The sequence below is a fragment of the Promicromonospora sp. NPDC019610 genome, from assembly GCF_044389365.1.
Classification (GTDB): domain Bacteria; phylum Actinomycetota; class Actinomycetes; order Actinomycetales; family Cellulomonadaceae; genus Promicromonospora.
In genome coordinates this window covers 1,193,925-1,250,536 of the sequence record NZ_JBIRXX010000002.1, presented here as the reverse complement: position 1 = coordinate 1,250,536, position 56,612 = coordinate 1,193,925, and the positions used below count along the sequence as shown (strand labels likewise).

Here is a 56,612-nt window from a genome sequence, read left to right as displayed (position 1 = left end):
TGGCCACCTCGGCCCTCGCCGTGACCACGGACGGCGACGGCACCGCCCGCGTCGAGGGCAACGAGGCCGAACCCGGCCGGTACGAGACCGGCGCCCCGGTCACCGCCGTCGCCGACCCCGCGCCCGGTTCCCGGTTCGCCGGCTGGCGGGACGCCGACGGCGGCACCGTCTCGTCCGCGAGCCGGTACCCGTTCGCGCTCACGGCCGACACCCGGCTCGTGGCGACGTTCGAGCCCGCACCCGAGACCTGGGTCGAGGCCCGGGCCACGACCCGGTGCACGGGCCCCAAAGCCCAGGTCGTGGTGCGGCTGCGCAACACGGGGCCGGAGGCGCTCACGATCCGGCTGGTGTCGCCGTTCGGGCAGCGTCAGGTCTCCGGCCTCGCACCCGGGGCGGACGCCCGCCTGACCCTGCCGACGCGCGCCCGGTCGGTCGCGGCCGGCGAGGTCGCGATGACGGTGACGGACGGCGCCGGCGCGGCCGGCGTCGTCGCGCTGCCGTACGACGCGGCGGCCTGCGGCTGACGCCGGGGCGGGGCAGGGCGCGCGGGGGAGACCCTGCGTGAGGCGGGTCCGAAGGGCGGGCCCGCCCTACGGAGCGAGAGAGAGGAGTGGAGCGTGTCAGCACCGCGGGAGGAGCCCGGGCCTGTGCGTCTCGCAGGACTGACGCGGGACGAGGTCACCCGTCGCGTGGGGTCGCTGGCGCAGGTGGCCCGGGTCGAGCAGGTCGTCGAGGCGGACGGCCCGGCCCGGGGCGCCCGCCGCCTGCGGCTCGTGACCGGCGGCGGGCTGGAGCTCGACGTCCTGCCCGACCGGGCGCTCGACCTCGGCGCCCTGACGGTGCACGGGGTGCAGCTCGCGTGGCTCGCACCCGCCGGGTTCGCCGCCCCCGGCCTCTACCGCGCGGACGACTTCGGCACGTCGTTCGGCGGCGGGCTGCTCGTCACGTGCGGCCTCGACCACATGGGCTCGCCGGTGGTCGACGGCGGTCGGCGGTTCCCGCAGCACGGCCGCCTCACCTCGCTGCCGGCGAGCCTGGAGCGGGCCGCCGTCGTGGGCGACGAGCTGGTCGTGGAGGGTGTCGTGCGCCAGGCCGCCCTGCACGAGGAGCACCTCGTGCTCCGCCGCCGGATCCGGGCCGGCCTGGGCGCGACGTGGGTGACGGTCGAGGACACCGTGACCAACGAGGGGTGGCGCCCGGAGCCGCACCTGGTGCTCTACCACGCCAACCTGGGCTGGCCGCTGGTGTCCGAGGCCGCCGGGCTCGACGTCTCCGCGGAGCGGGTCGAGCCCGACGGCCCGGACGCGGTGGGCGACCCGTGGCACGAGGTCACCGCACCCGAGCCGGGCTACCGCCAGCGCGTGCACCGGCACGACCTGGCGCCCGGCACGGGGCGGGCCGTGGTGTCCAACCCGGTGCTCGGCCTGCGGCTGACCCTGACGTTCCCGACCGCCACGCTGCCCGTGCTCTACCAGTGGAAGATGTTCGCCCCCGGACAGAACGTCCTCGGGCTCGAACCGGCCAACGCCCCCGCGATCCAGGGCCGCGCGGCCGCGCGCGAGGCGGGCACCCTGCCCGTGCTCGCGCCCGGGGAGTCCGTCTCGTACTCCCTGCGCTTCGCCGTCGACCGGATCCCGCACGAAGGGAGGTCACCCGCCGCTCCGCCGCACCGCACGTGATCGACGTACCCGGGGCACGACGACGACGTCGTGCCCCGTCACCTCGACGAACGGACATCACATGACCCTCTCCCGACGTTCCTTCCTCACCCTCTCCGCGGCGGTCGCGACGGCGGCCGCCGCCCCCGGCGCCGCGTCGTCGGCCGTGGCGACGCCCGCCGCGGCCGCCGCGCCGTCCGCCGCCGTGAGCCCGCCCGGCGACGTCGTCGGCAAGATCACCGCCGGCTACCAGGGCTGGTTCGCCTGCCGGGGCGACGGCGCCCCCATCGACCTGTGGTGGCACTGGGCCCGGCAGGCCGACCAGCCGCCGTCGCCCGGCAACTCCGCGATCAAGTCATGGCCCGACGTGCGCGAGTACTCCGCCACGTACGCCACGGGGTTCCCCGCGCTGAACGACGGCCGCGCCGCGCGGCTCTTCTCCTCCTACGACCAGCAGACCGTCGACGTCCACCTGCGCTGGATGGCCGAGAACGGGATCCACACGGCGGCGCTGCAGCGGTTCAACCCGTTCGGGGCGGAAGGGCCGACGCGCGACGCCGTCGCCGGGCGGGTCCGGTCGGCCGCGGAACGGACCGGCGTGAAGTACTACGTCATGTACGACGTGAGCGACTGGTCGCAGATGCGCACGCAGATCACGCAGGACTGGGCGGGCAAGATGTCGGCCCACACCACGTCGTCCGCCTACGCGCGGCAGAACGGCAAGCCGGTCGTGGGCATCTGGGGCTTCGGGTTCGACGACCCCCAGCGGCCGTTCACGCCGCAGGAGTGCCAGGAGGTGGTCGACTGGTTCCAGGCGCAGGGCTGCTACGTCATGGGCGGGGTGCCCACCTGGTGGCGCACCGAGGGCGACGACTCGCGGGACGGCTTCGCGAACGTCTACCGGTCCTTCGACATGATCTCGCCCTGGCTCGTCGGGCGGATCGGCAACGTCGGCGGTGCCGACGACTTCTACACGCGTGCGACCGTCCCCGACCTGGCGGAGTGCACCCGCCTGGGCATCGACTACCAGCCCTGCGTGCTGCCGGGCGACCTGCAGGAGCGGCAGCGCGCGCACGGCGACTTCATGTGGCGGCAGTTCTGGAACCACGCACGCGCGGGCGTGGCCAGCGCGTACATCTCGATGTTCGACGAGTACAACGAGGGCAACCAGATCGCCAAGACCGCGGCGACGGCGGGCGACGTCCCTGCGGGCTCGGGCATCTGGGCGCTCGACGAGGACGGCACGGCCTGTTCCTCGGACTACTACCTGCGCCTGACGAACGACGGGGGCCGCATGCTGCGGGGCGAGCTGCCGGTGACGGCGACGCGGCCCACGCGCCCGCAGCCGTAGCCAGGGCCGGGGTTGCCGCCGCCGCACCCTCGGCGGCGGCGGCCCCGCCTCGACGGCGGCGCATCGCGTCGCGGTGAGGCGCCGGGAAGTGCGCAGGTCCCGCCGCGGTTGGGGCTGGTGTGAGGCTCTCCCTCCTGGACCGTTCCCGTACCCGAGCCGGATACTCCGACGCCGACGCGGTGGGCCACACCGTCGAGCGCGCGGTGGCGGCCGAGCGGCTGGGGTACCACCGCTTCTGGGTCGCCGAGCACCACGCCGTGCCGGGGATCGCCTCGGCGTCGCCGCCGGTGCTGCTCGGCGCCCTCGGTGCCCGCACCAGCACGATCAGGATCGGCTCGGGCGGGGTGATGGTGCCGCACCACCAGCCGCTGGTCGTGGCCGAGCAGTTCCTGCTGCTCGACGCTCTCTACCCGGACCGGGTGGACCTCGGTGTCGGACGCACCCTCGGCTTCACGGCCCCGGTGCGCGCGGCGCTCCGGCACGGGTCCGACGCCCCGGACACGTTCCCGGCGGACATCGCGGAGCTGCGCGACCATCTCGACGGGACGGCGGCGGTCACCGCCCGGCCCGCCGCCGCACGCACCGTCCCGGTCTTCGTGCTGGCCACGGGGCGGGGCCTCGCCGTCGCCGCCGGTCTGGGCCTGCCGGTGGTCATCGGCGGGCCGGTGCTGAGCAGCCCGTCGCTGCCGGACGCGCTCGCGGCGTACCGCACGGAGTTCCGCCCCTCGTCCCGCGCGCCGGAGCCGTCGGTGACGGTCGCGCTCGACGTCCTCGTGGCGGACACGGACGCCGAGGCGCGCGAGCTGGCCCTGCCGGAGGCGTGGGCGATGGCCCGGTCCCGGCAGACGGGCGAGTTCGGCCCGCTGGAGCCGGTCGAGACGATCCGTGCCCAGCCCTGGACCGGCCAGCTCCGCGACCGCGTCGAGGCGCACCTCGCGCAGGGCGCCGTCGGCTCTCCCGCCACGGTGCGCGCCCACGTGGAGCGGCTGGCGGAGGTCACGGGGACGCAGGAGATCATGGCGTTCAGCTCGACCTATGACCGGGACGCACAGGCGGCGTCGGACGTCGCGCTGCGCGACCTGGTGCTCGGTGCTCCTCGGGCTCGGTGAAGCGCCCGGTCGAGAAGCCGCCGCCCCGCTCGACGAGCGGGCGGCACCGTCGGGCGCTCACGGTCCGGAGACGGTGAAGCCCTGCTCGTTGCCGTACTTGACGATCGAGTCCTGCCAGGCGCCCAGGCCGTCCGCCAGCCGCGTCGAGCCGGTGTACGCCTGGCCCACGGTGTCGGGGAACACGCTGTTCGCGTAGACCTGGTACGGCAGGTACTGCCAGCCCGGGACGACGCCGGCGGCGGACGCCGAGAGCACCTCGTTGATCTTCTGCCCGCCGAAGTACTCCGGCTCCTTGCCCAGGAACTCGGGGCTCGTGAGGTCCGCCGTCGTGGCCGGGAAGTTCCCGTGGTCGAGCCGGACCTGCACGCCGTCGCCCGCGTTCGCGTACTGCAGGAAGCCGTAGGCCAGGGCCTTCTGGGTGCTGGCCTCGGTGACCGACAGCGCGGAGCCGCCGTTCTCGGCCGTCTCGCCGGCGCCCGGCGTCCACTGCGGCAGGGGCGCGACGCGCCAGTCGCCCGCGGCCGCGGGTGCGCCGGACTCCAGGTTCGCGGGCATCCAGGCGCCCGTGACCAGCGCCGCGATGGACCCGTCGCCGAGCCGCTGGAACCACTCGTCCGACCACTCCGGGACCTTGGCCACGAGGTCCTCGTCCAGGAGCTGCTGCCACATCCCGGCGAACCGGGCCGAGCCCTCGTCGGCGAGGTCGACGGTCACCGTGGTCCCGTCGACGGTGAACGGCGTCCCGCCCGCCTGCCAGACCATCGACGTCGCGAAGCCGGCGTTCCCGTCGTCCGCGATGAGGTGGGTGTCGCTGTCGTGCGCGTGGATCCTCCGCGCCGCCTCGACGAACTCGTCCCAGGTCGCCGGCACCTCGGCGCCGGCCGCCTCGAAGGTCTTCGCGTTGTAGAACAGCGCCATGGGGCCGGAGTCCATCGGCAGGCCGTACACGGCGTCACCGTCGGTCACCGCACCCCAGGTCCCGGGGGAGTACGTGCTGTCGAGCCCGCTCGCGCCCAGCGGCGCGAGGTCCGCGAGCGACCCCGCGATGGAGAACTGCGGGAGGGCGTAGTACTCGACCTGCGCGACGTCGGGCACGCCGGAGCCCGCGCTGATCGCGTTCTGCAGCACCACGTAGTGGTCGTTGCCGGTGCCGACGTTCGCCAGCTCCACGTCGACGTTCGGGTACTCGGCCTCGAAGCTCTCGACGACCTGGTCCAGCGTGGGCTCCCAGGCCCAGACCAGCAGGTGGCCGCCCTCCTGCAGCGCGGCGGAGACCGCGTCCGGGGACAGGTCCGCGGCCGTGCCGGTGGTGGGCGCGGTGCCGCACCCGGCCAGCACTGCCGCCGCGACCCCCGTCGCGGCGAGCAGCGCGCCGGTGCGGCGGGGGATGCCGGTGCCTCGTACCACAGGAGCTCCGTTTCGGGTCGGCGTCGACGCCTGCCAGGCAGGCACCCGTACGGTAGCGCCACCTCGGAGGATCCCGGGCGTGGCGCGCACGGAGGAACCGCGGTGTGCGCGGACGCAGCGGAAGGCAGGGCAGGTCTGGCGCCCAGGACTGATCCCTCCTCGTTCAACGGGCGCCGCGCAGCAGCGGCACCAGCTCCCTGCCCTGCCGCTCGATCTCCGGCAGGTACGGGGTGTCCGACAGCACGAAGTGGGTCACGCCGAGCCGTTCGTACCTCCGCAGCGCGGCGGCGACCTCCTGCGCCGTCCCGACCAGCCAGGTCGTCCCGGCGCCACCGCCGCCGGCGCGGCCGGGCGCCGTGTAGAGGATGTCGTCCAGCACGTCGCCCCGCTCCGCCAGGTCCAGCAGCCGGCGCTGTCCGACGGCGGACGCCCTGCCCCACGGGCGACCACCGGGCTGCTCGTGGTTCGCCTGCGCGGCCAGCCGGGCGACCTTCGCCTCGGCGTCGGCCCACGCCTCCTCGGTGGTGTCCCGGACGAGCGTCGTGATGCGGAGCCCGAACTCCAGGGGAGCGTGCTCGCGCCCGAGCTCGGCCTCCAGGGCGCGCAGGCGGGCGATCCGCTCCGCGATGCCGTCCAGCGGCTCGCCCCAGAAGAGCTGCACGTCCGCCTCCGTCGCGGCGACCCGTTCGGCCGCCGCGGACGCGCCGCCGAAGTAGAGGCGCGGGTGCGGGCGGCCGGGCCGGGCCACCGGGCGCTGGTCGAGCGTGGAGCCGGTGACCTGGAAGTGCTCGCCGGCATAGGTGACCGACTCCTGCGTCCAGAGCCGCCGCACGATCTGCAGGAACTCCCGGGTGCGCGCGTACCGGTGCGCCTGGTCGCCCTCGGCGTCGCCGTACGCGGCCAGGTGGTCCTGGCCCGAGACGATGTTGATCCGCACGCGGCCGCCCGTCAGGTGGTCCAGCGTGGCCGCTGCCGAGGCCAGGTGCGCCGGGCGCCAGTACCCCGGGCGGACGGCGATCAGCGGCTCGAAGGTCGTGGTCCGCGCGGCCAGCGCGGTGGCGACGGTGAACGTGTCCGGGCGGCCCCAGCTCGTGCCCAGCAGGGCGCCGTCCCAGCCGTGCTTCTCGAGCTGCGTGGCGTGCTCGGTCAGCGTGTCGAGGCTGTTGTGCCCGTGGGTCGCGTCGTCCCCGCGGTGGCCGGGGTGGGTCTGGTTGGGGATGTACCAGAGGAGGTCGTCGGCCATGTCAGGCTCCCGTCGTGGTGGTCAGCGCGGCCGGGTGCAGGTCCGTCGTGTACCGGTTGGCCGGCCGGTCCAGCCCGTAGTGCTCGCGCAGCGTGGTGCCCTCGTACTCGCTGCGGAAGAGCCCGCGCTCGCGCAGGATCGGCAGCACGTGGGCGGTGAACTGCTCCAGCCCGGACGGCAGCGCGGCGGGCATGATGTTGAACCCGTCGGCGGCCCCGGCGTCGTACCACTCCTGCAGCGCGTCGGCGACCTGCTCCGGGGTGCCCGCGAAGGTGCGGTGCCCGCGTCCGCCGCCGAGCCGGCCGATGAGCTGCCGTACCGTCAGCCGCTCGCGGCGGGCGAGCTGCACGATCAGCGTGTAGCGGCTCTTGGCGCCCTCGATCTCGTCCTCGTCGGGCAGGCCGGCGGGCAGCTCGCGGTCCAGCGGCAGGTCGTCGGGCGCGAGCCGCAGGGTGCGCGCGAGCTGGCGCTGCGCGAACTCGGGCCGGATGAGCTCGTCCAGCTCCCGCTCCTTGGCGCGGGCCTCGGTCTCGGTCGCGCCGATCACGGGCACGATGCCGGGCAGGACGCGGACCCGGTCGGCGTCCCGGCCCGCCGCGGCCGCACGCGCCTTGAGGTCCCGGTAGAACGCCTGGGCGTCGCCGAGCGTCTGGTGGGCGGTGAAGACGGCCTCCGCGTGCCGCGCCGCCAGGTCCCTGCCGTCCTGCGACGACCCGGCCTGCACGATGAGCGGCCGGCCCTGCGGCGACCGCGGCACGTTGAGCGCGCCCGCCACCGAGAAGTACCGGCCGGCGTGCTCCGGCGGGTGGATCTTGGCGGCGTCGGCCCAGAGGCCCGCGGCCTTGTCGGCCACGATCGCGTCGTCCTCCCACGAGTCCCAGAGCTTGTAGGCGACCTCCAGGAACTCGGCGGCCCGCGCGTAGCGCTCGGCGTGCGCGGGCTGGTCGTCCAGGCCGAAGTTCCGCGCGATCGCCGGGCCTGCCGTCGTCACCACGTTCCAGCCGGCGCGGCCCGCGGAGACGTGGTCGATCGAGGCGAACCGTCGCGCGAGGTTGTACGGCGAGTTGTAGGTGGTCGACGCCGTCGCGATGAGCCCGATCCGCTCGGTCGCCGCCGCGAGCGCGGTGAGGACGATGAGCGGGTCGAGCGTGCCGGCCGGGCGCCGTCCGACGTCGCCCTGCAGGCCCGGCCCGTCCGCGAAGAAGATCGAGTCGAGCCGACCCTCCTCGGCGATCCGCGCGAGGCGGCGCAGGTGGGCGATGTCGTGGCCGGTGGCGTCGGGGTCGCTCTCCGGCAGGCGCCAGGACGCCTCGTGGTGCCCGCTGCTCATGAGGAAGGCGTTGAGGTTGAGTCGTCCGGGGCGGTGGTTCGCGGTCATCGGGTGTCCTCCCGGTCCAGGCCGAGCGCGTCGAGCAGCTCGGCGCGCAGCGTGCGGTGCGGTTCGTGGTCGACGGCGCCGGGTGTCCCCGCCGCCGGGGTCCGGCGCTCCAGGACGATGTGTCCCGCGTCGAGGACGACGACCCGGTCGGCCAGCACGATCGCCTCGTCGACGTCGTGCGTGACCATGAGGACCGTGGGCCGGTGCCGCCGCAGCAGGTCGCGCAGCAGGTCGTGCATGCGGAGCCGGGTCAGCGCGTCCAGCGCGCCGAACGGCTCGTCGGCGAGCAGGAGCTCCGGGCTGCGGGCCAGCGACCTGGCGAGCGACACGCGCTGCTGCTCACCGCCGGACAGCTCGTTCGGCCAGGCCCGCTCGCGCCCGGCGAGCCCCACCTCGGCCAGCGCGGCGCGGCCGGCCGCGCGGGCGTCGGCGGGCGGGCCCTCGTGGCCCAGCACGACGTTGTCCAGCACCCGCGCCCAGGGCAGCAGCCGGGAGTCCTGGAAGACGACGGAGACGTTGCAGGGCACCTGGACCTCACCTGATCCGCGCACGTCGTGGTCGAGCCCGGCGAGTGCCCGCAGCAGCGTGCTCTTGCCGGACCCGGACCGGCCGAGGATCGCGACGAACTCGCCCTCGGCGATCTCCAGGTCCAGCCCGTCGAGCACGCCGGCGGGCGTCCCGTAGGTCCGCACCAGTCCGCGCACGACGACGGCGGGGCGTCCCTCCTCGGCGGGCTGCCCGGCGGTCGTGGTCAGTCCTCCAGCGTGCGTCGCCATGTCAGCGCCCTCCTCTGCAGCAGGCGGACGGACCAGTCCGCGGTGTACCCCAGGACGCCGTAGACCACGAGGCCCACGACGATGACCTCGGTCTGTCCGTAGGTGCGCGCGAGCTCCATCATGTAGCCGATGCCGGCGGTGCCGTTGACCTGCTCGACCACGACGAGCGCGAGCAGCGAGCCCGTCACCGCGAACCGCAGGCCCAGCAGGAACCCGGGCAGCGCTCCGGGCAGGACCACGCGCGAGACGAACTGTCGGCGCCCGAGACGGAGGGTCTCGGCGAGCTCGACGTACCGCTTGTCGATCGACCGCAGCCCGTTGTGGGTGTGGAGGTAGATCGGGATGAACACGCCGAGCGCGATCGTGATGACCTTCATCTCCTCGCCGATCCCGAACCACAGGATGAGCAGCGGCAGGAGGGCCAGGTTCGGGACGGCGCGCTTGACCTGGATCGGCCCGTCGAGCAGCGCCTCACCGACGCGGCTCAGGCCCGAGAGCAGGGCGAGGACGACCCCCGCCAGCACTCCCCAGAGGAGGCCCTGGGCGGCCCGGGCCAGCGAGACGCCCAGGTTCTCCAGCAGGTTGCCGTCGACCGCGAGGTCGACGCCGGTGGTCACCACCGTCCACGGGGCCGAGAGCACCCGCGGGTCGACGAGCCCGGTGGCCGAGCCTGCGGCCCAGACCGCCAGGAGCAGCGCGATGCCCGCGCCCGCGGCCAGCGGCACCGGCTTGCGCAGGCCGAGGCGGCGGATCCCCGGGCGCACGTCGGCCTCGGGCGCGGTCGCCGTCCGCCCGGAGGCTGCGGCCGGGCGGGCCTGGACGACGGCGGTCACGACGTGCTCCACGCCTGCTCGGCGGCCTCGCCGGCGACGGGGCCGAACCGCTCGTCGAAGAGGTCGGCGGCGCGCAGCTCCGGCCGGTCGAGCTCCCCGGCGAGCAGGTCGATCGTGTCCTGGGTGCGCTCGATCCCGTCGGTGAGGTCCGCCGGGACCTCGGGCCGGGCAGCGGTGTCGATGAGGTACTGCGCGTCGTCCTCGGTCAGCCCCTGGTCCTCGACGTAGTACTTCTCCTTCCAGATCTCGGGGTGCTCGTAGATCCAGACCCGCGCCTGGGCCCAGGCGGTGACGTACTGGCGCAGCGCGGCCGCCTTGGCCGGGTCGCGCACCACGTCGGTGGGTCCGTAGAGGTGGCTCGGGTCGTCGCGCAGACCGTGGCGCAGCGACGTCGCGCCGTCCGCCGCGTACTTGTCGAGGTAGCGCAGCAGCGCGGTGCCGCCGACCGGGGCGACGTCGACCTCACCGGCGGCGAGCGCCGTGGGGTACACGTCGCCGGTGGACGGCAGCTCGACCAGCTCGACGTCGTCCTGGCTGAGCCCCGCCTCCCGCAGGGACTTCAGGACGAGCGCGCCCTGGGCCTGCCCGGGGCTGAACGCGATCCGCCTGCCGCGCAGGTCGGACAGGTCGTCGAGCTCGACCCCGGGCGCGCCGGCGAGCTCGTAGACGGGGTGGTCCGCCCAGTCCTCCCGGTACTGCGAGGCGTAGATCTGCACGTCGAGCCCGGTCCAGGCAGCGTGGATCGGCGGGATCTCGGCGACCGCGCCGATGTCGAGCACCCCCGCGTTGAACGCCTCGATGGTCTGCGGGCCGCCGGAGACGTTGGCCCACTCGATCTCGAAGTCGAAGTCCGCGTCGATCTCGTCGCCGGCCAGCTCGAAGGCCTTCTGCGTCGTGGGGTCGCCGATCGCGAGCGTGGTGCCGGCGGGCACCTCGGTGGGCAGCGCGGCGTCGGGGGCGAGGCTGCCCGCGGCGTCGTCGTCGGCCTGGGCGCCGACGGCGCAGCCGGAGGCGAGCAGCACGAGCGCGACGGCGACGGCGGCGGTGCGGTGGTTCGTCGGGCGGCGGATGGCCGCTCTGGCGGGTGTGCGGAGGGGCATGAGGGCGTCCGATCGTCGGGGCCGGGATCTCCTGACGACGGGGAGGTATAGGCGCGAGTCCCGGGCTTGACCAGAGCCTGGGCGATTGCTCTCACTATGCGGACACCAGGGTGGGACGTGGTGGGAATGTCCGGGTGGTGCGGTGCGTGCTGTTACGGTGGGCGCAGTGCACGGGAGTCCGGTATGCCGGGCTGAGAGGGAGTAATCGAACTCCGACCGTTGAACCTGATCCGGATCATGCCGGCGCAGGAAGCGACCTCAGGGCGTGGCCGTACCGGTCCGCGTCCTCCTGTGCCCGACGGATATCCGACGGACAGGGGAGGACCTGATGGCGGACCACGCCACGGCAACGGACGAGACCGCCGAGCTGCGCGGCGACCCGATGCGCTTCGGCGTCGGCGCGCGGATCACCGCGGCGGTGATGTCGGACGACTACGTCGACGTGATCCTGGGCGCGCTGCGCCAGGCCGACACCACGGGGCTGGTCGTCGAGACCGGCGACGTGAGCACCTACGTGGGCGGCGCCGAGGGCGACCTGCTGCGCTACGTGACCGACCTGACGGCCGGGATCGCGGCGTCGGGCAGGCACGCGGCCATCACCGTGCACCTGTCCCGGGGCTGCCCGGGCGAGGTGGCCTGCGACCTGCCCGGCGGGGCCGGCCCGCGGGTCACCGAGGTGCCCCGGGGGCGCGACACCGGCCGGTTCGTCTCGGCCGAGTGGGCGCTGTACCCGCTGGCCGACGACGTCCGCGCGGACGTCACGCCGGACCACATGCGCGACATCTACGCCGCGATCGAGCTGGCCAAGGACAACGGGACGTTCCGCGGCTCGCAGCACTTCGTCACCCGCCTGGAGGGCGACGCCGGACGGGTGCTCGCCAGCGCCTTCGCCGGCTGGGTCCTCGCGGGCCGCACGGTGCAGCACGTCACCAGCCACCTCACCCTCTCCGTGAACAGCCCGAGCCACGCGGGTGGCACGCGATGAGCGGGACGACGGAGCGCCCCCGCGCCCGGCTGCCGCTGCGCGACATCGTGCTCATGGTGATGCTCGGCGTGGTGTTCGGCTTCCTGTACTGGGCGCTCGTCCAGGCGTGGAACGGGCTCGCCGTGGCGATGGGACCGGCCGGCGACCTGGCCCAGCACGTGCTGCTCGGCGGGTGGCTCCTGGTGGCGCCCATCGCGGTCGCGATCATCCGCAAGCCGTTCGTCGGCATCATCGCCGAGGTGATCGCCTCCGTGGTCGAGGTCGTGTTCCTGGGCTCCCCGGTCGGGCCGCTCCTGCTGGTGGCCGCGGCGATCCAGGGCGCCGGCAGCGAGCTCCCGTTCGCGCTGACCCGCTACCGCCGGTTCGGGTGGGGCGTGTACGCGGTCTCGGGCCTGCTCGGCGCGGGCCTGGTCTTCGTGTGGTCCGCGTTCCGGTTCGGCTGGTACGGACAGGACATCCTGGCGCTGCGCCTGGGCATGCAGCTCGCCTCCGGCGTCGTGCTGGGCGGCCTGCTCGCCAAGGTGATCGTCGACCGCCTGCACGGCACCGGCGTGCTCGACGAGTTCGCGATCGGCCGGGCGGACGCCGCGCTCCGCGGGCCCGTGGCGCGCCGTGAGCGCTGACGCCGTGGGCGCTGGCGTCTTGGGCGCTGCCGCCGTCGTCGAGGCCACCGGCCTGGAGGCGGTCTACGGCACCGGCGACGGCGTGGGACCCGTCGACCTGCGCATCGACGCCGGGCAGAGCGTGCTCGTGCTCGGCCCGTCGGGATCCGGCAAGTCGACGCTGCTCCGGCTGCTGCACGGCGCCGTCCCGCACGCCGTCCACGCGCAGGTGGACGGCGCGGTGAGCGTCGCCGGCCGGTCCGTGTCCGACACCGGGATCGCGGGGCTCGCCGACATCGTGGGCGTCGTGGCCCAGGATCCCGAGTCGGGTGTCTGCCTGCCCGACGTGCTCGACGAGGTCGCGTTCCCGCTCGAGAACCTCGCGGTCGACCCCGGCCTCATCGGGCCGGCCGTGCGCACCGCGCTCGACCGGGCCGGGGCGGCGGACCTGGCCGGGCGGGCGACGGCGGAGCTGTCCGGCGGAGAGCTGCAGCGCGTGGCACTCGCGGCGGCCATCGCGCCGTCGCCCCGCCTGCTGCTGCTCGACGAGCCGACCTCCATGCTCGACGCCGCCGGGATCGACGCCGTGCGCGGCGCGCTCGACGTCGTGCGACGGGAGACCGGCGCCGCCTGGGTGCTCGTGGAGCACCGGCTCGACGAGCTGGCGGGCGACGCCGGCGCCGGGGCGCTCCCGGAGCGCTGGATCGTGCTCGGCGCCGACGGGCGCGTCCGGCACGACGTCGCCGTCGGCGAGCTGACCGTGCCCGTGCTGCGCGAGCTCGTGGGGGAGGGCTGCTGGCTCCCGCTCGACCTGGAGCTGGCGGCGCTCCTGGGCGACGACGGTGCGGTGGCGCGGTCCGGAGGTGCGCTTCTACCCCGCCATTGCGCCCGGAACCACCCTGATTCCGGGCCAGATGGCGGGGTAGAAGCGCACTTCGCGGGCGGGTCGCTGGCGGCCCGGCTGCTGCGGGAGCTCGGCCCGGCCGACGTCGCGCCGGGTACCCGGTCCGTGTCCGGCGTCGCGCCCGTGCCCGGCGACGTGCCCGTGCCCGGCGTCGCGCCCGTGTCCGACGACGTGCCCGTGTCCGACGACGTGCCCGTTTCCGGCGTCGCGCCCGTGCCCGGCGTCGCCCGGCGCCCTGCTCCGCCCGGTGTCGCGCCCGTGTCCGGCGTCGCCCGGCGCCCTGCCCTGCCCGGCGGCCAGACCCTTCGCGCCCGTGGTCTGTCCGTGGCGCGCGGTCCTCGGGGCCGACGCCGCGAGGTGTTGCACGGGGTCGACCTGGAGCTCCGCCCGGGGACCACGGCGGCGCTCGTCGGGGCCAACGGCAGCGGCAAGTCCACGCTGCTGACCTGCCTCGCGGGCCTCGACCGGCCGGCGGCCGGCAGCGTGGACGGCCCCCGGGCCGGGCTCGTGTTCCAGAACCCGGAGCACCAGCTCACCGCCACGACGGTGCGCGAGGAGGTGGCGCACGGCCTGCCGCCCGACGCCGCGCCCCGGGTCGACGAGGCCTTGGCCCGCTTCGGGCTCACCCGGCTCGCCGACCACAACCCCTACCGGCTCTCCGGCGGGCAGAAACGTCGCCTGAGCCTCGCCGCGATGCTCGTGCACGAGCACCCGTTCCTGCTCGCCGACGAGCCCGGCTTCGGCCTGGACCGGCACGCCTCGGTCGGTGTGCTCCGTGCGCTGCGCGACGCGGCGGCGGACGGCCGCGGCGTCCTGTTCTCCAGTCACGACCTGCGCGCCGTCGCGGGCTACGCCGACCGCGTCCTCGTGCTCGCGGACGGCGCCCTGCTGGCCGACACGACGCCGCTCGACCTGCTCCGCGACGAGGCGCTGCTCGCCGGCGCGGGTCTGCGCCCGCCCGCCCTGCTCCGCCGGCTGGCGCACGAGGTGCGCGACGGCCGCGAGCTGGTCGAGGTGCTGCGCGCCATGGACGCCGCCGCCCTGACACCGGGCGTGGCCGCATGACGGCCGGCACCCCCGACCCGAGCCGCCGCCCCTACCCGAGCCGCCGCCCCTATCCGAGCCGCCGCCCCTACCTGGGCCGCCGCAACCCGACGATCAAGGCGGCGATCCTGCTGGCCGCCTCGCTCGCCACCCTCGGCTTCCTCGACCCGCGCCCGCTGCTCGGCCTCTGGGCGCTCGCGGTCGTCGCGGTCGGGGTCGCCGCCCGCGTCCCGCTGCGCACCCTCGTGCTGGGGCAGGTGCCGTTCGTCGTGTTCGGCGTGGGGCTGGTCGCCGTCAACGGCCTCAGCCGGCCGGGCACGCCGCTCGTGCCGGGGGCGCCCGTCAGCGTCGAGGGGCTGACGGTCGGCGTCGCCCTCGCGCTGCGCGGCCTCGTCATCGGCGTGCTCACGATCGGGTTCCTGGCCTCCACGCCGCCCCGCGACCTGATGGTGAGCCTGGTGCAGCACGCCCGCCTCAGCCCCCGGTACGCCTACCCGGTGCTGGCGGGCCACCGCATGCTCACGGCGATGCCCGCACGATGGGCCACCGTCCGGGCGGCGCAGGCGGTGCGTGCGCCCCTGCGGCGCGGACGTCCGCGGTTCGGCCTGCCCGACGCCGGGCGCGCCGCCTTCGCGCTGCTCGTCACCTCGATCCGGTCGGCCGAACGCATCGCGCTGGCGCTGGAGTTTCGGGGCCTCGGCGAACGCCCCCGTACCGTGTGGCGACCCGTCCCGATCGGCCGGGGCGACGTCGTGCTCGTGCTGGTGGTGCTGGCCGCGTGGGTGGCGGCCGCGTGGGCGGACCTCCGCCTCTGACGCCCGGCCGTCTTCCGGCGCGCCGTCTCCTGGCGTGCCGCGCGCAGCCGTCGGTACGCTCCCGACCATGGCGGACGCGTCCGCACCACCCGACTCGATCCCCGGCCCGGCGCACCCCGCCGACGCCCGGCCCACCGGCCCGCTGCCCGCCGTGGCGTGGCGCCCGGTGGGCGCTGCGGTGCTGGTGCTCGGTGTGCTGCTGACCGCGACCAGCACCCGGTACGGGTATCACCGGGACGAGCTGTACTTCCGGATGCTGGAGCCGGGCTGGGGCTACGTGGACCAGCCGCCCCTGACGCCGTGGCTGGCGCGGACCTTCGCCGAGCTGTTCGGCGACACGCTGCTCGTCCTGCGCATCCCGGCGACGCTCGCGCACCTGGCCGCGATCGTCGTGATCGCGCTCGTCGCCCGTGAGCTGGGCGGGCGCGCGGGCGCGCAGGCGCTGGCCGCCTGGGGCTACGGGACGGCGGCGATCCCCGTGGCGTTCGGGCACACGCTGCTCACGTCCAGCCTGGACCTGCTCATGTGGCCGGCGGTGCTGCTGTGCGTGATCCGGGCCGTGCAGCGCGACCCCCGCTGGTGGCTCGCCGCCGGGCTCGTCACGGGCGTCGCGCTGTACAACAAGCTGCTGGTGGTGGCCCTGCTCGGCGGGATCCTGCTGGGGCTGGTCGTCGCCTGGCCGTGGCGGACGCTGCGCCGGTCGGCCGCCCCGGACCGGTGGCCGCTCACGACACCCTGGCCGTGGGCCGGCGCCGTCGTCGCGCTGCTCGTGGGCCTGCCGAACCTGGTGTTCCAGGCCACGAACGGCTGGCCGCAGCTGGCGATGGGTGCGGCGCTGGGCGAGAACAACGCCGCCGACGTGCGCTCCGAGATGTGGCTGTTCCAGCTGCTCACGCTCGGCCCGCCGCTGGCCCTGGTGTGGCTCGTGGGGCTGGTGTGGCTGTGGCGCCGCCGGCCCCTGCTGCGCTTCCTGGTGGTGGCCTACCCGGTGCTGCTCGTGTTCACCTACGTGGCCGGGTCCCAGACGTACTACGCGACGGGTCTGCTGTCGGTGCTGTTCGCGGCGGGGTGCGTACCGGTCGCGGGCTGGGCCCGGGCCGGCCGGCGGCGGGCGGTCGTCGTGGCACTGGTCGCGCTGAACGCGGTGGTCTGCCTGGTCATCAGCCTGCCGCTGGTGCCGGTGGCGGTGCTGGGCGAGACGCCGGTCGCGGACATCAACTCCGCGGCGCAGGACGCCGTCGGCTGGCCCGAGTACGTACGCCAGATCGCCGACGTGCACGCGGCGCTCCCCGCGGAGGACCGTGACCGGACGGTCGTCCTGACGCAGAACTACGGCGAGGCCGGGGCCGTGGACCGGTACGGCCCCGCACTGGGGCTGCCTGCCGCGTACTCGGGGCACAACGAGCTGTGGGAGTACGGGCCGCCGCCGGCGTCCGCGACCGTCGCCCTGGTCCTCACGGAGGCCCCGGGCGCCTGGGGCGACCGGTTCGAGGAGTGCGCCCCCAGAGGGCGCCTCGACAACGGCGTGGGCGTCGACAACGAGGAGCAGGGCGTGTCGATCCTGGAGTGCCGCAGCCCGGCGGGCGGCTGGGCCGCGCTGTGGCCGGAGCTGCGGCACCTGGACTGACCGGGGCTTTCGTGTCAGGCGCGCCAGCGCCAGTTCTGCCGCGCGTAGCGGACCTCCAGACCGGCGCGCTGCAGGTTGGCCAGGGACTGGTTCACCTCGCCCGGCGCGGGTGCGCCGGTCTCGGCGACCACCCAGGTGGCGCCCGCGGCCCGCGCGGCGGCCAGGCGTGCGGCGATCAGCGCCGACTGGGCGCCGCGGCCACGGTGCTCCGGCAGCGTGGCGCCCGAGTTCAGGGAGGCGACCGTGCCGTGCACGTAGAGGTTCGCGCCGGCCACGATCGTGTCGCCGTCCCAGGCCGCGAACGGCGTGGCGGCCGGGTGCCGCACGCTCTCGGCGAGCATCGCGACCATGGCGGGGTTCTCCATGCCGAAGGCCCGCGAGACGACGGAGGCCCACTCGTGCGCGTCGGCCTCGCCGACCGGTCCGACCCGCAGGTCGGTGCCGGCCTCGGCCCGGACGTCGGCGACCGGAGCCGCCAGCTTCAGCCACGACCCGGCCGGCTGCAGCCCGTGCGCCTCCTGGATCCGCGCCCAGTCGGGCGGCAGCACCGCCGGCGCCACCTGGAGGACGGCGGTGGGGGTGCCCTGCTCGCGGTAGAAGGCGATCACCCGGTCGACCAGGTCGTGCGTGACGGGTTCCGCGAACCCGAACCCGAGCGCCTTGCTCCAGTAGTCGAACGGGTCCAGGCGGGCGGACAGCACCACGCCGCCGCCGATCCGGGTCGTCGCGATCCCGAGTCCCTCCTGCGCGAGGGCCGGCGCGTTCGTCTCGTAGCGGTACATCATCTCGGCCTCGACGCTCTCGGCGAGCTCGGTCGGGTCCGTCGTCCGTGTGTTCACACCTGCACGATGCTCGCCGGCGCCAGGAAGTTCGGCGTCAGGGGAGTGGCGTGCGTCACATCCGTGGGCGGTGGAACAGGTGGGCCCGGCGGACCAGGCCGTCCTCCAGGCGCAGCACCCACAGCGCGCCGGGCGGGCAGTGCTCCGGGTCCTCCGGCGGGCTGAGCAGCTCGATCTCCCACAGGACGAGGTCATGACCGGCCACGACGTCGGCGAGCCGGTGACGCACGCCGTCGGCGACGTCTGCCGCCATGGCCCGCAGGATGTAGCCGTGCCCGGTCGTGACGTGTCCGCGTGGCCACGTCGACTCCACGAGCGGCGACCAGCCCGCGCCCAGCACCGAGCCGAAGTCGCCCCGGTCGGCCGCCGCCAGCATCTCGCCGGCCTCGCCGCGCCGGGCCCGGGTCACGGCGGCGACGTCGTCGTGCGCGGCCTCGGCGGTGGCGAGCAACGCGGTCCCCAGGCGCCGTCGGGCCTCCGCGAGCCGGCTGCGGACCGTGCCGACGGGGATCTGCAGGGTCGCCGCGATGTCGCGGTAGGCGGGCAGCCCGCCGAGGTGCCGCAGGACGAGGGTCAGGCGCAGGTCCGTGGGCAGCTCGCCGAGCGCGGTCCACAGCCAGTCGCGGCTGGCGTACCGGTCCAGCAGGTCCGCGGGGTCGGGCTCGGCGCTCGGGAGCCGGTCCGCGTGCTGCTCGTCCAGGGGCAGGTCGGCCCGCGCGCGCCGCCGCATCCGGCAGGCGTTGCGCACGACGGACCGGAGCCACGGCCCCGCCGCGTCCACGTCCCGCAGGTCGTCGATCCGCAGCAGGGCCACGAGCGCGGCCTCCTGGACCGCGTCCTCGGCGTCGGCGACGTGACCCAGCACGCCGGTCGCGACCGCGAGCATGGCGGGCCGGTGCCGGGCCAGGAGGAGGCCGACCGCGCTCGTCTCGCCGGCTCGCGCGGCGCGGACCAGGTCCCCGTCGGACGGGGCGCCGGGAGGGAGGGTCTTCAGCACGCGGCCGATGATAGGGGGCCGGGGCTCGCTCGCGAGGTCGCCGTCCGCGATCGTCTGCTCGAACCGGGCGGCCACGCGTCCCTCCACGCGGGCGCTGTGCACGGCTGGTCACGCTCGGTCGTGCGGCCCGGGCTGCCGCTCGTCGCTGCCGAGATCTCGCCGGGGGCTGCATCGTTTTCCGGTCCCCACGCGTCAGGAAGGGTGAACAGGGAGAAGGGGACGTCGCAATGGCGCAGTGGGAGGCCGAGCTCACGGAGCTCGTGGCGAGGCGTGGCGGTCTGCTGGTGGGGTACGCGTACTCGTTGTGCCGGGACAGGGCGCAGGCCGAGGACCTGGTGCAGGACGCGCTCGTCAAGGTCTACTCGCGCCTGCGCCGGGTGCCCGCGGCCACCCCTGGCCACCAGGTCGTCGATCTCGACCAGCCACGGTTGTCCAGTCCCGAGGCATACGTGCGCCGGGCGATCCTGACGATCTTCCTGGACGGGTACCGCCGGGAGAACCGCTGGTCGGGTGTCAAGCACCTCCTGGTCGAGGGCAGCTCGTCGTCCGGGGTGGACCACGCGGTGGCCCTGCGGGTCGACGTGGGCGTCGCGTTGCGGCAGCTCTCGCCCCGGCAGCGCGAGGTGGTGACGCTCCGGTTCTTCGAGGACATGACGGTGCCCCAGATCGCGACGGAGCTCGGGACCAGGCCGGGCACGATCAAGCGGTACCTGTCGAACGCGATGGAGCAGCTCCAGGGCCTGCTCGTGGAGCTTCCCGCCCCAGCTGTGGACGCGGACCTGGACGAGCGGCTCGGCGCGGTGGCGGGAGCGGTCCGCCGGCGTCGCGCCGCGAAGGTGGGTGTCGTCACCGGCGTCTCGCTGGTGCTTGCGGGCCTGCTGACGCTCGCGGCGTTCCTCGGCCCGGGACGGCTCCTGTCCGAGCCGGTGCCGCCGGCCGTCCCGCGCCCTGACGCGGCGGTCGGTGGGAGCTGGGCGCCCGGCGCGTGGCGCCAGCACGGCGCGCAGTACCGGTGCGGGATGGACGTGAGCGACCTGGGGTCGACGTCCGACCGCGTTCGGCTGGAGCTCACCGGTGAGATCCGGCCCGCCGTCGGTCACGTGGAGGCGCTGCTCCGGATCACGCGGACGGACGCGGACGGCCCGCAGCTCGACGGAGGGGAGCCCATGCTCGTCTTCGCGCAGGCCGGGCGCGTGGTCGACATCGGCAGGGGCTGGCAGCACCTCGGGTACGACCTTCCAGCCGCCGGCGGGTCCATGGATGCCGTGGCAGACGCGCGCGCCGCCACGGCGTGCGGGTCGTGGACGATGCGCGGTGGGCCCTGGGAGGAGTACCGGGACGCACGACCCGCCGGAACCTATGACGTGTACGCGGCGATGCCGTGGATCGACACCGCGGGAGGTCGTGGCATCGCCGTCAGCGAGCCGGTCACCATGGAGGTGCCCGCGGTCGACGTTCCCGTCGAAGCCTCGCTCGACGTCGACATCCGCGACGGGTACCAGCCGCCGTGGCTCAGCGGTACGGACCTTGCCTGCGGGGTCCATGCCTCCGCCATCCCGGGCAGCCGGGAGACCTCGGGCCTGCAGGCCCGGGCCGAGACCACAGGTCCGTCCGAGGAACGCGTGGCGGTCACGTTCTTCGAGGCCGACGGCGAACCGGTCGACACCGTTCGCAGCCCGGTCACGCTGGTCTGGCTCAGCGACGGGCGTGTTGTCGGGGTCGGTCGTGACGTCGGGTCCGAGCCGGTGCAGGACCTCAGGATCGACGAGGAGGGTGAGGTCACCGTCGTGGTGCCGGTCGGACCCGACCGGTCATGCCTCGCGGACCCCGACGCCGGTATGCCCCCCGGTGACTACCAGCTGTTCGCCATGACGGAGCTGGAGCCAGGCTCGGGCGGTGAACGGCGCTTCCGGTCCGTGCATGTGACGGGCGACTACGGCGTGGAAGGGTCGTGACCCCCGGAATGGAGTAGCCGGGGGCTCATCCAGCCGTGCGTGAAAGTTCGTCCCGCCTGGTCTTCTGCACGTCCCGGTGCTGGGCGATCGACACCTCGAGGCCGTGCGCGATCATCGTCAGCGCCTCGGCGAAGTCAGCGTCCGCGGGGGAGCCCGCGCGCGCCTCGCCGAGGTTCGAGGCGGCGGTCTCCGGCAGCAGCCCGAGCTGGTCCGCGGCCAGGCGCTGCTGCTCGTGGAAGGTGAAGCCGACCACGAAGTGCATGACCGCCTCGGCGGCCACCTCGGCCAGCGCGTCGGGCACGCCGTGGAGGCGAGCGGCGGCCAGCAGCCGCGGCCGCACGGGTGAGCTCACCAGCCCGAGAGCGAGCGAGCTCGACACCAGCTCGGAGGCGTCGCGGTGCGCGAGCAGGCACTCGCGCATCCTTGTGCCGACGGCCCGCACGGCGTCGTGCATGGACGTCCCGTCGCCCGACACCTCGGCCATCGGTGCGAGGATCCGCTCGCTGACCGCCGCGAGCAGTGCCTGCTTGTTCGGGAAGTGCCAGTACAGGGCGCTCGGCTGCACGCCGAGGGCGGTCGCCAGGTGCCGCATCGTCAGGTCGGGCAGGCCGTACTCGTCCAGGAGGTGCAGGGCCATCCCGGCGACGTCGTCGCGGCTCCGTCGACGCGAGTTCACCGAAGCCACCATGTTGCCACTATATTCATGAACGCCGTTCAGGTGAACACCGTTCAGTGCACCCTTCTCACGAGGAGACCACACCCATGCCCGAAGCACCCAGCCCACGACGTCGGGCGATCGACGCGACCGACATCGCCCGTCTGGCCGTCTTCGTCGCGCTCATCGCGGCGCTCGGCCTGCCGGGCAGCTTCAGCGTGCTCGGCGCCGTGCCGATCACCGCGCAGACGTTCGGCGTGATGCTCGCGGGCGCGGTCCTCGGACCGCGGCTGAGCGCCCTGGCCGTCGCCGTGCTGCTCGCCCTCGTCGCCGTGGGCCTCCCGCTGCTCGCCGGAGGGCGCGGCGGGATCGGCGTCTTCGTCGGCCCGTCCGCGGGCTACCTGGCCGGCTGGGTCGCCGGGGCGTTCGTGACCGGCCTGATCGTGCACGCCTCCGCGCGGAAGCCGGCCGTCTGGCGGACGGCGGTCGCCATGCTCGTCGGCGGCATCGTGGTCGTCTACGCGTTCGGCATCCCGGTGCAGAGCCTGGTGACGCGCCTGTCCCTGGGGGAGACCGCGCTGACCAGCCTCGTCTTCGTCCCCGGCGACCTGGTCAAGGCGGTCCTCGCGACCCTGACCGTCACGACGCTCCTGCGGGCGTACCCCCGCGCGTTCCGGCGCACGTGGCTCCCGCCGCGGCGGGAGGACGCCCCGGCCCCGGACGCGACGCGATGACCGCACGCATCGTGGTGCTGCGCGGTGCGCCCGACGAGATCTTCGACAGCATCCGCGCCGTGCGCGACGACGGCGACGTCCCCCTCGTCGGTGACGACCGCTGGCCCGCGGCGCAGTGGTCCGCGGTCCGGGACCTCACCGCCGACGCCCCGGTCCCGGCCGGCGCGGCCTGGGCCGCACTGACCTCCGGCACGAGCGGCGCCCCGCGCGCCGTGCTGCGTACCGCGGCGTCATGGGAGCGGTCGTTCGCCGCCGTCTCCGGGCTGCTCCAGACCACAGGGCCCGCGGACAGGATCCTCCTGCCCGTCCCTCCGGCGTCGTCCCTCACGCTGTTCTCGCTGGCCCACGCGCTCGGGGGCGGCCCACGGCCGGTCTTCCCCGGCGGCCCGGGCGCCGAGGAGGCCACCCTCGTGCACGGCACGCCCCACGCGCTGCGGGCCCTGCTCGACGCCGGCGCCGCCCCACGCCTGCGGACGGCCCTGGTCGGCGGCTCCCACGTCGACGCACGGCTGCGGGCGGACGCGGAGTCGCGCGGCATCCGGGTCGTCGGGTACTACGGGGCGGCGGAGCTCTCCTTCGTCGCGGTCGACGACGGCCGCGGCCTGCGGGCCTTTCCCGGGGTGGAGATCGACGTGCAGGACGGCGAGCTGTGGGCCCGCTCGCCCTACACCGCCCTCGGCTACCTCGGCGAGCCCGGCCCGCTGCGCACCGGCGGCGCCTGGAGCACCGTCGGCGACCTCGCGACCGTGGACGACCACGGAACGCTGACCGTGCGCGGGCGCGCCGACTCCGCCATCCTCACCGCGTCCGCCACCGTCGTCCCCGACGAGGTCGAGGCGGGCCTGCGCACGCTCCCGGGGGTCGCCGACGCCGTGGTCTTCGGGATTCCCACACCCCGGGTCGGCGCGCTCGTCGCCGCGATGGTCGAGGTGGACGACGGCGCCCCGCCGCCCACGGTGAGCCGGCTGCGCTCGCTGGCCGAGACCCGGTTCGCCCCCGCCCACCGGCCCCGGGTGTGGTTCGCGGGTCCGCTGCCGCGCACGGCGTCCGGCAAGCCGGCCCGCGCGGAGGTGCTGCGCCGGATCGGCACGGGCGAGGTGAGCCGGCTTGGCTGAGCAGCCCGTCCTCGTCGCCGCGCGGCGCACCCCGATCGGCACCCGCAGCCGGGCGTTCGCCCAGGTCAGGGCCGAAGAGCTCGCCGCCCCCGTCATCCGGGCCACCCTCGCGGACGCCGCGGCCGCCACCGGGCGGCCGCTCACGGTCGCGGATGTCGTGCTCGGGAACTGCATGGGGCCCGGCGGCAACCCCGCCCGCGTCTCCGCGCTCGCCGCCGGGCTCGGCGCCGGCGTGCCGGGCGTGACCGTGGACCGGCAGTGCGGCAGCGGGCTGGCCGCCGTCCTGGACGCGGCGACCGCGATCCGCGCGGGCGACGACCGGCCGCGGATCGCCGGCGGCGTCGAGAGCGCGTCGACCGCCCCGACCCGGTCGGTCGACGGCGTCCCCTACGACCGGGCCCCGTTCACGCCGTCGGGCTGGCCCGACCCGGACATGGTCCAGGCGGCCCAGGACCTCGCCCGGGCCGACGGCCTCACCCGGGAGCGGCAGGACGCGCACGCGGCCCGCAGCCACGAGCGGGCCCGCGCGGCCCGGGACGCCGGGCGGCTCGACGCCGAGCTCGTGCCCCTTCTCGGCGTGCTCGCCGACGACTCGATCGGCGTGGCCGAGCCCCTGCTGCCCCGCCTGCGCCCCCTCTTCCCGGGCGGCACCGTCACCGCGGGGACGTCCACGCGGATCAGCGACGGCGCCGCGACGGTCGCGATCGTGCCCCACCGCCTGCGGGGCGCCGCCGCCGGCCTCGTGGTCCGCGGGCACGCGGTCGTCGGGTGCGACCCGGCCCTGCCGGGCATCGGCGCGGCCCCGGCCGTGCTCGCGGCGCTCGACGCCGCCGGTGCCCGGATCGGCGACGTCGCCGCCGTGGAGATCGTCGAGGCCTTCGCGGCCCAGTCGCTGGCCGTGCTCGGCCGGATCGGCCTCGCCGACGACGACCCACGGGTCTGCGCCGACGGCGGGGCGCTCGCGCTCGGTCACCCGTGGGGCGCGAGCGGCGCAGTCGCCGTGGTGCGGCTGTTCAGCCGGCTGGTCCGTGCGGGTGCGCCCGCGGGGACCCTCGGCGTCGCCGCCGCGTCGGTCGGCGGCGGGATGGGCGTCGCGGCCGTCGTCGAGGTGGTCCGATGAGCTACCTCGACCTGACCGACGTCGCCGTGCGCCTGGGGGACACGGACGTGCTGCGCGGCGTGACGTGCTCGCTCGACGCGCGCACCGTCGCCGTCGTCGGCGAGAACGGGTCGGGCAAGTCCACCCTCGCCCGGCTCGTCGGCGGGCTCGCCCACGCCACGAGCGGGACGGTCCGCGTGCTCGGTCTCGACCCGGTGCGCGACGCCGCCCGGTTGCGCCGTCGCGTCGCCGTCGTGTTCAGCAACCCGGACACCCAGATCGTCATGCCGACCGTGGCGGAGGACGTGGCGTTCTCGCTGCGGTCCGACAAGCTGCCCCGGCGGGAGCGGGACCGGCGGGTCGACGAGGCCCTCCGCCGGTTCGGCCTCGACGACGTCGCGGACCGTGCGTCGCACGACCTGTCCGGCGGGCAGAAGCAGCTGCTCGCGCTGTGCGGCGCCTTCGTCCGCCGCCCCGATCTCGTGATCGCCGACGAGCCGACCGCCTACCTGGACGCGCGCAACGCCCGCCGGGTCGCCGACCACCTCTTCGCCGACGGAGACCACCGGCTGCTCCTGGTGACGCACGACCTCGCCCTGGCCCGGCGGTGCGACACGGCGGTCCTGGTGCAGGACGGCACGATCGCCGCGGTCGGAGCGCCCGACGCGATCGTCGAGGCCTACGAGGAGGAGCTCGCATGCTGACCCTGTACCGGCCGGGCGACGGCCCGTGGCACCGGCTGCCGGCGGGGCCCAAGGCCGTCGTGCTGATGCTCGTCGTGCTCGGCGTGTGTCTGCTCCCGGCGACCTGGTGGGCTGCGGGCGTCACGGCGGCGGTCTGCGTCAGCTGCTACGCCGTCCGTGGGGCGGGGATGCGTGAGCTCCTCCGCCAGGTGGCCGTCGTGCGGTGGATGATCGTGGTGATCGCCGCCGGGCAGCTGGTGTTCGCCGGCCCCGAGGACGCCGTCGCGAACGTCGCCCGCGTGACCGCGGCCGTGGTGATCAGCGGCCTGCTCACGTCGACCACACCGCTCAGCGAGCTGCTGGACGTGCTGGAACGGGCGTTGAGGCCGCTGGCGCTGCTGCGGGTCGACCCCGACCGGGCGGCGCTGACGGTGGCGGTGACGCTGAGCACCCTGCCCGTGCTCGCGAGGATCGAGCGCGAGGTCCGCGAGGCGCAGCGGGCCCGGGGCGGCGGGCGGAGCCTGCGGCTCTTCGCGATCCCGTTCCTGGTGGTCGCGCTCAAGCACGCGGACGGGCTGGGCGACGCCCTGACCGCCCGGGGCGTGCGATGACCCCGGCGGTGCACGGGCCACCGTGGGGACGCGCGGGCGGCGGACAACGCCCGTGACCTCCAGGTCAGCAGATGACGGCCGACGTGCTCACCCACCCGGTCGTGCGTTCCTTGGTCCTCTCGTCCATCCACTCGACCTTGGCGCTCGCGCCCACGGAGGTGCCACACGGCACGGGGAGGGCCCTGGTCGCGATCCACTCGTAGGTCTCGTTCCAGCCGGCGTCCCCGTAGGTGACGACGGTCGTGCCGGCCGGCGGGTTCCCGTCGCGGACATAGGAGTAGCTGACCTGCAGCATCCGGACGCTGTAGTCGCCGGGCCGGTCCTTGTCGTCGCGGCCCGACGCGCGGGCGTACACCGTCCCGTCGGAGTTCCTGCGCAGTGACACGCACCGGTCCACGAGGTCGCCCACGCAGTGCTTCGCCTCGTAGGTCCACGCCGACGCCGGTGCGGCGGTGGTGAGCCCGATCGTCGTGGTCAGTACGAGCCCCAGCGCCATACCCATGATCCGTCGCATCTTCATCGGCCCCCTTGTCGGTCGTCGGGAGTTTCTCCCACGCCTTCCGAGGGTAGGCGGGGCGGAAACGTCGTGCACGGGACAGGCACGGAGGGAGTGCGGGCCGGTGAGCTAGGTCGTCGCACGCTGCCCCCTGCCTCTCTGCGCCCGCAGTGCCCTGACTCCTGCTTTCGCCGCGACGGCAGCCGTGAGGACCAGCGGACCGAACAGCGCGACGGCGGAGGCGACGGTCCACCAGAACGTCGGGGAAGCCGGGGACGTGGTGAGCCCCGCTGCGGTCCAGGCGGCCGCCTGCCCTACCCAGGGCAGGAGGTACCAGACGAGGTAGCCGAAGGCGAACACCGGACCGATCAGCCACACGTGGACGAACCATCGGCTCACCCGCCGGTCAGCCGGGGAGGCGTCCTCTAGGACGCGCCGTTCCGAGGTGCTGATCAGGCGGAACATCGCCTTCGCGCGGGTCGATCCCGAACCTCGACTGCAGGCCCAGGGCACTGGGGCGATAGGCCGTCGGCATAGGTCCGGTGCAGGACCGATGTAGGTGGCCTGTGAACACTGGCAGGTCAACCGGACCGGAAGGAATGCCATGCGAACGCGAAGCAGTGCCGTGACCGACACCGCCGTGAACGACCACTGATCTCGTGGTGACCGGAGGGGTGGGCGACGGACCGCTCTCGCGGCTCCGCCGCGCAGCGGGTCTCACGCAGGAGGAGCTGGCGGAGCGCGCGGGCCTGTCCGTCCGCTCGGTGCGCAACCTCGAGCGCGACGCCGTGGCCAGACCGCGCACGAGCACCCTGCGCGCGCTCGGGACGGGCCTCGGCCTCGGCGACGCCCAGCTGTCCGACCTTGTCGGGTCCTACCGTCCCCGACAGTGCGCCGCGGCCCAGGACCAGCCCGACGCGCCCGGGACGACCCCGCGAGCCAGCTCCTGGGCGGCGCCGTCCCCGGACCTGCCTCCGGCCGCGGAGGCGCCGGACCTCGTCGTCCCGCTGCAGCTGCCGCCGCGGCCGTCCCCGTTCACCGGCAGGGCCGTCGAGCTCGCCGAGCTCGACGCCGCGCTGACCGGTGACGTTGGCACCCCGCGACTGGCCGTCCTCGACGGTCTTGCCGGCGCCGGCAAGACCGCTCTCGCCCTTGCCTGGGCCCACACGCGCCTGGTGTCCTTCGCCGACGGCGTCCTGTACGTGGACCTGCACGGTTCTCGCGCCGGACGGCCGCACCCGACCGAGGCCGTCCTCGACCGGATCCTCAGCGACCTCGGGATCGCGAACCTGGGTGCGCAGTCGTCGGCCGAGAACCGCGCCGCGCTCCTGCGCCGCACTCTCGCCGGGCGGCGGATGCTCGTCGTGCTGGACGACGCGGGCTCCGCCGAGCAGGTCCGGCCACTCCTCCCCGGACCCGGCGCCTGCGCGGCCCTCGTCACCAGCAGGTACCAGCTGCGCGGGCTGAGCATCCGGGACGGGGCGCGTCACGTCGCCGTCGGACCCCTTGCGGACGACGACGCCGCCGAGCTGGTCCGGAACCTGCTGGGACCCGCGGATCTGCGCGGCGCCCCCGGAGCGGTCGACGCGATCGTGCGGCGCTGCGCCGGCCTGCCGCTCGCGCTGCGTATCGCGAGCGACCGCCTGGTTCGTCGCCCCGCCGCGCAGGCGCAGGCCGCGCTCGATGCCTGGCTGGCCGAGCCGGTGCCGCTCGACGCCTTCCACACGGCGGACGACCCGGGGTGCGACCTGCGGACCGTCTTCGCGGAGTCGTACCGGCGGCTCACCCCGGAGGCCGCGCGATGCCTTCGTCTGGCCGGCGCACTCCCGGCGGCCCGGATGACCAGGGCTGCCGTGACGGCGTCCTGGAACCTGACGTCCCGGGCCGCCAACCGGGTGCTCGCAGAGCTGACCTCGACGCACCTGCTCGAGGAGCCGCTGCCTGACCGGTACGAGATGCACGACCTGGTCCGGGAGTTCGTCCGGGAGGCGGGCCTCGACGAGGACGTCGAGCCGCTCGCCCTGGTCAGTCGCCGGCCGACACCCCGCCCGGCACCGCTCCGGCCGTCGCGACTGCCGGTGGAGCTGCCGGTCGAACTTCCTGGTCGCCACGGCCCTCGACCGGATCGAATGGTGCCGTCCGCAATGCCGGAGAAAGAAGGAGCGGGATGAGCAACCTCGTCAAGCAGTTCGGTGACGCGATCCTCCAGAAGATCGCCCCGGAGCAGACGGCCGAGGCCGTCTGTATCACCAACTACCAGTACCGGTGCGAGTCCAGCGAAAGGTGTCGTGCCCAGCCGCAGACGACGGGCAACCGTCAGCGGCGCGCCTGCTACACGGGTTCCTGCCCGCCCAGCTGCACGGCCTGGGCCGACAACGGCTGCTGCTGAACGCCGGCGCAAGACCCTGACGAAAGAAGGAGTGGAATGAGCAATCTGTTCACGTAGCTCGGTGACGTGGTCCTCCAGGAGGTGGCGCCGAAGACGGCGGCCGAGGCTGCCTGCGTCACGACACGCCGGTACCGGTGCGTTTCCGGTGCCTGCGGGATCAACGGCAAGTTCTCCAATGACACGCAGATGTATCGGGACTGCACCTGCTGGAGGAACCGCGCCCCGGCCGGTACGAGATGCATCGCCTGCTGCGGGAGTTCGCCTGGGAGATCAGCCTGGATGACGGCGAGGCGGGGCGTGCGGACATGCCGGTGAATTTGCCGCTGACGGTTCCTGGCGGTGCGGGCGGCGGGTTGGCTTAATGAGTTCGTCAGCAATCGCGGAGAGTAGGAGCATTATGAGCAACCTGTTCGTGCAGTTCGGTGACGCAATCCTCCGGAAGACGGCCCGGAACGAGACGGCCGAGGCCGCGTGTTCCGGTTACTACCAGTACCGCTGTAACACGACCGTATGCGAGACCGGCTCGCACAGGTGGCAGAAGCGCTACTGCTACCAGCAGACGACGAACTGCCACACCGCATGTACCTCTTGGGCCAATGTCGGTTGCTGCGTCTGAGAATCCCTCTGCCGTGCCGACCGACAGGTGACGACTGACCCGTGGATCGTTGCTCCACCGGTCTAGCTGTGAGCCGCTGCCGTTCTGCCGGTGAATTTGCCGGTTGCCGTTCCTGGTGGTCCGGGCGACAGGCTGGATTAATGGCGTCATCAGCATTCACGGAGAGAAAGGGAACCATGAGCAACTTGTTCGCGCGGGTTGGTGAGGCGATGCTGCAGAAGGTCGCGCCTCAGGAGGTGGCCGAGGCCCTCTGCGGCTCCACGACCCAGTACCGATGCTATACACGGTGCTCCACGTCGAGCGGGACCTCCGGGATCCTCCACCAGGCCCGCACGTGTTACAGCGGCTCCACCTGCGAGAAGGCCGGCACGTGCACCGCCTGGAGGAACATCAGCTGCAGCGCCGTCTGCTGAGGTCATCGGTCGTACCCACGGCCGATGTGCAGAGCAGCCGTGGCCCCTCCGGTGTCCTGGTGAGGCCGCGGCTGCTGGCCCAGCTGCCGCCAGGCGACGGCGCATGGCGGCAGTCCCCCGACTCGATGTGATCACTACCTCCGCGGAGTTCACCCTTGCTCGTCACCCTCGCACTGTTCCTGCAGCTGGCCGTTGCCGGCGTTCTGCTCGCGTCCGGCGTCGCGAAGGTGCGCGGCGATGCCAATCGGGAGACCTGGAAGGCACTGTTGGACCGGGCGCCCGGTCTGCTCGGCCGTCTGCCCGCGGACGTGATGTCCTCGCTCCACATCGGCGTCGAGATCCTGCTGGCCGTTGCGCTCCTCGTGGCGATCGCCCCGCCCATCGCACCTGTCGCCGCTCCCGCGCTGGCCGCCACGGCGCTGATGTTCACCGGCTTCACGGGCATCGCTCTCTACTCCACGACCGGCGCCGCGGTCACGTGCTCGTGCTTCGGCAGGAGCACGACGTCGCTCGGCTGGCCGCACGTCGTCCGCAACGTTGCGCTCACGGTGCTGGCGGTCGGTGGCCTGGTGGCCGCATCCGACGCCGTCGCCGACCCGCTTCCGGACCTGGGCTCCGCCGCACTGGCCGTCGTCGGCGCTGCCGCGGTCACCGCACTCACCTACTTCTTCGACGACGTCGTCGACGTGTTCGCCCCTCCGGACCCGCGCCGTTCCGGCACGCGCGTTCCTACCCGCTGAACCACCCTGATCCACCGGAGAACGGAGCCTCCCATGGCAGTCCTCACCGCCGCCGTCGTCCTGCTCGGCGTCCTGACCGTGTTCAACCTCGTGCTGACCGCGGCGATCGCGCGCCGCGTCCGTACCGCACCGGCAGCCGACACCGGGCACGCGCACGGCAAGCCCACATTCCCCGACCTGGACGAGGTCAAGGCCGGCGCCTCCATCCGCCCCTTCTCCGCCACGACCACCACCGGCGAGGAGATCTCCTACGAGGACCGATACGGCGACACCGCCGTCTACGCCTTCTTCGACACCAGCTGCAGCACCTGCGCCAAGGAACTACAGCCCCTCGTCGACATGACCCGCCGCGAGGGTTTCACCCCGCACCAGGTCATCGCGTTCGTCGTGCACGACGACGAGCACGGCAAGGCGGAGAAGCGCGAGGAGTACCTGGCCACGCTCGGCGACACGGTGACCGTCGTCGTGCACCGGCGCGACGGGATCGATCTGCCGTTCAACGCCGGCGGCTACCCGGCGTTCGTCCTCGTGGACAGGTCCGGGCAGGTCAAGCGCTCGGGGGTCGAGGTCAGCGACCTGGACACCGTCCTCGTGCCGGCATGACGGACGACGACGGCGCCGAGCGCGACGCCGTATCAGGCGGCGACACCCGGCCCCGCCGCGGTCACCGCGCGCTGACCGCGATCGGCTCCGGCACCGTCCGCGCCTTCCGGATCGCCGCCCTGGGGGCCCAGGCGGCGCCCGGTGCTCTCGCGGTCCTCGTACTCGTCACGCTGACCGACGCGCTGCTCCCCGCCGGCGGCGTGCTCGCCACCAAGTGGCTGCTCGACGTCCTCCAGCTCGGTTCCGGCGCTCCCGGCGTGCCGCAGCCGCTGGGGGACCGTCCCGTCCTGATCGTGGTGGGCCTCGCGGTCATGACCCTCGCGGGCGCGCTGATGTCGCACGTCAGCCAGTACGTGAACGGCCGGATCCGCCGCGCCGTCACCCTGCTGGTCACGTCTCGCCTGTTCACGACCGTCACACGGCTGTCCGGGTTGCGCCACTTCGAGGACCCGGCTTTCCGCGACCGGCTCCGCATGGCCCAGACGTCCGCCTCCGACGCGCCCGACGAGGTCATCGACTCGTTGTTCGGGACGGTCCGCGGCGTGATCACGATCGCGAGTACCCTCGGTGTGCTGGTCATGATCAGTCCCGTGGTCGCCGTGCTCGTCGTGGTCGCCGCGATGCCGGGGCTGATCGTGCAGCTCGTCCTCAACCGGGAACGTGCCGACGTGCTGTGGCGCATCAGCCCGCGTTCGCGGCGCCTGGCCTTCTACCAGGACCTCATGATGCATCCCGTCGCGGCTGCCGAGGTGCGGATCTTCGGCGCCGGGCGCTTCCTCACCGGCCGCATGAACCGGGAGCTGCGCGCGATCAACGCCGCCGAGGAGCGCCTCGACCGCAAGACCTTCCTCGCGCACGCCCCGCTCATGGTCGCGGGCGCCGTCGTCTCCGGCGGTGGTCTCGTCTGGGTGGTGCTCGGCGCGCTGCGCGGCGACTTCACCGCCGGCGACGTCTCCGCGTTCGTCGGTGCGACCGGGGGAGTCCAGGGTGCGGCCGCCGGCCTGGTCATGTGCCTCGCTCGCATCCACTCGACGCTGCTGCTCGTGGCGCACTACGACGACGTCCTCGCCACCCCGCAGGATCTGATCGCCCCCGCCGCCCCCGTCCCCGCCCGCCCGCTTGAGCACGAGATCCGCCTCGAGGACGTCTGGTTCCGCTACACCGACGACGGCCCCTGGGTGCTGCGCGGCGTGAGCATGACGATCCCGGTGCGCGGTTCCGTCGCCGTCGTCGGCCTGAACGGCGCGGGCAAGAGCACGCTGGTCAAGCTGCTGATGCGCATGTACGACCCGTCCCGCGGCGCGATCCTGTGGGACGGTACCGACATCCGTGGGTACGACGTCGACGGCCTGCGCTCCCGGGTCAGCGCCGTCTTCCAGGACTTCGTGCAGTACGAGCTGTCCGCACGCGAGAACATCGCGCTCGGCGCGCTCGAGCACCTGGACGACGACGCCCGCGTGCACGCCGCGGCGCGTGCAGCGGGTGCGGACCGGATCGTGGCCGGGCTGCAGCACGGGTACGACACGATGTTGTCCCGGGCGTTCTGGAACGACGACGAGGTCGGGGACGACACGACGTCGGTGGGCACCACGCTGTCCGGCGGTCAGTGGCAGCGCCTCGCGCTTGCTCGCTCGCTCATGCGGTCCGGCCGCGACCTGCTGGTGCTCGACGAGCCGACGTCGGGCCTCGACCCGCAGGCCGAGAACGAGGTCCGCGAGCTGCTGGGCACCCTGCGGACCGGGACCGCGACCCTGCTGGTCTCGCACCGGCTCGGTGCGGTCCGGGACGCGCAGCAGATCGTGGTCCTGGCCGGCGGCGTCGTCGCCGAGCAGGGCACGCACGACGAACTCATGCGGGCGGGCGGCGAGTACGCCCGCCTGTTCACGCTGCAGGCGACCGGCTACCAGGACCCGGTCCCGGCCGGGGAAGGAGTGTCCGCATGACAGGGACGGCCATGGTCCTTGCGCTCGCGCTGGCCGGAGCGGTGCTTGCCGGGTCGGCCGGGTACCGGCACCTGCGACACCACTACGTCGTCGTCGCCGTCGACGGCACGAGCATGCATCCCACGTACGAGCCCGGTGACCGTGTGCTCGTGCGGCGCGGTGGGCGCGCGCCCGCCCGCGGTGACGTCGTCGTCGTGCGCAAGCCCGATGTGAAGCACGGATGGCCGACGACGGCGCCCGCGCAGCGGTCGGGCCTGCCACTGGGCAGGCGCTGGCTGATCAAACGTGTGGCGGCGACCGGCGGCGAACCATGGCCCGACGGCATCGACCCGGCCCCCTGGGACAGGGGAGAGGGGCGCGTGCCCGCGGGCCACATCGTCCTGCTCAGTGACAACCCCCGCGGCGTCGACTCCCGCCGGTGGGGGCCCTGCCCCGACCACCAGGTGCTCGGTCGGGTCACGCGACGGATGCCGTGACGTCACCTGCCCCGGAGACCTCGGCCAGCAGCTTCTTCGAGCGGGCCTCGTCGTCGTGCAGGCCGTGGCGGCGGAAGTACGCGGTGGCCTCGGCGAGGGACGCCACCGCTCGTTCACGGTCGGACAGGGCGACGAGCACCGGCGCCGTCGCCAGGAGGGTCTTGGCCGCGCAGCGCTCGTCGCTCAGGTCCCAGAAGATCTGCGTGGCCTGTTCGAGCGTGCGCAGCGCGACGGCAGGCTCCCCGTCCGCCAGCTCCAGGGTGCCGAGGTCGCGCAGGACGACGGCCTCGCGGTGGGTGTCACCGATGTCGTGGGCCAGGGACGCGGCCCCGGCGAGCCACGTCCGGGCCTCCGCGAGCCTGCCCTGGGTGGTGAGGATGCGGCCGAGCGACCCCCGGAACAGCGCCTCCTTCGGCGCGTCCCCGGCGGCCGCGACGACGCCGAGGGACTCACGCAGCGCCGCCTCGGCGGCGTCGTGCTCGCCCCGGCAGCGGTGCACGCTCGCCAGGCTGGCGAGGGCCAGCGCGGCGCCGAGGTCGTGACCGTGCCCCAGGTAGGCGCGTCGCGCGTCCCGGAGGAACCCCGCGGCGGCCTCGAAGTCGCCGGTGTAGATGTTGACCTGGCCGAGGCCGCGCCGCAGGGCGGCGGCCGCGAGGTCGTCGACGTCGGGGCGGTCGAGCACCGTCTGGTGGCTCGTCCGCCAGTCCTCGTACAACGCGTGCTGGTCGTACAGGGGCCCCAGCAGCAGGGCCAGGCGCCCGGCGTCAGCGGTCAGGTCGTGCGCGCACGCGAGCCGCACCGCGTCCAGCAGCGACTGGCGTTCGATGGCCGTCCACGCGGTCCCCATGGCGAGCCCCGGGGGATTCTCCTCGTCGTAGGGGAGCCAGGGCGGGAGCGCGTCGGGCGCCGCGGACCGGGGAGCGTCCACGGGGTCGAAGAGGCTGTGCGGTCGGTTGCGCCGGAGCCTGTCGACCAGGAGCGTCCAGCTGCGCACGGCCCGTCGTACCGCTCGCCGGCAGGTGCCGGCGCCGAGGTCGCCCGCCTGCTGCCGCGCGTACACCCGCAGCAGGTCGTGCATCTGGTACCGGGGCTGCCCGATGTCGTCGAGCCGGACCTGCTGGAGCAGCGCCGCGTCGAGGAGCTCCTCGGCCACGGGCTCCCAGGCGTCGGTGTCCAGGAGCGCGCCCAGCACCCAGCCCGGCAGGTCGCCCGGGCCGAGGAGGCCGAAGAGCGCGAAGGCCCGGGCGGCGTCCGCCGAGAGGGAACGCAGCGAGAGGTCCAGGCTCGCGCGGAGGTCGAGGCCGCCGACGCTCAGCTCGCTCAACCTTCGGGTCTCGTCCTCCAGCCGCTCGCGCAGCCGGCTCAGCGGCCAGGCCGGACGGCTCAGGAGCTTGGCCCCCGCGATGCGGATCGGCAACGGCAGGAGACCGCACAGGCGCACGATGGCCCGCGCCTCGGAGGGCTCGCGGGCCACCCGTTCGTCGCCCACGATCCGTGCCAGCAGCGCCTGCGCGTCGTCGGCGGTGAGTACGTCCACAGGGATGCGCCGGGCACCGGGCAGGTCCGCGAGCATGCCGCGACTGGTCACGATGACCGCCGAGCGGCCGTTCGGCGGCAGGAGCGGGACGATCTGGTGGGCGGACGCCGCGTCGTCGAGCACCACGAGCGTGCGGCGCTCGGCGAGCTGCGAGCGGAGCAGCGCGGCGCAGTCGTCGAGACTGGTGGGCAACGGGTGCCCGAAGCCGCCGAGGGCGCGCAGCATCGCGGCCAGGAGCTCCTCGGGGCCACGGGGCGTGCTGGTCGTCCCGGCCAGGGCGAGATGGAAGTGCGCGTCGGGGTACTCGGCCTGGACCAGCCGCGCCACGTGCAGGGCCAGGCTCGACTTGCCCGCCCCGGGCGCGCCGTGCAGCACGAGGACGGCGGGCGAGCCGGACCGGTCGTGCTCCGCGACGGCGCGGACCGCGGCCTCGGTCTCCGCCGTCCGCCCGTAGAAGTCCGGGACCTCCGGCGGGAGCTGACGCACGGGCCGCGAAGCCTCCGCGGGGGTGGCGGCCTCCGCCCCGACCGCGGCCGTCGCCGAGGTCCGGGAGGACGCCTCGGCCATCGGCAACGTCTCGTCGAGGATCTGCTGGTGGATCGCGCGCGTGGCCGGGCTGGGATCCGTGCCGAGCTCCTCCGCGAACGTGCGGCGCAGGCGGTCGTACTGCTGGAGGGCCTCGGCGGCCCGTCCGCTGCGGTACAGGGCGACGAGAAGCTGCCGCCACAAGGGTTCCCGGAACGGGGACCCGGCGATCTGCGCCTCGATCTCCTCGACGACCGCCCGGTGCCGGCCCAGGTTGAGCTGCGCCTGGAAACCGTGCTCGACGGCGGTCGTCCTCAGGTTCGTCAGCCGATGGGTCAGCTCGACGGCGGAGTCGCCCGGGGGCGCGCCGCCGAACGGGTCGCCCCGCCACCAGTCGAGGGCCCGTTCGAAGACCTCGGCGGACTGCTCGAAGCGGCCGTCCTCGAACGTCCTCAGCCCGTCCGTGACGGTGGCCTCGAACTGCCGGACGTCGACGCCCGCGTGCTGCTCGACCAGGAGGTAGCCGGCGTCGGACCGCCGCAGGGCCGTCCCGTCACTGTCCCCGAGCATCTGGCGCAGCCGGTGCACGTACCCGTAGGTCTGCGCGACGGCGGACCGGGGTGGGGCGTCACCCCACACGTCCTGCACGATGCTCTCGACCGGGACGCTCTGCGGCCCGTGCGCGACGAGCGCACCCAGCACCGCACGGCAGCGGGCAGCCGCCACCGGTGACCACGCCCGGCCGTCGGACACCTCGACCGAACCGAGGACCCTGATACGCATCCGGGGCTCCCTTCGACGTCGCTACGTCTCGTCGTGCAGGGCGTGCCGCGGCACGGCCCTGCCGGAGCCTGCCACAGGAGCCAGGACGCGGGTTGCAGCAACCTGCACCGACGACGGGACAACGAAACGCGCCCGCCGTGCGTCTACCGGGGGCCGGCCATACCGAGGCGCTCGCGGAGCCGCAGACCGGCGACGAACCTCGTGGGCGCGTCCAGAAGGTCGAGGACGGCGGCGATGTCGGCCCGGACGGTCCGGACGCTCACGCCGAGCTTCCGTGCGATCTGGTCGTCGGACGAGCTGGTGAGCATCAGGGTGACGATGCGGCGCTGCCGTGGTGTCAGGTCGACGAGGGCCGCCGTCTCCGCGTCGCACGGGTACGTGGTGGCCAGCACGGCGTCCCAGTAGGAACGTGCCGCCGACAGGCAGGCGTCGTCGCGCACCTCGATGACGGTCGGGTCGCCGCCGAGACTGGGACCGTCCAACAGGACGCTGGTCCCGTCGATGATCTTCGTCTGCAGTGGCGCGAACCCGAAGAGGTACAGTGCGGGATCCTCGCCGGACAGCATGAGGCGGGCCTCGGGGTCGAGGCCGGAGTGGTTCCACACGCTGGTCATCCGCAGGCCGTGCTCCACGAAGTGCGCGTTGTTCGGGAGGCTCGTCGCGAGCTGCTGGACCGTGCCGGAGCTGCGGATCGACTCGAGCGTCCGCCAGGTTCCCGCGGCCTCAGCCATGTTCTCGTTGATCTCCCGCGTGCCCCGGCCGAGGATGCGTGCGGCGACCGGCCGGTTGCGCTCCACCAGGCTCGCCACCCTGGAGCGTTCGATCTGCAGGCGTGCCATCGCCTCGAAGACCCGCTGGTTCCGCTGCCACGAGAGCCTGCTGGCACCGGTGTACGCGGAGAAGTCGAGGTTGGGGAACGCAGGGGACCCCGCCTCCGGTGCTGCTGTAGTACTGACCTTGACCATGAAGACCCCCCACCAGGACGACACTCGCCGGCAGACCGACGATAGCCGGAGGCGTGGGTGGGCGCTCCGAAAAGCGACCCCGTCGGTCATGGCCGCCGGTGGTAGAGTGACTAGTAAGTCTACATCGGTGAGCGCCTTCTCCGTCCGGGAGCGCCTGGCGCGGCACGGCCTCACCACGAGAAAGGAAGCAGCATGGCTACCAAGGTTGAGATCATCATCGACAACCCCGACGTTCCCGACGCCTTCGAGGCGGTCGTGCCGGACCTGCTGGACAAGGCGCGCGCCCTCCCCGGGCTGCGGAGCCTGGAGTCGGCCCGGGTGTGGCCCAAGGAGGACGGCACGCCGACGCCGGCCTTCCGCACGCTCGACCTGTACTTCGACGGCTACGACGAGGCCTCGGCGGCCACGGCGTCGCCGGAGGGCGCCGCGTTCTTCGGCGCCGTGATCGAGGCGACCGGCGGCAAGATCACCGGCCTCTTCCTCGACGTGGAGACCCGATAGGGGCCCATCGAGCCGCTCCCACCGCAGAACGGTGGGGGCGGCTCTCTGTTTCTGCGCGGCGGGGCCCGCGGTCTGCGCCGTGCGGAGGAAACCTCCCGCTCCTCCGGCGGTTTCCACCATGTCAGTGGCCGAGGCCCCGAACCTAGGTTCGAGGACATGGAGATCAGACCAACCTCGTTCGTCGTCCTCGAACCACCAGCCCCGGCCGGAAACCAGGTCCCGGCCCGTATCGGCGGGCCGGCGATCGGCGCCCTGGGCACCCTCGCCCTCGCGCTCGGCACCCTGCAGACCGTGGTGGACCCGGCCCGTCCGCTGCTGGAGCGCGAACTGGGCGTCGACACGGCGGCGGCCGCGCTGATCGCCAGCACGCTGCTGATCACCGGCGCCATCGTCGCGCCCATCGCGGGCAAGCTCGGCGACCGCTACGGCGGGAAGCGGGTGCTGCTCGTGCTGATGGCCCTGGTCTCGGCGGGCGGCGTGGTGTCGAGCCTCGCACCGAACCTGCCGGTGCTGCTGGTCGGTCAGACGCTGCAGGGCGCCATGGTGGGCGCACTGCCCCTCTCGTTCATCCTGGTGCGCAAGAACTTCCCGAAGGGGCAGACGCAGGTGGCCGTGGGGGTGGTCAGCGCGCTGTTCACCGCCGGGGGCATCGTCGGGACGCTCGTCGCCGGGCCGCTGGCGGAGGGCCTGTCCTGGCACTGGATCTTCGCGGCGCCGACGATCGTGATCGTCGCGGCGACGGCCGTCGTGCTCCGGCTCATGCCGAACGACCCGCCGAGCGAGCAGGGCACCACCATCGACTGGGCGGGCGTGGCCCTGCTGAGCGCCACGCTGGTCGCGCTCATGCTGGGGCTGCTGGTCGTGACGGGCGGCGGCCTTCCGCCGCTGGCAGTCGGCGGCATCGTCCTCGTCGTCGCCGCGCTGGCCGTGGCCTGGGTGGCCGTCGAACGCCGAGCGGTCTCGCCGATGGTCGAGCTGCGCATGCTCACGGCACCCGCCATGTGGAGCGCGGCCGTGCTGACCACTGCCGTCGCCGCCATCTCCGCGATGCTGCAGACCTCTGTCCCCAAGCTGTTCGAGGTCTCGGGCGACGGCTACGGCCTGGGGCTCGACACCACCGACATCGGGCTGTTCATGATGCCCGCCTCCATCGCCGGTGTGCTGGCGGGCTCGGTCGGCGGGCTGGCCGTGCAGCGCTACGGCGCGCGCGCCGTGGCCACCGCGGGCGCCGTGGCCACCGCCGGCATCCTCGTCGCCGTCGCGGCGCTGCACGACACGGTGTGGCAGCTCGTCCTCGCCCGCGCGCTGGCTGCCTTCGTCGGCGGCCTGGTCACCACCGCGCTGCTCGCCGCCACGGCCACCGCCGTGGCCGCCAAGGACACCGGCATCGCCACCAGTCTCCTCGTCGTGATCCGCCTGATCGGCGCCGTCGCGGGCGGCCAGGTCGCCGGCTCGGTGCTCGACGCGGGCAACGACCCGGCGTCCGGCGTGCCGGCCGAGTCGGCCTTCGTCACCGGTTTCCTCGTCGCCGCCCTCGTGGCCGTGCTGTCCCTGTTCGTCGTCCGTCACCTGAAGAAGGAAGTCCAGTCATGACATCTCCGTCCGACGCAGCCCGGCGCACAGTCCTGATCACCGGCGCCAGCCTCGCCGGCCCCACGCTGGCGTACTGGCTGCACCGTTACGGCTTCGCCGTCACCGTGGTCGAGAAGGCACACGCGCCTCGTGGTGGCGGATACCCGATCGACGTCCGCGGGACCGCCGTCGAGGTGGTCCGGCGGATGGGCATCCTGCCGGCGCTGCAGGTCGCGCACATCGACACGGGACGGTTCACCTTCCTCGACGCCGACGGCGGTGAGGTGGCCGCCCTCCACCCCTCCGCGGTTGCCGGGAGCGTCGCGGGGCGGGACCTCGAGGTAGGGCGCGGGGACCTGACCGCCGCGCTGTACGAGACGGTCCGGGACGACGTGGAGTTCGTGTTCGACGACTCCGTCGACACCCTCGACCAGCACGAGAGCGGAGTCGACGTCACCTTCCGCAGCGGCGGGCAGCGCACGTTCGACGTGGTGGTCGGTGCCGACGGGATGCACTCGGGCACCCGCAAGGTCCTGTTCGGGCCGGAAGAACAGTTCCACCGGTACCTCGGCTACGGCTTCGCGGTGTTCACCATGCCCAACTTCCTCGGTCTGACGCGCGAGCTGCTGATGTGGAACACCCCGGGCCGGGCCGCCGCGCTCTACGCCACCGGGGACGCGGACGACGACCTGCACGCCTTCCTGAACTTCCACCAGCCGGAACAGCCGCTCGGTGTCGTGCGAGAGGGCCTGCGGGAACCGGACGCCCAGCGGGACCTGGTCGCCCGCACCTACGCTGGTGCGGGCTGGGAGGTCACGCGCATCGTCGAGGCCATGCACCAGGCGGACGACCTGTTCTTCGACACGGCGGGTCAGATCCGCATGCTGAGCTGGTCGAGCGGCCGGGTGGCGTTCGTCGGCGACGCCGCCTACGCGCCGTCGTTCCTGACCGGACAGGGCTCCAGCCTGGCCCTGGTGGGCGCGTACATGCTCGCCCGGTCGCTGGCCACGCACGGGGACCACGTCGATGCCTTCGCCGCCTACGAGCGTGACACCCGCGAGTTCGTCACGATGAACCAGGCGCTGGTCGACAAGGGTGGTGCCCGGCTCTTCCCCACCACCGCCGAGGCACTGGAACAGCGCAACGCCAGGCTCCGTGACCTGGTCGCCATGCCGGCGTCGACGCCGCAGCCCGCCCACTCGGCCCTCGTGCTCCCGGCGCCCGCGCCGGCGGCGTGAGCCCGGTCCGGCACGGAGGAAATCCTTACCCCGCGCGGGGGAACGCACCCTGTCCCGGATGGGGTCCGCGCGGCAGGCTGGCAGGATGAAAACCATGACCCTCCACCCGCGACCGCGACGGTCCGGACGGTGGCGAGGCGTGTCGCACCTGCTCGGCGCGCCGATGTCCGCCGTCACCTGGCGTTCGTACGGCTACCTGTGGCTCGTGCTGCTGCTGGCGCCCGTCGCGCTGGCCTACGTGCTGGTCACCGTGGCGGTCACGGTCGGGGCCGCGGTGACGGTCGTCGGGCTGTTCGTCGCAGGCGGGCTCGTGGTGGGCGGGCGATGGTGGGGCGCCACCTACCGCCGCCTGGCAGGCGACCTCCTCGACACGCACGTCGCGGCGCCCCTGCCCCGCCGGACGCGTACGGGCTTCTGGCCACGACTTGGCGGAGCGCTGGGCGACCCGGTGGGCTGGCGAGCACTGCTGTTCATGCTCGCGGCCCTGCCGGTCACGCTCGCCGGGTTCATCGCGAGCACCGCGGTGCTGGTGCTCGGGCTCGGCGGCGTGACCTACTGGTCCTGGTTCTGGTCGCTGCCCCCTGACCTGGCCATGGACAGCCGGTGGCACAACCCGGTGGGCCTGGCCCTCGTCGCCCTGGGCGGCGTGGTGCTGCTCGTCCTGTGGCCGTCGGCGCTGTCGGGTGTCGTCGCCCTGCCGAAGCTCCTGACCAGGGCGCTGCTCGGACCGACGGCCGCCAGCCTGCGGGTCGCCGAGCTGGAGCGTTCCCGCGCGGGCACGGTGCAGGACGCCGACGCCCGCCTGCGCCGTATCGAGCGAGACCTGCACGACGGTACGCAGGCGCGCCTGGTCGCCGTCGGCATGCAGCTCGGCGAGGCCCGCGAGCAGCTCGTCGCCGGAGACACCGACACCCTGGGCGAGCTGCTCGAGGTGGCGCACGCGTCGACCAAGGACGCCCTGGCCGAGCTCCGGGAGCTGGCCCGGGGCATCCACCCGCCGGCCCTGGACAGCGGCCTGGCGGTCGCCGTCGAGACCCTCGCCGCACGCGCGCCGTTACCGGTCACGGCGGACATCGACCCGGCGGTCGAGGCGGGCGGCCGCCTGGCACCGGCGATCGAGTCGATCGTCTACTTCTCGATCGCCGAGCTGGTCACCAACGCGGCCAAGCACGCGCGCGCCTCGCGGGTCGACGTGCGGGTCGAGGCGGTCGACGGCGGCGCGAGCGGTGTCCTGCAGATCCAGGTGCGGGACGACGGCGGCGGGGGCGCGACCGTCGTCGCCCCCGACGGGTCGGGGCTGCGGTCGGGCCTCGCGGGGCTCGCCGAGCGCGTCGGTTCGGTCGACGGCACGTTCGACCTGTCCAGCCCCGTCGGCGGGCCGACCGTCGTGACGATGACGCTCCCCGCGGTGCGCGCCGGCACGACAGGTGCGTACCGCGCGGGCACGGGTGGGCGCGCATGACCGCGCCGGACGTCACGCCGTCGGGTGGCCTGCGGGTGGTGCTCGCCGAGGACTCCGGGATCCTGCGCGACGGGCTCGTCGCCCTGCTGACGCGGCGGGGGCACGAGGTGACGGCCGTGCCGGACGGCGAGAGCCTGGAGCGCGAGGTCCTGCACCTCGCGAGCGGGTCGTCGCTGCCTGACGTCGTGGTCGCGGACATCCGCATGCCACCCACGTTCACCGACGAGGGCCTGCGTACCGTGGTCGCGTTGCGGGAGCAGTTTCCCGGGCTGCCCGTGCTGCTCTTCTCGCAGTACGTGGAGACGCAGTACGCCGGCACCCTGCTGCAGGGTGACGCGCGCGCGGTGGGGTATCTCCTGAAGGACCGCGTGGTCGACGTGGGGGAGTTCGCCCAGGCGCTCGTGCGTGTGGCCCGGGGTGAGACGGTGCTCGATCCGGAGGTGGTCTCCCAGCTCATGGGCGCCTCCGACCGGGACGTCGGCCGGGGGCGACTGTCCGGCAGGGAGCGCGAGGTGCTCGGCCTCATCGCGCAGGGCCGGTCGAACGCCGGCATCGCGGAGCAGCTGTTCCTCTCCCAGGGCGCCGTGGAGAAGAACGTCGCGGCGATCTTCCAGAAGCTCGACCTGCCGTACGACGCGGCGGACAACCGCCGGGTGCTCGCCGTGCTGCGTTACCTGGGGAACTGAGGTCGCCCGAGCAGCCTGACGCGGTGCGGTTCTACGCCTCGACCACGACGAGCAATTGAATGTGGAAGGATTGAAAAGCGCGTCAATGGGTGAAAATAATCCCGGTCGGGTTATATTCCAATGCGGAGGGATTGAATCTGCATGTGGACCGATTGAATCCGTTTCCTGGACGTGACCGGCCTGTGAACAGTGGTCGACCCGCTTGAACTGCCCGATTTTTTCTCGGCATGATGAAAGTCATTCACCGCGAAAGAATCCGAGGGGTCATCGTGAATAATCAGCCCATTGTCACTGTGACTGGCATGCTCGCGGCCAGGGCGGAAGAGAGACCTGACGCGACTGCGATCGAGCGTGTCGGCACGGGCCGGCTCAGCTATGCGGCGTGGAACCAGCGTTCGCGCGCGGTCGGTCACGGCCTTCTGGCCGGCGGTGTCCAGCCGGGTGACCGGGTGCTCGTGCGTGCGTCCGGCGACTGGATCGCTTTCGCGATCGCGTACGTCGGGGTGCAGGCCGCCGGAGCGATCGCCGTGCCGGTGCTGGCGTCCAGCAGCGACGAGCAGATCGCCCGCGTCTGCGCGGAGGCCGGGGCGGTCGGTGTCATCGGCGACGTGCCCGTGGCCGGGTGCCCGGGCTGGTCGCAGACGGTGCACCAGCTCGAGGCGGGCCGACCGACCGGCTCGACCGGGGTGGCGGTGAGCGGGTCGGACGACGCCGAGATCCTCTTCACCTCCGGGACGACCGGCCGGCCCAAGGGCGTCGTCTCCACGCACGACAACCTCACGCACGCGGTCCGGCCGCGTGGTGACGGCACGCCCTCGGGGGAGGCGGGGGAGGAGCCGGTGCGTCGGGTCCTGCACGCCCTGCCGCCCGCGACGAACGCGGGCCAGAGCCTCATGATGCAGACGCTGAGCGCGGCGCCGCACAGCATGATCGTGCTCGAGAAGTTCGACGCCGAGCGCTTCCTCGGTGCCGTCCAGGAGCTCCGGCCGGACGACGTCGTGCTGGTCCCCGCCTACGCGCTCGCGCTCCTGCGGGCCGGGGCGCGGTCCGGCCTCGGCGGAGTGCGGCAGGTGCGCACCACGAGCGCGCCGATCTCGGCCGCGACGCTGGCCCGGCTCGCCGAGCTGTTCCCCGCCGCGAGCATCGTGAACATGTACACCTCGACCGAGAGCTGGCCCGCGCGCCTGCGGATGCGCTTCGACCCGCTCCGACCGTTCTCGCTCGGGAAGGCGCACGGCCGGAGCGAGGTACGCATCGTCGACGGGTCCGGCGAGCCGGTGGCCGCGGGTGTGTCGGGGTCGGTGCAGCTGCGGATGGACGGCGTGCGCCCGCGTCGCTACTGGAACGACGCCGACGCGAGCGCCCAGGTCTTCCACGCGGACCACTGGGTGAGCACCGGCGACGTCGGCCGCCTGGACGAGGAGGGGTACTTCTACCTGGAGGACCGCAGCGCCGACACGGTGAACGTCGGCGGGCGGAACGTGTCCACGCTCGCCGCGGAGGGCGCCCTCGAGGACCACCCCGACGTGGAGGAGGCGGCGGCGTTCGGGCTGCCGCACCCGACGCTCGGGCAGTACCTCGTGGCCACCGTCATCGGCTCGGCCGGCCTCGACCCCGACCAGGTGCGTTCCTTCGCCGCCGCGCGGCTGGGGGAGGCCGACGCCCCGAAGCGGGTCGTCCAGGTCGGTCGTTTCCCGCGCAACGCGCTGGGCAAGGTCGTCAAGCGCGAGCTGGCCCAGAGCGTCGCCGGGCTGATCGCGCGGGACGCCGGGCACGGCGTGGCGGCGACCGCCACCGAACGCGCGGTGGCGGGCATCTGGGCGCGGGCCCTGGACGTGGGTCCCGCCACGATCGGCCCGGACGCCGAGTGGCACTCGCTCGGCGGATCGTCGCTGGAGGCGGCCGAGGTCGCGCTGCTCGTCGGCGACGAGCTCGGGCGGGACGTGCCCGAGCGGGTGCTGCACACCAACCCGACCCTGCGCGCCTACGCCGCCGCGGTGGACGAGGCGCCGCCGGCGGAGCAGGTCCGGCTGCGGCCCCTCGGCCGCGCTGCCCGGGGGGTGGCCGGATGAGCGTGCTGTACGCCGCGACGCACTACCAGCGCTCCCTCTACGACGCGACCGGCGGCCAGGCCTCCGGCGTGAACGTCGGCGCGGCCGTGCGGATGTGCGGCCACGCCGACCCCGGTCGCGTCCGCGCGGCGCTGGACGCCCTCACCGCCCGGCACGAGGCCCTGCGCACGACCCTGACTCGCCGGGACACCGGCGGGGCCGCCGGCGGCACCGCGCACCAGCTCATCGGCGACCATGCCGCCTCGGACCTGCGCGAGGTCAGCCTCGCCGAGGTCGACGAGGACCGCCGGGAGTCGGCCTGTGCCGCCGTCCTGCAGGCGGAGCTGCGGCGGCCGTTCGTGCTGGAGGGCGGTCCCCTTGCCCGGGCGCTCCTGGTGACGCTCGCCGACGACGACCACGTCCTGGCCGTGATCGCGCACCACGCGATCATGGACGGCTGGTCCGCCGGCGTGATCCGCGACGAGCTCCCGCACCTGTACGAGCACGGCGCGAGCGCCACGATCCCGGAACCCGCGCTCCATCTCGCCGACTACGCGGCGTGGGAGGCCGAGCTGGCCGAGGACCCCGCGACCCGAAGGCACTGGCAGGCCGCGCTGGCCGACGCCCGCCCCCGGCTCACGTTCCACGGGGAGGTGCCCGACGTCGGGCCCGTCGCCCGCACCACGCCTCGTCCGCTCCCGCTCGACCACGGCCCGACGCTCGGTGCGCTGCACCCGCTCATGGTCGGGGAGCGGGCCGGCGCGACCGCCGTCCTGCTGGCCGCCCTCGCGGCGTCCCTGAGAGATCACGCGACGAACGAGAGGATCACGTTCGGCGTCATGCGGTCGAACCGCCAGCAGCGCGACGTGCGCGGCACGGTCGGGTTCCTCGCCGGGCACGTGCCCGTCACGGTGGACCTGTCCGGTAACCCGACGTGCGCGACGCTCGTGGGGCGCGCGGCCGACGCCTACGACCGGGCGATCTCGCGCCCGGCCCCGACTGCCGTGCTCCGCGGCGCGCTGCCCGACGTCGGTCGTGGGCCCCTGTTCGACGTGTCGCTGAACTACAGCGCCGGTCCGCACCGGTCCGACGCCGTCGTCACGGGCGCGGGGGTCGCGTTCTCGCCGTTCGACCTCGTGCACGAGGAACCCACCGACCACCCCTGGTGGGACGGTGCCTCCCTGCTGGACTTCCAGGTCAGGTCCGATCCGGCCGGGAGGCTCTCGGGCGTCCTCGTGGCGGACGCCCACCTGCTGGGCGACGCGGAGACGGCCCGGTTCGCGGAGCGGTTCACGGCTGCGCTGCGCAGGTTCGCCGACCGCTCCGGCGACCGCATCGCCGCGCTCGGCACGGCGACGGGGCCGGCCCGGTGAGCGCGCTCGCGGCCGACGCGGGGACGGTCGTGCTGCCGGCCACCCGTCTCCAGCAGGAGTGGGTCGCGGCGGTCGGCGGGCGCGAGTCCAACCACAACATCCCGCACGCCATCGAGATCACCGGACCGGTGGACCTCGGCGACCTGTCCGGCGTGCTGGCGGCACTGGTGGAGCGGCACGAGACCATGCGCGCGGCCTTCGTCCGCACCGAGGCCGGGATCGCCCAGCGGGTCGTCGCGCCGTTCCGGCCCGAGCCGGTGCTCGAGGACCTGTCGCACCTGCCGCCGACGGCGCGGCGCGAGGCGCTCGAGGAGCTCGCGGTCCGGCGCTGCGAGCAGCCGGTCGACCTGTTCACGCCGCCCCTCTGGTCGGCGGTCGTGGTCCGGCTGGCCCCGGAGCACCACGTCCTGCTGACCGTCTGGCACCACGCCGTCTTCGACGGCTGGTCCAACGCGGTGCTGTTCCGCGACTTCCACCAGCTCTTCCGCGCGCGGCTCGACCCCGGGCGCCCGCCGCCGCCCGCGGCGCCGGTCCAGGCGGGCGACTACGCCGCGTACGAGCGGGCCCTCGGGCTCGGGGCGGACGCCGAGTTCTGGGGCGAGCAGTTCCCGGCCGACCCGCCGCGCCTACCCGTGCGACGCACCGGACCGGACGATCCGCTGTGGCTGCAGGCGCACCCTCTTCCCCTGGTGGCGGCGGACGCGGCCGGGTCGCTGTTCCGGCTGGGCGCGCAGCACGGCGCCAAGCCGGCCAGTGCTCTGCGCGCCCTCGTCCTGGCGTCGCTCGTGTCCCGTCTCGGCGACGACGTGATGGTCGGGTGCGTCACCGCCAACCGCGACGTCCCCGGGCTGACGCACACCATCGGGCTCGTCAGCGACCACGTGCCCGTGCGGGTCGACCTGCGGGGCAACCCGACGTTCGGAGAGCTCGCCGGCCGGGTCCACGAGGCCACGAGGCAGGCGCACGCGCACCGTGTCCCGGTCGGGGTGCTGCGCCAGGAGCTCCCCGGCGCCGTCCAGGGGAACGGCTCGTTGTTCGACCTCTCGATCAACTACATGCCGCACGCCCCGGACCGGACCGCCACGATCGCGACAGCGGACGGCCGCAGCATCGGGCTGCGGCTCCGCCCGCTGCCGACCGACGCGCTCCGACCGCGGATGGCGTCGGCGTTCAGCGGGGCCGTGCGCCTGGGCTTCCAGCTCCGCCACTCGCACGAGGGGCACGTCTTCGGCGACCTGTGGGCGCATCGCCCGGCATTCAGCACTCGGACGCTCGGCGAGCTGACGGGGAACCTGGGTCGTGCGGCACGCGAGGTCCTCACCGCTCCCGGGCGGGGGATCCGGGACCTCGCGCTCCCGGGGAGGGACGCGGACTAGGTCGGAGGCGCCGCCATCGCCAGCCGCTGCTGGGCTGCCCACGCCTGCGCGGCCGCGGCCACCGGGATCTCGGGGTCGAGCAGCCAGGCGGTCTCCAGGCCGTTGATGAAGGCGATGATCTCGATGGCCTTGAGGCGGGTGTCGACGTCGGCACGGATCTCGCCGCGGTCCTGTGCGGCCGAAAGGACCGCGGCGACCCGGTCGACGGTCGCGTGGTACCGGCCGCCCAGCCGGGGGTGCAGGGCGCCGTCCTCGCCGAGGTTCTCGACGACCAGCACCGTGTGCATGCCGACGGCGTGGGAGTGGCCGGCCCAGCGGGTGACGTTGTGGGCGATGACGTCGAGGAGGCCCAGGCCGACGTCGGCGTCGTGCCACAGGATCTCGTCCTCGGTCTCGTCGCGCCGGTCCAGCACCGCGTTGAGCAGCGCCTCCTTGGTCGGGTAGTGATAGAGCAGGCCGCTCTGCGAGACCCCGGCCTCGGCGGCGATCTCCGCGAGGTTGGTGCCCCGGGACCCGTTGCGCGCCACGAGGCGGGTGGCGGCGTCGACGATCAGCTCTTTCCGGGCCCGGCCCTTTGCTGATTCGGTCTTCTTGACGCCGCCGGTACCAGGTGCTGCCGCCCGGAGATCGTATTGCCGTCCCATGCCCGGATCCTATCGTCCTATTTCACGGCGCCCTGAAGAAGGGCTTTCACGAAGTGGCGCTGGAAAAAGAGGAACACCAGCAGGGAGGGGGCAATTATCAGCAATGACCCGGCGCACAACAATGCGATGTTCGTGCCGTGCTCCCCCTGGAACGCGCCCAGCCCGCCGGCGACGGTCCGCATGGTCGGGTCGTCGACGAGCACGAGCGGCAGCAGGTACTGGTTCCAGGTCGCCAGGAAGAACAGGATCGTGAGCGCCGACAGCGCGGGCACCGCGAGCGGCAGCTGGACCTGCCGGAAGATCTGCCACGGCGTGGCGCCGTCGAGCTCGGCGGCCTCGGTCAGCGCCGTCTCCACCCGGAGGAAGCTCGCCCGCATCCAGAACACCCCGAAGGGCATCAGCAGCCCGATGAGCGGCAGGATGACGGCCCACCGCGTCCCGAGCAGGCCCAGGTCACGCAGGTTGTAGTAGAGCGGCGTGATGAGCGCCTCGAACGGCAGGGTCAGCCCGACGAGCAGGAGCGCGTTGACGAGCCGGCCGCCGGGTACGTCGAGCTGCGCGAGCCCGTACCCGGCCGCGGTCGCCATGACGACGGCGGCCGGTACGACACCCAGCACGATCAGGACGCTCGACTCGAACAGCGCCAGGAAGTTCGCCGCCGTCCAGGCGTCGGCGAAGTTGCCCCACTGCGGGTCCTCGGGCCAGGCGAGCCCGGGTGGCGTGCCGTTCTGCGGTGCGAGCGCGGCCGTGAGCATGCTGAGCAGGGGCAGCACCGCGAACGCCATGAGCGCCACGAGGATGACGACCCGCGAGACGAGGCCGTGGCGGGTCGACGAGACGGTGTTCACTGGTGCCTCCCGAGTCGCTGGATGGGCCAGATGACGAGCAGCACGAGGGCCGCGAGGAAGACGGCGAGGGCCGAGGCCTGGCCGACCTGCTGCTCCAGGAAGGTGAGCCGGTAGATCTCCACGCCCGGCACCATGGTCTGGTAGCCGGGGCCGCCCTGGGTCGCGATCTGGACGACGTCGAAGCTCGCCAGGGCCGCGATCGTGCCGATGGTCGCGCAGACGGCGATCTCTCCGCGGAGACCGGGCAGCGTGACCGCGAAGAACTCGGCGACCCGGCCCGCCCCGTCCAGCCGGGCGGCCTCGTAGAGCGACGGGTCGATCTTGCCGACGCCGGACAGCAGGAGCACCGTGCAGAACCCGAACGACAGCCAGAAGCCGATGACGCCGACGGCCGGCAGCGCGAACGTGAAGTCGCCCAGCCACGCGCGCGTCACGGACCCCAGGCCGACCGCCCTGAGCGCCTGGTTGACGAGCCCGTCGGTCGAGAACATCCACGTCCACGCGATGCCGGCCGCCACCGGCGGCAGCACCTGGGGGACGAACAGCACCACCCGCGCCGTGGTGTTGAACGCCCCGGCCCGGAGCTCCCGGATGAGGCTGGCCGCGACGAGACCCAGCCCGACCGGGAGGACGGTGTAGAAGAAGATGAGGACGAACGCGTGGAGCACCGACCCGAGCAGCTCGGGCTCGGCGAAGATCGCTCGCCAGTTGTCCAGGCCCGCCGGTGTCGCCGGCCCGATGCCGTCCCACTCGTAGAACGAGAACTGCACGGACTGGCCCAGCGGGTACAGGACGAACACGCCGTACATGATCATCGCCGGCGCCACCCAGAGCAGGGCGCTCCACCGCCGTGCCGGACGCCGTCGTCGAGCGGGACGTGGGCCCGGTGGCGGCCCCGGGTCCGGCGTGCTCGTCGTCGGGTGTCGTACCAGGTGTCCTGGTGGTCTGGTACCCGCGTCCCGTGTCATGGTCTTACCCCCGGACATCTACTTCTCCGCCTCTTCGTAGTCCTTCTGGATCGCCGCGGAGAACTCGGCCGGTGAGGTCTTCCCGGCCACGAGGAGCTGGGTCTGCGGGATCAGGGTGTTCGCGTGCATCGACGCGGTCGAGTTCGACATGAAGTCGACGAGGCCGTCGCTCTCCAGCAGCTGCTGGAACGACTCGACGGTGCCGGCGACGAGCGACCCGGGCTCGGTGTCCGGCAGGGACGCGTCCTCCGGCCCGGCGGGCGGCAGGCCGAGCAGGTCGAGCGTGCTCTGGCGGGCGCCGTCGTCCGTCTGGATGAAGTCCAGGAACGCGGCCGCGACGTCGGGCTGGTCCGACCTGGTGGGGATCGCCAGCACGCCGGCGGCGGTCATCGCGGTGAACGGCTCGCCGGCCTCGTCGGGCGGGAAGAGGAAGAAGCCGATCTCGTCCCCGGCTGCCTCCTGGAGGGTGGGTGCCTGCCAGTTGCCGCTCGGGAAGAAGACGCCCTCACCCTCGGCGAACCGGGCTGGGGCCTGGGTCTGGTCGATGCTGTTGACGTCCTCCGGCAGGTACCCCTGCTCGCTCCAGCCCTGGAGCGTCGTGGCGGCGTCCACCAGCGCGGGTGTGTCGATGTCGGCGCCCGGCTTGTTGTAGTTCCAGTCCTGGACCACCTGGGTGCCGTCCGCGGCGTTCATCTGGAGGTTCTGCAGCGGGTACGCCAGCCCGCCGTCCTTGCCGTTGACCATCATCGGCAGCAGGCCGGCGTCCTTCGCCTTCTGCAGGCTCTCCTCGAGCTCGGCGAGCGTGGCGGGCGGCTCGGACATGCCGATCTGCTCCGCGAGCGCCTTGTTGTAGTAGACGCCCGTCAGCCCGAACCCGGGCCCGGCGCCGTACAGGTGCCCGGTGCCGCGCTGTCGCCCGTCGTCGCCCACGCGGGTGGAGGCGAACTGCGACTGCGGCCACGAGGTCCACCCGTACGCCTCGGCGTACGGGTCCAGGTTGGTGAGCAGCTTGTCCTCGACCAGGTTCCCGAAGGAGGCCAGCCGGACCAGGTCGGGCACCTCCGTGCCCGAGATGAGGCGGGGGACGTTCGTCGTCAGGCTGTTGAAGTCCTCGCCGGTCACCTCCACGGTGACGTTGGTGTGCTCGCCCTGGAAGGCCTCGCCGAGCGCCTCGTAGAGCGGCACGTCAGGGGTGGACACGAGCACGTCGAGGGTGACCGGATCGTCGCCGATGCTTGTGCTCACGTCCGTCGGTGTGTCGGACAGCGGGCTCTGGGCGCCCGGGGCGCCGCACGATGCGAGGAGGGCCGTCAGGACGACGGGAAGAGCGATGTTCAAGCCCGGTCGACGGTCCCGCCGGGGCAGGGTGGTGGTGGTACGCATGACAGCTCCTCACGCATGGATGTCGGACGGTGTGCTGACCGCGAGACCTGCGCGGTCCGGTTCCTGGTGGGCGAACGCCCGGCGAAGTGCCGCGCCGGCCTTCTCCAGCGCGTCGGTGGCGTCCGTCATGACGCCCGGATACTCGATGAACCCGTGGATCTGGCCCGGGTAGTCGTGCACCTCGACCGGGACCAGGTCCTCGCGCAGGCGCGCGGTGTACTCGACGGACTCGCCGCGCAGGATGTCGTGCTCGGCCGTGATGACGACGGCGGGGCAGACGCCGCGCAGCGTCTCGGCGTGCAGCGGCGAGACGACCGGCGACCGGCGCAGCGGCCGGTCGGGGACGTAGGCGTCCCACAGGTAGGCGATTCGCTCGAACGCCGTCCTGCCGTAGTCGGCCGTCCCCGCGAAGCGTGAGTAGGACTCCACGAAGCGGCGTTTGCCCGGGGTGTCCATGGTGCTGTCCAGGACCGGGTACACCAGCAGCTGGAGCGCCAGGACGGCCCGGGAGTCCCGCGCCCGGAGCGCGGCCGCCGCCGCGAGGTTCCCGCCGGCGCTGTCGCCCCCGACCGCGACCTGGGAGAAGTTGCGTCGCGCCCAGCCGACGGCGGTCCAGGTGTCGTCGAGCGCGGCGGGGAACGGGTGCTCGGGGGCGAGCCGGTAGTCGATCGTGAGCACGGCGCACCCGGCACGGTTGGCGATCGCTCGCGCGACGCCCTCGCAGCAGTCCAGGTCGCCGAGCATCCAGCCGCCGCCGTGCATCCAGACCAGGACGTCGTCCTCGTCGCCCCGCGGCCGGTAGAGCCGGGAGGGGACGCCGCCGGCGTCGACGGTCTCGGCGCGGGCCACGGGCTCCAGCCGGCCGCGGTGGGTGAGCACGTGGTCCCGGGCCTGCTTCCGCAGCGCGGGGACGTCGCGGCCCCAGTGGTTCGCCTGGGGCGCGAGGGAGTCGAGGTATCTCTGCACCTGCGCGCTGGGCACGGGGCTGACGGGTGTCGCCATGGGCTCCTCCTTGAGCGGGGCGGGCCTGCCGTGTCAACCGGCAGGCGGGAGTGACCACTCCGTCGTGGTCTGTCGGCCTAGAGATGGTGGTCGGTCACCGGTGGTCGGGGACCACACGGCGGGCGGTTGTCTTGACACCCCGCCGCGGGGAGGGCGGGTGAGAGCGACCACGTCGTCGTGGCCTTCTCGCTCGGCCGGGCGGGTGCTGCCGGTCGCAGTACCGCCCGATACCGACTGAGTAGTCAGTCTGTTTTGTGTATTCGAATGTAGCTCGCTGTCGGTCGCGTGTCCAAGCGACCGGGAGTGGTGTGATCGTTTCGTGATCCTGCCGAGCTCCCGGAGTGCCGCGGGAACCTCGGCCCGGGCGGCGTCGAGGCGGCGGGTCAGGCGTCGTCGACGAGGGCGGCGATCCGGTCGGCCACGTCCGAGCCCTGGGCCGGGAGGTAGGCGACGAGGGTCAGCTCGTCGTCGAGCGTGCGCATCTTGGTCAGCCGCAGCTCGATGCGCCCCAGCTCGGGGTGGCGAACCGTCCTGGTGTGGCTGCCCAGCGCCGAGATCCCCTTCGCGCGCCAGAGCTCCCGGAACTCCTCGCTCTCGTTCTCCAGGTCAGCGACCAGGCGTGCGAGGTCGGGGTCCGTCACCGCCTGGCCTACCCGGGCGCGGAAGAACGCCACGCTCTGCGCAGCCTCGGCGGACCAGTCCTCGGCCATCGCGCGCACCCGCTCGTCCGTGAACGTCAGCCACAGTACGTTCCGCCGGGACGGGTCGACCTCGCGCAGACCGGGGTACAGGACCTCGGCGCCCCGGTTCCAGGCCGCGACGTCGAACCTGTGGTCCACCAGGAGCGCGGGACTGGGATCGAGGCCGTCCAGGAGGGCCCGGTAGCCCCCGGCATCGGCGTCGGCCGCGTCCGCCGAGGGCGCGGCTGAGCGCTCCGGGAGCTCTCCTGCGAGCCGGAACAGGTGCGCCGCCTCGGCGTCGTCGAGCCCCAGGACGTCCACGAGGCTGCCGAGCACCTGCCGTGAGCCGTGGACGTTCCTGCCTTGCTCGAGCCACGTGTACCAGGTCACGCTCAACCCGGCCAGCAGGGCCACCTCCTCGCGCCGCAGGCCCGGGGTGCGACGTCGGCCGGCCTCGGGCAGCCCGACGTCGCGCGGACGACGGCGCTCGCGCCGGCTCCTCAAGAACTGGCCGAGCTCGCGCTGCTGATCGGACGCCGCCACGCCGTCCATCGTCCCAGATCCGGTGCACCGACCCGGTGCGGTCATCCGGGTGCTCTCGATACCAGTACATGTCGTGTCTGGAGGTCCGTGCCGCGCGCCGCGACGATCGACGTGCCGGGGCCGCACGACGGCGACGACCGCTCGTCGCGTGCCCTGGGGTGCACGACCACCGACGAGAGGAACGAGCATGAGCAACGTCTTCATCACCGGCGCGACGGGCGGGATCGGCGAGCCGACCGTCCGGGCCCTGGCGGAGCGTGGTCACCGCGTGTTCGCGGGGGTGCGCGCCATGGACCGGGCCAAGGCCCTCGACGGGCTGGCCGGCGTGGAGCCGGTGGTGGTCGACGTCACCGACGAGGACTCGGTCCGGCGGGCGGCGCACGACGTCGCGGGCCGGCTCGGCGGGACCAGGCTGGACGCCGTCGTGAACAACGCGGGGATCATCGTCGAGGGGCCGCTGGAGCTCGTGCCGGAGTCCGAGCTGGAGCGCGAGCTCCGCGTCAACGTGCTCGGCCCGGCCGCAGTGATCCGGGCGTTCCTGCCGCTGCTGCGGGCCGCCCGAGGCCGGGTCGTGAACGTGACCGCGCCGACCGCGCGCCGGGCCGTTCCGTACAACGGGCCGATCTCGGCGAGCAAGGCAGCTCTCGAATCCCTCAGCGTCGCGCTGCGGGGAGAGCTGGCCACATGGGGCGTGCGGGTCGTGATCGTCGAGCCGGCCGCCACCGACACCCCGATCTTCGACCTCGCCGCCCACGCCGCGGACGCTTCCTATCGCACGGCTGATCCGGGCGTGCTGGAGCTGTACGCGCCGAGGATCGAGTCCGTCCGCCGGACCGCCGCCGGCATGACGTTGGCGGATCCTGGCGCCGTCGCGAAGGTGCTGGTCCGCGCGATCACGACGCCCCGTCCACGCACCATGTACACCGCCGGCCGCGGCGCCGGACTGCTCCCGATGCTGGCCCACCTGCCGGACCGCGTCTCGGACGCCCTGGTCAACCGAGCCATCGGCCTCACGGGCGTCCACCAGGCAGCCTCGGCGCCCCGGTAGGGCCCGGTCCGACCGCGGGCCTCGTTCCGCCCGGCGCCGTCCCCTGGCGGCGGGCACCACGGACATCCCTGACCTGGACGGGGCTCGACCTGCCGACCGGGACACCACGAGATGCGGCGCGAGCCGTTGATCGAGTGGTCCACGTGCTGATCATCCGTCGGCCGTATGCCACGAGGTGCGCGTCGTTCGGGAGGCTCGTCATGGGCTGCCGGACCCTGCCGCGGCGGCAGGTCGGGGTCTACCGTGGGCCCGACGGTGACCCTAGGATCCTGCTGGTGCTGACTGAGTGGGGCGCGAGATGACGAGCACGCGCACGAGGCGCCCGGCCTGGACCGGCAGGTCCGACTTCCTGTGGACTGCCGCCATCTCGGTGCTGGCGGGATTCGCGATGATCGCCTTGGCGCTGGAGGCCAACCACGCTGGAGTCGACCCGTTCCTTGCCTACGTGGCGGGCTCGGTGTCGTGCGCGGCGCTCCCGGTCGCGCTGCGTCGCCCGGTCGTCGCGACGGTGATGCAGGTCGCGGCCACCGCGACGCTCGAACTGGCGGGATCCGGCGAGGCCGGAGCGGAGCAGTTCCCTGTCATGACGATCTGTGTCCTGGTGGCGCACACCGGGCTGATCGCCGTGCGCCACACCTGGCAGATCGCCCTCGGCGCGTGGTGGACGCTCGCCGGGGCCTCGGTACTTCTGGTCGCCTTGGCCTCGGACGACAAGGCATCGGAGGCGGAGGAGACCCTTGCGCTGGTAGTTCTCGGCTCCGCTTCCCTGGTTGCCCTGATCGGTGGGGTCGCCTACCGGTACCGGGTGCGGCTGCGTGGGGAGCTGGCGGCGGCTCGGCGTGACGTCGAGATCGAACAGGAGCGGCGCACGCTGGTCGAGGAACGCGCTCGTATCGCGCGGGAGCTGCACGATGTCGTTGCCCACAGCATGTCGGTGATCCACATGCAGGCGACCTCGGCGCCCTATCGTCTGCCGGGGGCGGATCCCGAGACTCGCGAGGAGTTCACGGCGATCGCCGCAGCAGCACGTGGGGCCCTGGGCGAGATGCGTCAGCTGCTCGGAGTGCTGCGCGCCACCGACGCGGAACCGGAGAAGGATCCGGCACCGGGCCTGGCCCAGTTGCCAGAGCTCGTCGAAGCCACCGGCAGATACGGCGGGCCCGTCACCCTGGTCGTCGAGGAGGGGGCGCGGCGTGCCCCGGACACCGTCGGCGCAACGGTGTACCGGATCGTGCAGGAGGCGCTGAGCAACGTCGTTCGGCACGCCCGCGGTGCCTCGGCCACCGTACGAGTCGCCTCGGATGGTGCGGCGCTGACCGTGACGGTGGTCAACACCCCGGGGGTCCCGGGCAGCGTCGAGCGGCCCGACGACCTGCGACGGCCACAGCTCGGGGTGACCGGGATGCGCGAGCGGGTGGCTCACCTCGGTGGCGACTTCTCCCACGGGCCCACTGCCGGGGGCGGGTTCCAGGTCACCGCAAGGCTGCCGCTCCCTGTACTGGACGACGCCGACCACATCGACGATGCCACTGACAGGAGCCACACCGGATGATCAAGGTTCTCGTGGTCGACGACCAGCCGATGATCCGCGTGGGCATCCGCGCGATCCTGGACTCCTACGACGACATCGCTGTCGCAGGGGATGCCGCCGACGGCCAGGCCGCCCTGCAGCAGGCACGGGCCCTGCGGCCTCACGTCATCCTGATGGACGTACGGATGCCCGTGCTCGACGGCCTGGCGGCCACCCGCGAACTGCTCGCACCCGCGCCTGACCGGCCGGACCGCCCACGGGTGATGATGCTGACGACCTTCGACGCCGACCACTACGTGTACGAGGCACTGCGGGCCGGCGCAAGCGGCTTCCTGCTCAAGGACTCCGGCCCCGATGAGCTCGCCTCGGCTGTCCGGACGATCGCGAGGGGCGAGGCGCTGCTGGCCCCCGCGATCACTCAACGCCTGATCGAACGGTTCGTCGAGACAGCGCCGCGCGACCCCGCGGACCATCCATCGCTGCGGAGCCTGACCGAGCGCGAGCGCGAGGTGCTCACACTGATCGCCCGCGGACTGTCCAACGGCGAGATCGCCGGGTCCCTCGTCATCAGCGAACAGACCGTCAAGTCCCATGTCAGCAGGATCCTGCAGAAGCTCGGTCTGCGGGACCGTGTCCAGGCGGTCGTGTTCGGTTACGAGAACGGGCTCGTCGTTCCCGGCCGGTAACCGATCGGCAGGTG

51 protein-coding genes and 1 riboswitch (1 of these 52 only partly in view) are annotated in these 56,612 nt (G+C 73.7%); of the genes, 32 read left to right on the top strand and 19 right to left on the bottom strand.

All coding sequences use genetic code 11. The annotated features are described in order from the left end of the window. The 4 genes from ACH45N_RS17235 to ACH45N_RS17220 form a co-directional block, all read left to right on the top strand. Positions 1–524: the 3' end of a glycosyl hydrolase family 28-related protein gene (locus ACH45N_RS17235; protein ID WP_397396006.1), read on the top strand. 3,733 nt of this gene lie to the left of the window's left edge; 524 of the gene's 4,257 nt are visible here — the last part of the coding sequence; its start codon lies beyond the left edge, outside the window; its stop codon occupies positions 522–524. A gap of 93 nt (positions 525–617) precedes the next feature. Then, positions 618–1,679, top strand: a complete 1,062-nt coding sequence (locus ACH45N_RS17230; protein WP_397396004.1) for an aldose 1-epimerase family protein — start codon at positions 618–620, stop codon at positions 1,677–1,679. A gap of 61 nt (positions 1,680–1,740) precedes the next feature. Continuing rightward, a complete protein-coding gene (locus tag ACH45N_RS17225; protein WP_397396002.1) occupies positions 1,741–3,009 on the top strand; it encodes a glycoside hydrolase family 71/99-like protein in 1,269 nt (422 codons plus the stop codon). A 119-nt stretch (positions 3,010–3,128) separates the two neighbouring features. Next, a complete protein-coding gene (locus ACH45N_RS17220) occupies positions 3,129–4,118 on the top strand; it encodes an MsnO8 family LLM class oxidoreductase (protein ID WP_397396000.1) in 990 nt (329 codons plus the stop codon). Between the two features lie 57 nt (positions 4,119–4,175). On the opposite strand, the gene ACH45N_RS17215 is transcribed toward ACH45N_RS17220, so the two are convergent. The 6 genes from ACH45N_RS17215 to ACH45N_RS17190 form a co-directional block, all read right to left on the bottom strand. Next, a complete protein-coding gene (locus ACH45N_RS17215) occupies positions 4,176–5,525 on the bottom strand; it encodes an ABC transporter substrate-binding protein (protein WP_397395998.1) in 1,350 nt (449 codons plus the stop codon). Between the two features lie 163 nt (positions 5,526–5,688). Beyond that, positions 5,689–6,768, bottom strand: coding sequence for an LLM class flavin-dependent oxidoreductase (locus ACH45N_RS17210; RefSeq protein ID WP_397395996.1), 1,080 nt, complete (start codon positions 6,766–6,768; stop codon positions 5,689–5,691). Between the two features lies 1 nt (position 6,769). After that, positions 6,770–8,146 (bottom strand): LLM class flavin-dependent oxidoreductase, encoded by a 1,377-nt coding sequence (locus tag ACH45N_RS17205; RefSeq protein WP_397395994.1) that lies wholly within the window; start codon positions 8,144–8,146, stop codon positions 6,770–6,772. Continuing rightward, positions 8,143–8,922, bottom strand: a complete 780-nt coding sequence (locus ACH45N_RS17200) for an ABC transporter ATP-binding protein (protein WP_397395992.1) — start codon at positions 8,920–8,922, stop codon at positions 8,143–8,145. Before ACH45N_RS17200 ends, ACH45N_RS17205 begins: the two co-directional genes overlap by 4 nt. Further along, positions 8,898–9,755 carry an ABC transporter permease gene (locus tag ACH45N_RS17195; RefSeq protein ID WP_397395990.1) on the bottom strand — a complete coding sequence of 286 codons (858 nt, stop codon included), beginning with the start codon at positions 9,753–9,755 and terminating at the stop codon, positions 8,898–8,900. The genes ACH45N_RS17200 and ACH45N_RS17195 overlap by 25 nt, the downstream gene beginning before the upstream one ends. After that, positions 9,752–10,855: an ABC transporter substrate-binding protein gene (locus tag ACH45N_RS17190; protein WP_397395988.1), complete on the bottom strand. Its 1,104-nt coding sequence runs from the start codon at positions 10,853–10,855 to the stop codon at positions 9,752–9,754. The genes ACH45N_RS17195 and ACH45N_RS17190 overlap by 4 nt, the downstream gene beginning before the upstream one ends. Before the next feature lie 160 nt (positions 10,856–11,015). Next, positions 11,016–11,124, top strand: a riboswitch (TPP riboswitch). A gap of 59 nt (positions 11,125–11,183) precedes the next feature. Between ACH45N_RS17190 and ACH45N_RS17185 the strand changes: the two genes are divergently transcribed. The 5 genes from ACH45N_RS17185 to ACH45N_RS17165 all read left to right on the top strand — a co-directional run bounded on the left by ACH45N_RS17185 (position 11,184) and on the right by ACH45N_RS17165 (position 16,832). Continuing rightward, entirely contained in the window at positions 11,184–11,840 is a 657-nt protein-coding gene (locus tag ACH45N_RS17185) for a YkoF family thiamine/hydroxymethylpyrimidine-binding protein (protein WP_397395986.1), read from the top strand. After that, on the top strand, positions 11,837–12,463 hold the full coding sequence (locus ACH45N_RS17180; protein ID WP_397395984.1) for an ECF transporter S component: 627 nt from the start codon (positions 11,837–11,839) through the stop codon (positions 12,461–12,463). Before ACH45N_RS17185 ends, ACH45N_RS17180 begins: the two co-directional genes overlap by 4 nt. After that, complete coding sequence (locus tag ACH45N_RS17175) at positions 12,453–14,411, top strand: ATP-binding cassette domain-containing protein (protein ID WP_397395982.1); 1,959 nt, start codon at positions 12,453–12,455, stop codon at positions 14,409–14,411. Before ACH45N_RS17180 ends, ACH45N_RS17175 begins: the two co-directional genes overlap by 11 nt. Continuing rightward, the gene (locus ACH45N_RS17170; RefSeq protein WP_397395980.1) at positions 14,408–15,205 is read left to right on the top strand and encodes an energy-coupling factor transporter transmembrane component T family protein; all 798 of its coding nucleotides are present in this window, start codon (positions 14,408–14,410) and stop codon (positions 15,203–15,205) included. The genes ACH45N_RS17175 and ACH45N_RS17170 overlap by 4 nt, the downstream gene beginning before the upstream one ends. 67 nt (positions 15,206–15,272) lie before the next feature. Further along, on the top strand, positions 15,273–16,832 hold the full coding sequence (locus ACH45N_RS17165) for an ArnT family glycosyltransferase (RefSeq protein WP_397395978.1): 1,560 nt from the start codon (positions 15,273–15,275) through the stop codon (positions 16,830–16,832). Positions 16,833–16,846: 14 nt separating this feature from the next. Here ACH45N_RS17165 and ACH45N_RS17160 read toward each other — a convergent pair whose 3' ends face one another. Continuing rightward, positions 16,847–17,671, bottom strand: coding sequence for a GNAT family N-acetyltransferase (locus ACH45N_RS17160; protein ID WP_397395977.1), 825 nt, complete (start codon positions 17,669–17,671; stop codon positions 16,847–16,849). Positions 17,672–17,726: 55 nt separating this feature from the next. Further along, entirely contained in the window at positions 17,727–18,743 is a 1,017-nt protein-coding gene (locus tag ACH45N_RS17155; RefSeq protein WP_397395975.1) for an RNA polymerase sigma factor, read from the bottom strand. A 152-nt stretch (positions 18,744–18,895) separates the two neighbouring features. Between ACH45N_RS17155 and ACH45N_RS17150 the strand changes: the two genes are divergently transcribed. Next, positions 18,896–20,623, top strand: coding sequence for an RNA polymerase sigma factor (locus ACH45N_RS17150; protein ID WP_397395973.1), 1,728 nt, complete (start codon positions 18,896–18,898; stop codon positions 20,621–20,623). A 25-nt stretch (positions 20,624–20,648) separates the two neighbouring features. Here the strand turns inward: ACH45N_RS17150 and ACH45N_RS17145 are convergent, their stop codons facing one another. Continuing rightward, complete coding sequence (locus tag ACH45N_RS17145; RefSeq protein WP_397395971.1) at positions 20,649–21,311, bottom strand: TetR family transcriptional regulator; 663 nt, start codon at positions 21,309–21,311, stop codon at positions 20,649–20,651. A 74-nt stretch (positions 21,312–21,385) separates the two neighbouring features. On the opposite strand from ACH45N_RS17145, the gene ACH45N_RS17140 reads away from it, so the two are divergent. Genes ACH45N_RS17140 through ACH45N_RS17120 form a run of 5 tightly spaced genes read left to right on the top strand, consistent with a single transcriptional unit; the run spans position 21,386 to position 25,520 of the window. Then, positions 21,386–22,012 (top strand): biotin transporter BioY, encoded by a 627-nt coding sequence (locus tag ACH45N_RS17140; protein ID WP_397395969.1) that lies wholly within the window; start codon positions 21,386–21,388, stop codon positions 22,010–22,012. After that, positions 22,009–23,127: a class I adenylate-forming enzyme family protein gene (locus tag ACH45N_RS17135; protein WP_397395967.1), complete on the top strand. Its 1,119-nt coding sequence runs from the start codon at positions 22,009–22,011 to the stop codon at positions 23,125–23,127. Before ACH45N_RS17140 ends, ACH45N_RS17135 begins: the two co-directional genes overlap by 4 nt. Next, positions 23,120–24,247 (top strand): thiolase family protein, encoded by a 1,128-nt coding sequence (locus ACH45N_RS17130; protein WP_397395965.1) that lies wholly within the window; start codon positions 23,120–23,122, stop codon positions 24,245–24,247. Before ACH45N_RS17135 ends, ACH45N_RS17130 begins: the two co-directional genes overlap by 8 nt. Then, complete coding sequence (locus tag ACH45N_RS17125) at positions 24,244–24,930, top strand: energy-coupling factor ABC transporter ATP-binding protein (RefSeq protein ID WP_397395963.1); 687 nt, start codon at positions 24,244–24,246, stop codon at positions 24,928–24,930. The genes ACH45N_RS17130 and ACH45N_RS17125 overlap by 4 nt, the downstream gene beginning before the upstream one ends. Beyond that, complete coding sequence (locus ACH45N_RS17120) at positions 24,924–25,520, top strand: energy-coupling factor transporter transmembrane component T family protein (protein WP_397395961.1); 597 nt, start codon at positions 24,924–24,926, stop codon at positions 25,518–25,520. Before ACH45N_RS17125 ends, ACH45N_RS17120 begins: the two co-directional genes overlap by 7 nt. A gap of 64 nt (positions 25,521–25,584) precedes the next feature. On the opposite strand, the gene ACH45N_RS17115 is transcribed toward ACH45N_RS17120, so the two are convergent. Both ACH45N_RS17115 and ACH45N_RS17110 read right to left on the bottom strand, forming a co-directional pair. Beyond that, positions 25,585–26,040 carry a hypothetical protein gene (locus tag ACH45N_RS17115; protein WP_397395959.1) on the bottom strand — a complete coding sequence of 152 codons (456 nt, stop codon included), beginning with the start codon at positions 26,038–26,040 and terminating at the stop codon, positions 25,585–25,587. A 105-nt stretch (positions 26,041–26,145) separates the two neighbouring features. After that, the gene (locus ACH45N_RS17110) at positions 26,146–26,415 is read right to left on the bottom strand and encodes a hypothetical protein (protein WP_397395957.1); all 270 of its coding nucleotides are present in this window, start codon (positions 26,413–26,415) and stop codon (positions 26,146–26,148) included. Positions 26,416–26,678: 263 nt separating this feature from the next. Between ACH45N_RS17110 and ACH45N_RS17105 the strand changes: the two genes are divergently transcribed. The 6 genes from ACH45N_RS17105 to ACH45N_RS17080 all read left to right on the top strand — a co-directional run bounded on the left by ACH45N_RS17105 (position 26,679) and on the right by ACH45N_RS17080 (position 33,196). After that, positions 26,679–28,187 (top strand): NB-ARC domain-containing protein, encoded by a 1,509-nt coding sequence (locus ACH45N_RS17105; RefSeq protein WP_397395955.1) that lies wholly within the window; start codon positions 26,679–26,681, stop codon positions 28,185–28,187. Next, positions 28,184–28,405 (top strand): hypothetical protein, encoded by a 222-nt coding sequence (locus ACH45N_RS17100; RefSeq protein WP_377227561.1) that lies wholly within the window; start codon positions 28,184–28,186, stop codon positions 28,403–28,405. Before ACH45N_RS17105 ends, ACH45N_RS17100 begins: the two co-directional genes overlap by 4 nt. Before the next feature lie 1,184 nt (positions 28,406–29,589). Continuing rightward, positions 29,590–30,174 (top strand): MauE/DoxX family redox-associated membrane protein, encoded by a 585-nt coding sequence (locus ACH45N_RS17095; RefSeq protein WP_397395953.1) that lies wholly within the window; start codon positions 29,590–29,592, stop codon positions 30,172–30,174. 33 nt (positions 30,175–30,207) lie between these two features. After that, positions 30,208–30,777, top strand: coding sequence for a TlpA family protein disulfide reductase (locus ACH45N_RS17090; protein WP_397395951.1), 570 nt, complete (start codon positions 30,208–30,210; stop codon positions 30,775–30,777). Beyond that, positions 30,774–32,720 carry an ABC transporter ATP-binding protein gene (locus tag ACH45N_RS17085; RefSeq protein WP_397395949.1) on the top strand — a complete coding sequence of 649 codons (1,947 nt, stop codon included), beginning with the start codon at positions 30,774–30,776 and terminating at the stop codon, positions 32,718–32,720. Before ACH45N_RS17090 ends, ACH45N_RS17085 begins: the two co-directional genes overlap by 4 nt. Further along, entirely contained in the window at positions 32,717–33,196 is a 480-nt protein-coding gene (locus tag ACH45N_RS17080) for a S26 family signal peptidase (RefSeq protein ID WP_397395947.1), read from the top strand. Before ACH45N_RS17085 ends, ACH45N_RS17080 begins: the two co-directional genes overlap by 4 nt. On the opposite strand, the gene ACH45N_RS17075 is transcribed toward ACH45N_RS17080, so the two are convergent. Continuing rightward, entirely contained in the window at positions 33,177–36,041 is a 2,865-nt protein-coding gene (locus ACH45N_RS17075; protein WP_397395945.1) for a BTAD domain-containing putative transcriptional regulator, read from the bottom strand. The genes ACH45N_RS17080 and ACH45N_RS17075 overlap by 20 nt on opposite strands. Positions 36,042–36,184: 143 nt before the next feature. Then, the gene (locus ACH45N_RS17070; protein WP_397395943.1) at positions 36,185–37,030 is read right to left on the bottom strand and encodes a helix-turn-helix transcriptional regulator; all 846 of its coding nucleotides are present in this window, start codon (positions 37,028–37,030) and stop codon (positions 36,185–36,187) included. Positions 37,031–37,198: 168 nt separating this feature from the next. Here ACH45N_RS17070 and ACH45N_RS17065 point away from each other — a divergent pair, with 168 nt between their 5' ends. The 8 genes from ACH45N_RS17065 (at position 37,199) to ACH45N_RS17030 (ending at position 47,265) form a co-directional block, all read left to right on the top strand. After that, a complete protein-coding gene (locus ACH45N_RS17065) occupies positions 37,199–37,507 on the top strand; it encodes an EthD family reductase (RefSeq protein WP_397395941.1) in 309 nt (102 codons plus the stop codon). A gap of 156 nt (positions 37,508–37,663) precedes the next feature. Then, a complete protein-coding gene (locus ACH45N_RS17060; protein ID WP_397395939.1) occupies positions 37,664–39,100 on the top strand; it encodes an MFS transporter in 1,437 nt (478 codons plus the stop codon). Beyond that, entirely contained in the window at positions 39,097–40,317 is a 1,221-nt protein-coding gene (locus tag ACH45N_RS17055) for an FAD-dependent monooxygenase (RefSeq protein WP_397395937.1), read from the top strand. The genes ACH45N_RS17060 and ACH45N_RS17055 overlap by 4 nt, the downstream gene beginning before the upstream one ends. A 139-nt stretch (positions 40,318–40,456) precedes the next feature. Continuing rightward, positions 40,457–41,779, top strand: coding sequence for a sensor histidine kinase (locus ACH45N_RS17050; protein ID WP_397395935.1), 1,323 nt, complete (start codon positions 40,457–40,459; stop codon positions 41,777–41,779). After that, the gene (locus ACH45N_RS17045; RefSeq protein WP_397395933.1) at positions 41,776–42,465 is read left to right on the top strand and encodes a response regulator; all 690 of its coding nucleotides are present in this window, start codon (positions 41,776–41,778) and stop codon (positions 42,463–42,465) included. The genes ACH45N_RS17050 and ACH45N_RS17045 overlap by 4 nt, the downstream gene beginning before the upstream one ends. Before the next feature lie 302 nt (positions 42,466–42,767). Then, positions 42,768–44,537 (top strand): AMP-binding protein, encoded by a 1,770-nt coding sequence (locus ACH45N_RS17040; protein WP_397395931.1) that lies wholly within the window; start codon positions 42,768–42,770, stop codon positions 44,535–44,537. Continuing rightward, complete coding sequence (locus tag ACH45N_RS17035; RefSeq protein ID WP_397395929.1) at positions 44,534–45,889, top strand: condensation domain-containing protein; 1,356 nt, start codon at positions 44,534–44,536, stop codon at positions 45,887–45,889. The genes ACH45N_RS17040 and ACH45N_RS17035 overlap by 4 nt, the downstream gene beginning before the upstream one ends. Further along, positions 45,886–47,265 carry a condensation domain-containing protein gene (locus ACH45N_RS17030; protein ID WP_397395927.1) on the top strand — a complete coding sequence of 460 codons (1,380 nt, stop codon included), beginning with the start codon at positions 45,886–45,888 and terminating at the stop codon, positions 47,263–47,265. Before ACH45N_RS17035 ends, ACH45N_RS17030 begins: the two co-directional genes overlap by 4 nt. Here the strand turns inward: ACH45N_RS17030 and ACH45N_RS17025 are convergent. The 6 genes from ACH45N_RS17025 to ACH45N_RS17000 all read right to left on the bottom strand — a co-directional run bounded on the left by ACH45N_RS17025 (position 47,262) and on the right by ACH45N_RS17000 (position 53,333). Further along, a complete protein-coding gene (locus tag ACH45N_RS17025) occupies positions 47,262–47,909 on the bottom strand; it encodes a TetR/AcrR family transcriptional regulator (RefSeq protein WP_397395925.1) in 648 nt (215 codons plus the stop codon). The genes ACH45N_RS17030 and ACH45N_RS17025 overlap by 4 nt on opposite strands. 17 nt (positions 47,910–47,926) lie before the next feature. Beyond that, positions 47,927–48,757, bottom strand: a complete 831-nt coding sequence (locus tag ACH45N_RS17020; protein WP_397395923.1) for a carbohydrate ABC transporter permease — start codon at positions 48,755–48,757, stop codon at positions 47,927–47,929. Further along, a complete protein-coding gene (locus ACH45N_RS17015) occupies positions 48,754–49,572 on the bottom strand; it encodes a carbohydrate ABC transporter permease (RefSeq protein WP_397395921.1) in 819 nt (272 codons plus the stop codon). Before ACH45N_RS17015 ends, ACH45N_RS17020 begins: the two co-directional genes overlap by 4 nt. Before the next feature lie 171 nt (positions 49,573–49,743). After that, entirely contained in the window at positions 49,744–51,108 is a 1,365-nt protein-coding gene (locus ACH45N_RS17010; protein WP_397395919.1) for an ABC transporter substrate-binding protein, read from the bottom strand. A 9-nt stretch (positions 51,109–51,117) separates the two neighbouring features. Continuing rightward, the gene (locus ACH45N_RS17005) at positions 51,118–52,110 is read right to left on the bottom strand and encodes an alpha/beta hydrolase (RefSeq protein ID WP_397395916.1); all 993 of its coding nucleotides are present in this window, start codon (positions 52,108–52,110) and stop codon (positions 51,118–51,120) included. Between the two features lie 383 nt (positions 52,111–52,493). After that, positions 52,494–53,333, bottom strand: coding sequence for a helix-turn-helix transcriptional regulator (locus ACH45N_RS17000; RefSeq protein WP_397395913.1), 840 nt, complete (start codon positions 53,331–53,333; stop codon positions 52,494–52,496). 187 nt (positions 53,334–53,520) lie between these two features. Between ACH45N_RS17000 and ACH45N_RS16995 the strand changes: the two genes are divergently transcribed. The 3 genes from ACH45N_RS16995 (at position 53,521) to ACH45N_RS16985 (ending at position 56,598) form a co-directional block, all read left to right on the top strand. Next, positions 53,521–54,381, top strand: a complete 861-nt coding sequence (locus ACH45N_RS16995; RefSeq protein ID WP_397395911.1) for an SDR family NAD(P)-dependent oxidoreductase — start codon at positions 53,521–53,523, stop codon at positions 54,379–54,381. 298 nt (positions 54,382–54,679) lie between these two features. Continuing rightward, positions 54,680–55,933 (top strand): sensor histidine kinase, encoded by a 1,254-nt coding sequence (locus ACH45N_RS16990; protein WP_397395909.1) that lies wholly within the window; start codon positions 54,680–54,682, stop codon positions 55,931–55,933. Continuing rightward, a complete protein-coding gene (locus ACH45N_RS16985) occupies positions 55,930–56,598 on the top strand; it encodes a response regulator (protein ID WP_397395907.1) in 669 nt (222 codons plus the stop codon). Before ACH45N_RS16990 ends, ACH45N_RS16985 begins: the two co-directional genes overlap by 4 nt. The last annotated feature ends 14 nt before the right edge of the window (positions 56,599–56,612 follow it).

Bases quoted from the DNA above. Each gene is read 5' to 3' on its own strand.
- ACH45N_RS17120 (WP_397395961.1), top strand. From the start codon at position 24,924: ATGCTGACCCTGTACCGGCCGGGCGACGGCCCGTGGCACCGGCTGCCG.
- ACH45N_RS17035 (WP_397395929.1), top strand. From the start codon at position 44,534: ATGAGCGTGCTGTACGCCGCGACGCACTACCAGCGCTCCCTCTACGAC.
- ACH45N_RS17060 (WP_397395939.1), top strand. From the start codon at position 37,664: ATGGAGATCAGACCAACCTCGTTCGTCGTCCTCGAACCACCAGCCCCG.
- ACH45N_RS17090 (WP_397395951.1), top strand. From the start codon at position 30,208: ATGGCAGTCCTCACCGCCGCCGTCGTCCTGCTCGGCGTCCTGACCGTG.
- ACH45N_RS17145 (WP_397395971.1), bottom strand. From the start codon at position 21,311: ATGGTGGCTTCGGTGAACTCGCGTCGACGGAGCCGCGACGACGTCGCC.
- ACH45N_RS17140 (WP_397395969.1), top strand. From the start codon at position 21,386: ATGCCCGAAGCACCCAGCCCACGACGTCGGGCGATCGACGCGACCGAC.
- ACH45N_RS17135 (WP_397395967.1), top strand. From the start codon at position 22,009: ATGACCGCACGCATCGTGGTGCTGCGCGGTGCGCCCGACGAGATCTTC.
- ACH45N_RS17125 (WP_397395963.1), top strand. From the start codon at position 24,244: ATGAGCTACCTCGACCTGACCGACGTCGCCGTGCGCCTGGGGGACACG.
- ACH45N_RS17170 (WP_397395980.1), top strand. From the start codon at position 14,408: ATGACGGCCGGCACCCCCGACCCGAGCCGCCGCCCCTACCCGAGCCGC.
- ACH45N_RS17165 (WP_397395978.1), top strand. From the start codon at position 15,273: ATGGCGGACGCGTCCGCACCACCCGACTCGATCCCCGGCCCGGCGCAC.
- ACH45N_RS17210 (WP_397395996.1), bottom strand. From the start codon at position 6,768: ATGGCCGACGACCTCCTCTGGTACATCCCCAACCAGACCCACCCCGGC.
- ACH45N_RS17005 (WP_397395916.1), bottom strand. From the start codon at position 52,110: ATGGCGACACCCGTCAGCCCCGTGCCCAGCGCGCAGGTGCAGAGATAC.
- ACH45N_RS17185 (WP_397395986.1), top strand. From the start codon at position 11,184: ATGGCGGACCACGCCACGGCAACGGACGAGACCGCCGAGCTGCGCGGC.
- ACH45N_RS17200 (WP_397395992.1), bottom strand. From the start codon at position 8,922: ATGGCGACGCACGCTGGAGGACTGACCACGACCGCCGGGCAGCCCGCC.
- ACH45N_RS17115 (WP_397395959.1), bottom strand. From the start codon at position 26,040: ATGAAGATGCGACGGATCATGGGTATGGCGCTGGGGCTCGTACTGACC.
- ACH45N_RS17010 (WP_397395919.1), bottom strand. From the start codon at position 51,108: ATGCGTACCACCACCACCCTGCCCCGGCGGGACCGTCGACCGGGCTTG.
- ACH45N_RS16985 (WP_397395907.1), top strand. From the start codon at position 55,930: ATGATCAAGGTTCTCGTGGTCGACGACCAGCCGATGATCCGCGTGGGC.
- ACH45N_RS17150 (WP_397395973.1), top strand. From the start codon at position 18,896: ATGGCGCAGTGGGAGGCCGAGCTCACGGAGCTCGTGGCGAGGCGTGGC.
- ACH45N_RS17205 (WP_397395994.1), bottom strand. From the start codon at position 8,146: ATGACCGCGAACCACCGCCCCGGACGACTCAACCTCAACGCCTTCCTC.
- ACH45N_RS17085 (WP_397395949.1), top strand. From the start codon at position 30,774: ATGACGGACGACGACGGCGCCGAGCGCGACGCCGTATCAGGCGGCGAC.
- ACH45N_RS17075 (WP_397395945.1), bottom strand. From the start codon at position 36,041: ATGCGTATCAGGGTCCTCGGTTCGGTCGAGGTGTCCGACGGCCGGGCG.
- ACH45N_RS17180 (WP_397395984.1), top strand. From the start codon at position 11,837: ATGAGCGGGACGACGGAGCGCCCCCGCGCCCGGCTGCCGCTGCGCGAC.
- ACH45N_RS17080 (WP_397395947.1), top strand. From the start codon at position 32,717: ATGACAGGGACGGCCATGGTCCTTGCGCTCGCGCTGGCCGGAGCGGTG.
- ACH45N_RS16990 (WP_397395909.1), top strand. From the start codon at position 54,680: ATGACGAGCACGCGCACGAGGCGCCCGGCCTGGACCGGCAGGTCCGAC.
- ACH45N_RS17225 (WP_397396002.1), top strand. From the start codon at position 1,741: ATGACCCTCTCCCGACGTTCCTTCCTCACCCTCTCCGCGGCGGTCGCG.
- ACH45N_RS17190 (WP_397395988.1), bottom strand. From the start codon at position 10,855: ATGCCCCTCCGCACACCCGCCAGAGCGGCCATCCGCCGCCCGACGAAC.
- ACH45N_RS17025 (WP_397395925.1), bottom strand. From the start codon at position 47,909: ATGGGACGGCAATACGATCTCCGGGCGGCAGCACCTGGTACCGGCGGC.
- ACH45N_RS17040 (WP_397395931.1), top strand. From the start codon at position 42,768: ATGCTCGCGGCCAGGGCGGAAGAGAGACCTGACGCGACTGCGATCGAG.
- ACH45N_RS17065 (WP_397395941.1), top strand. From the start codon at position 37,199: ATGGCTACCAAGGTTGAGATCATCATCGACAACCCCGACGTTCCCGAC.
- ACH45N_RS17055 (WP_397395937.1), top strand. From the start codon at position 39,097: ATGACATCTCCGTCCGACGCAGCCCGGCGCACAGTCCTGATCACCGGC.
- ACH45N_RS17015 (WP_397395921.1), bottom strand. From the start codon at position 49,572: ATGATCATGTACGGCGTGTTCGTCCTGTACCCGCTGGGCCAGTCCGTG.
- ACH45N_RS17045 (WP_397395933.1), top strand. From the start codon at position 41,776: ATGACCGCGCCGGACGTCACGCCGTCGGGTGGCCTGCGGGTGGTGCTC.
- ACH45N_RS16995 (WP_397395911.1), top strand. From the start codon at position 53,521: ATGAGCAACGTCTTCATCACCGGCGCGACGGGCGGGATCGGCGAGCCG.
- ACH45N_RS17100 (WP_377227561.1), top strand. From the start codon at position 28,184: ATGAGCAACCTCGTCAAGCAGTTCGGTGACGCGATCCTCCAGAAGATC.